The following is a 57,671-nucleotide window of genomic DNA, read 5'->3' on the forward strand; positions in this document are numbered from 1 at the left end:
AGATTAGGCGGTAAATGTAAAAAAATATTTAAAACAAAATCATAAAATATTATAAAATTTTAAACATATAAAATGAAATAAGTTAAAATAATATAAAAATTAAACATTTATTTAATATAAATTAAACATATCACAATACCACAACCTAAAAATAAATGCCTAAAAATCAAGCAACTGAACAAATAACTCTACTATTAAATCTGTTTTCAAAACAGAAAAAGTGACCCGAAAGCCACTTTATTTATAAGAAATCATTCATTTTAATTCAGATAAAACTCATATTTATTAAGGAGTTGAATTTCCTTAATCAGATCACCATTCAGATTCACTGTATGCTTCATCGACTGCACTTCTATATGAGAATCATCTTCAATATTTTTGATAAAAAACTTCAGCTTCTGATTTCCTTGATTTCTTTCAAGAACCGTTCTGAAAAATGACAGATCTTCGGGTCTTACATCCATCACATCCATCACCAGAGAAATACTCTTTGCAAATCTTTCAAAAGCTTCCTGAAGCTCAATGACATCATTCACGTTCACAAAAACACGTCCGTCTTTAACCTGAGCAAATTTTATTTTAAAAATAACAAATCGCTGTACTTCAAGCTTTTCCTTCAATTTCATATAATCACGATCCCCCAACCTGAAAGAATACGATCCCGAATAGTCCTCCAGCGTTACAAAAGCAACCTTTTCGCCACTTCTGAAACCATCTTTCACTACATATTCAGTGATCAATCCGGCTACCGTATATTCTTTTCCTGCACCACCATTTTCTCTTTCTTTCTGTAATGTTTTCCAGTCTTTTTTCTTTTCTTCAAACAGCTCTTCCTGCTTATTAGAAAAAGCCTGCTCTTTATAAGCATCCACCTCATCTAGGTTTAAGAACATAAAATTACCTTTTGGCTCAGCCTTTTTAGTAACTTCTTCAATAATCTCCTCTTCTCCGGCTAATGGATCATCAGAAACAATTTCTATAAGATCTGCGACTTCATCCACAGAATCTTTTTCCAGAATAGGAACTTCATCGGTAACTATTTTTTCTTCTTCCTCTTTTTCAAGTACAGATTTTTTCGAAAGATTTCCAGCCATAAACTGGAACTGATATTTAAATTCATCCAGCGGGTGAGCAGAAAGATAGAATCCGATAATTTCTTTTTCCTTGTTAAGCTTATGCATATTCGGCCATTCCGGGCACGGAGCCAATTTGGGCTGCTCAATCTGAACCTCATCAGCAAAATCAGCAAAAAGAGAAAATTCCATCTCATTTTTACTTTCCTGGAAACTCTGTCCGTATCTTATCAGTCTTTCAAGGTTGGTTCTTCCGGCCATATCAATATCAAAATACTGACCTCTGTGAAAAGAATCCAGTTCATCAAAAGCACCAGCCAAAACCAAACTTTCCGCAACACGTTTATTCATCTGAGAAGGCAGAATTCTTTCGAAGAAATCATAAATATTTTTAAACCTTCCGTTAGATCTCTCTTTTGTAATTCCTTCACTCGGACCTTCACCAATTCCTTTAATCGCTCCCAAACCAAAACGGATCTGCCCTTTTTCGTTTACTGAGAATTTATATTGGGATTCGTTAACATCCGGACCTAAAACATCTACTCCAATACTTTTGCAATCCTCCATAAACATGGTAATTGAATCCGTATTGTTAATGTTATTACTCATAACACTCGCCATATATTCTGCAGGATAATTTGCCTTTAGATACGCTGTCTGATAAGCAATTAACGCATAACAGGTCGAGTGAGATTTGTTAAAGGCATATTCCGCAAAGGCTTTCCAGTCATTCCAGATTTTCTCCAGTCTTTCTTCATTCAGATTATTTTTACGCCCTCCTTCAATGAATTTCGGGTACATCTTATTCAAAACATCGATCTGCTTTTTACCCATTGCCTTTCTCAACGTATCCGCCTCACCTTTTGTAAAGTTGGCCAGTTTTTGAGAAAGAAGCATTACCTGCTCCTGATATACCGTAATCCCGTATGTTTCTTTTAAATACTCTTCCGTTTCCGGTAAATCATAGACAATTTCTTCAATCCCGTGTTTTCTGTTAATGAAATTCGGGATATATTTTATCGGACCCGGACGGTAAAGCGCATTCATGGCAATAAGATCGGCAAAAACCGTTGGCTTAAGCTCTCTCATATATTTCTGCATTCCCGGACTTTCATATTGGAAAATCCCGACCGTTCTGCCTTCTTTAAACAGCTGATAAGTCTTTGTATCATCCAGAGGAATCAAATCCGGATTAATATCCACTCCATGCCTTGCCTTAACCAGTTTTAATGCATCTTTAATAATCGTCAGCGTCCTAAGACCCAGGAAGTCCATTTTCAGAAGACCCGCACTTTCCGCCACCGAGTTATCAAACTGCGAAACTAAAATATCTGCATCTTTAGCAGCAATCGTTACCGGAACTAAATTACTCACATCCTCCGGTGTAATGATCACCCCACAGGCATGAATCCCTGTATTTCTGATACAGCCTTCCATTTTTTTAGCACTCGCCAGCACGCCATGACGTGCATCATCCGGACTGCTTAAAACATATCTCATTTCATCAACGAGCATCTGTTCTTCAGGCTTTAATTTGTCATATTTTGCTAAAGCTTTTGCAATATTCATCCCCGGACTCGGAGGAATAAGCTTTGCAATATTATTGGTATCAGGAATCGGGACATCCAGTACTCTTCCCGCATCTTTGATCGCCGATTTACCACCCAAAACCGAGTAAGTGATAATCTGGGCTACCTGATTTTTTCCGTATTTTTCAACTACCCATTTGATGATTTTATCACGACCTTCATCATCAAAGTCAATATCAATATCGGGCATGGAAACCCTTTCAGGATTTAGGAATCTCTCAAAAAGGAGGTCATATTTAATTGGGTCAACATTGGTAATTCCGATGGTATAAGCTACTGCTGAACCCGCGGCAGAACCACGCCCCGGACCTACCCAAACACCCATATTTCGGGCTTCGTTACAGAAATCCTGTACAATCAGGAAATACCCCGGGTAACCTGTATTGGCAATTACATCCAGTTCGAAATCAAGACGTTCTTTAATCTCGTCTGTAATTCCCGTTTCTGCATATCTTTTTCTTGCTCCTTCGTATGTTAAATGAGTAAGATAAGCCATCTCACCACGTTTACCGCCATCAATTTCATCTTCCGCATGAATAAATTCTTCAGGAATATCAAATTTCGGAAGGAGAACATCTCTTTTCAGAGTGTAGGGCTTAAATTTCGCCGTAAACTCTTCATAGGCATCAAAGGCATCAGGATACGCCAGAAAAGTTTCTTTGATTTCATCAGAATTCTTAATGAAATATTCTCCTGTTGCCAGACCTCTTCTCTTCCCAAACCCTTTTCCTACAGGCGTTGTCAGCTTTTCACCATCTTTGATACAGCTTACAATATCCTGAATATTGGAATCATCTTTATTGGTATAAAAAGTTTCGTTCTGCGCTAAAATCTTAACATTATATTTATCTGCAAAATGCAGCAAGACATCGTTTAAATGCTCTTCCTCCGGAAGTTTATGGTTTTGAATCTGAACATAAAAATCATCATCAAAAGTATCTTTCCACCATTTGAAAAGCTCCTCCCCTTTCTGCTCTCCGGTATTTAAAATAGCATCAGGAATATCTCCAAGAATACCTGAAGTTAAAGCAATAAGACCTTCTTTATATTCAGCAATCAATTCTCGGCTGATCCTCGGAACACCAAAATAAAATCCTTTTAAAAATCCTATACTTGAAAGTTTTGCCAGATTTTTATAGCCATTGAAATCTTTCGCTAAAAGAACAACCTGCGTTCTTCTGTCCGGATCATCTTTTGTAAATTGTTTCTGCTCGTAACGGTCTGAAATATAAAATTCACATCCAACTACCGGAATCAGCGGTTCCGAAACAGGCTCTTCTTCATTGAATTCAGTTCCGTTTTCTTCTGCTTCCTGTTTTTTTGTCAGATATTCTTTATGTTTTTTTGCTCTGTCACCATTCGCTCCCTCAACTGCAGATACGAACTTGAAAGCTCCCATCATATTCCCAAGATCCACCATTCCGACCGCTGGAAAATTATCATCAGTCGCTTTTTTGATCAGGTCGTTAATGCTTGAAGTAGCAGACAAAGTAGAAAAAACACTATGATTATCGAAATTGAAATACCTTCCAAGATCAATCTCATCAATACTTCCGAAATCCTGCTGCTTTTTCTTATTGTTAAAGTCCGCAACCTGCCTTCTGATAACAATACTGAAAGGCTTGATCGGATCCGGATACAATGTTTTGAAATAGGCAAGCTGATCTTCAGAAGTTTTCAGCACTTCAGCAGGAATAACTCCGATTCTCATCATTTCGAAGAAAACCTGAGCAGTGGCATTCACGTCGGCAGCCGCATTGTGGGCTTCATCGAACTTATGTCCGTATAATTTCTCGTAAAGCTCTTCCAGTTTCGGAGGTTTGAATCTTCCTCCACGGCCTCCTCCCAGTTTACAGAAATCTGTCCCAAGAATCATCGTATCAGCCTTAGGTTTCTCCTGAAGATGATCTTCTATATTTTTTCTGTAAAACTCTGCTCCGACAATATTGTAATCAAATTCAACATTGTGCCCGGAAACAACTCTTACTTTTTCAAGTACTTTAGAAAATTCCTTTAAAATCTCTTCCAGATCACGCCCTTCTTCATTGGCAATTTTTGTTGTAATTCCGTGAATTCTGGCCGCGTTAAAAGGAATATCATACCCTTCAGGTTTTATAATATAATCCTGATTTTCAATAAGTGTCCCATCGTCATTGTGTAACTGCCATGCAATCTGAACCATTCTTGGCCAGTTGTCTGAGTCTGAAAGCGGAGCATTGAAATTCTTTGGTAAACCTGTGGTTTCAGTGTCAAAAACTAAATACATGTAATTTTTTCCAGCTTTTAATTAAAAGTGAATGTAAAGTTACTTCATTTTTTCGGAAAATTCACACCGCCTTCCTTATTACCTCCACCAAACTAATATAAAATTTACGAAATAGTTTTCATAATACCTCAACCTTAAACTAAGAGTTAAAATGAAAAACACACAAACATTTAAGAAAATATTTAAAGACAAAAACACAAAAGCATCAATTATTTAAATTAAAACTACTGAGCAATAAAAATTTTATATATATTTGCTACTTATACCGTTTTTAATATATTACTAAGCTGTTATGAAGAAACATTTACTTTTAATCAGCACATTGGCGATAACTTTAGTAAGTGCGCAAAGCAATGATGCCTTAAAAAGAGAATTTGAAAAGCAAAACAATAAGAACAACGAGAAGTTTGATTCTTATGTTGCAAAACGTTACGGAGCCAACAGGTCTCCGGAGGTTTTAAAAGAGATTGAAGAGCAAAGAAGAAACTTATCAGGCTTTGACCCTAGTGGCAAACCATACTTTTTACAGCCTGAGGACATGGATCAGATTAAAAACTCTAATTCTGATTTTCTCCAAAATGGAACAATTACAGGACTAACCGGGTCATTTAACGGTGAAAACATCAAATTTACAATTTTTGATGGTGGCAGAGTATTTGGAGGACATGCGTTTTTCGACAACCTTCCAAACAGAATCACGAACAAAGAAGCCAGCACTATGAATTACAGTGCTCACTCAACTTCTGTAGCAGGATTTATAGGAGCAAGAGCGCACACACAAACAGTAACTTTTACCAACGGATCTACAAGAACGATAAATTTCCAGGGTATTGCTAAAAACTCTACTATGGACTCGTATGCTTTTGGTACAACTACTTTGCCAGGAAATACAACACCTAGTACAGTATTCCAAAAAATCATCACTGCTCAGCCAAAAATTTCCAACCACTCTTATGGTAGTAATCAAGGCTGGACAAATGCTACAGTAGCCGGAGCCGCTGCATGGGTTTGGAACGGCGCCTTTGGAAGCCCTTCCACAGCCATGGACTTACAGGGAACCTATTTCACCAATGATCAAAACTATGACAACATAGTATATAGTAATCCATCTTATATTATTGTAAAATCTTCTGGTAATTACTTCGGTTTTGGACCTGACTATCCAGGTACATCAGATTTCCCTAAATACTACACTGATAACAATGGTAATTTAGTACAATTTGCTGCAACCGACACCCTTCCAACAACAAACTGCAGCAATGGTGGTGACTGTATAGGACCTGGTTCTTTGGCTAAAAACATCATCGTTGTAGGTGCAACTGATATTATTACTGCAAACAATGGCAGATATCTAGCAGCTACTGACGTTGTACACTCTGATTACAGCAGTGCAGGACCAAGAGATGACGGTGGTATCAAACCAGATATTACAGCGGTAGGAACTAGCGTTGGTAGTGCCTCAACAGCAGAAAACACTACAGGAAGTAATAGCCTTACAGTAGGTGATGGAACATCATATTCTGCTCCGGTTGTTACTGGTGTCATCGGTTTATGGACTCAAATTAATAAGCAATTATTTAATAACGCTGAACTGAATGCTGCTTCAGCAAAAACTTTAATGATTCATTCTGCTGCTGAAGCCGGAAATATCGGACCGGATGCATTATTCGGATGGGGATTCATCGATGCTAAAAAAGGAGCAGAACTTCTTGTAGGAAAATCTAACAACACTGTTATTTTTAACGACGAATCATTAGCAAGCGGAACCCCTAATAACAAAACTGTAGTAGCTTCAGGAACTGAGCCGTTAAAGGTAACCATTTCTTGGATTGATCCTGCTTATCAAGTTCCAGCTAACTTAACTTGGAATGACGCTTATAACAACAGATCTTCAAGATTGGTAAATGATTTGGATTTAAGAATCGTTGATACTTCAAACAATACAGTTTATTATCCTTGGAAACTAAATCCTGTAACACCATCAGCACCTGCTACTAAAGCAGACAACACTGTAGATAACGTAGAACAAGTAGTCATTGACGCTCCTGTTGCAGGAAGACAGTACAGAATTGAAGTGACCAATAAAGGAACTTTAACTACTGCTCAAAACTACTCTATCGCCGTTACCGGATATACGCAGCAAGTTTTGGCAACTGGTGAAGTTACTAAAGACAACGGAATCGTTATCGCTCCAACTATTACAAAAGATATCGTAAACGTATTGAAAGCTCCTAAAAAGTCATCTTTCACTATTTATGATTTATCTGGTAAGAGATTACAGACTGGTGTCATTAACAGTGATAAAGAAGTTATCGACATATCTTCTTACACTAAAGGAATTTACATCATTGAAGTGAAATCTGATAAAGATGTAGTTACTAAGAAAGTGATCAAAGAATAATGATCCTAAACATATAATTTAAGACAAAATACTAACGCTTGTTAGTATTTTGTTTTTTTATGTATATTTGCTTTCTATGGAAAATACACTTCACGAAAAAGTTTCTCAAGATATTTTGCTTAAGGCTTATAACCACATGATGCTTGCGAAGGCTATGGCAGACATTTACGAAGAAAACAGAAATGTTTGCAAATACGTTCATAGTACATCAAGAGGCCATGAAGCGATTCAGCTGGCAACCGCTTATCAGTTAAAAAAAGAAGACTGGGTTTCTCCTTATTACAGAGACGAAAGCATCCTTCTAGGTATCGGTTTTGAACCCTATCAATTAATGTTGCAGCTATTGGCAAAAGCAGAAGATCCTTTTTCAGGAGGTAGATCTTATTATTCTCACCCTTCAAGCAGAGATGAAAATAAACCGAAGATTATTCATCAAAGTTCAGCAACAGGAATGCAGACCATTCCGACAACAGGAGTTGCACAGGGGATAAAATATATTCAGGATTTTGAATTACAGCAATTCGAAAACAACCCGGTTGTAATATGCAGCCTTGGAGACAATTCTGTAACTGAAGGTGAAGTAAGTGAAGCTTTACAGTTTGCAGCTTTGCATCAGCTTCCCATTATTTTTCTGGTTCAGGATAACGAATGGGGAATATCGGTAACAAAAGAAGAGGCCAGAACTTGTGATGCTTATGATTTTGTAGCAGGATTTACAGGATTAAGCAGAATGAGAGTTGACGGAACAGATTTCGTTGAAAGCTTTGAAGTGATGAAAAAAGCTGTTGATTTTGTAAGAACTGAAAGAAAACCTTTAGTTGTATGTGCAAAAACAGTTTTAATTGGTCATCATACTTCAGGAGTGAGAAGAGAATTCTATAGAGATGAAGAAGATTTAACAAAGCACAGAGCCAAGGATCCGGGAGAAATTCTTCGAAAGCAACTGCTTGAAGCAGGCGCTGATGAGGAATTATTAAAGCAAATCACTAAAAAAGCCCGCCTTGAAGCTGAAGAAGCCTTCGAAAAAGCTAAAAATGCAGCAGATCCTACTCCCGACACCGTAATGCAGCACGTTTTCGCTCCTACTCCAATTACAGAAGAAGTGGGAACACGCGAACCGGCAGGTGGAGAAAAAATCGTGATGGTAGATGCTGCTATTCACGCTATCCAGGAGCTGATGTGGAAACATCCGGAAGCCCTTCTTTACGGACAGGACGTAGGTGAAAGAATTGGCGGTGTTTTCCGTGAAACAGTGACTCTAGGAAAAAAATTCGGAAGTAAAAGAGTATTCAATACTGCTATTCAGGAAGCTTATATTATCGGTTCTACAGCAGGCATGAGTGCTGTTGGCTTAAAGCCAATCGTTGAAGTACAGTTTGCGGACTATATTTATCCGGGAATCAATCAATTGATTACAGAAATATCAAAATCTAGCTACTTAAGCCAGGGAAAATTTCCGGTAAGTAATATTATCAGAGTTCCAATCGGAGCATACGGTGGAGGCGGCCCTTACCATAGTGGAAGCGTTGAAAGCATCTTAGCGAATATTAAAGGAATTAAGATCGCCTATCCAAGTAACGCTGCCGATTTTAAAGGTTTATTGAAAGCGGCCTATTACGATCCCAATCCAGTTGTTATGTTGGAGCATAAAGGTCTTTACTGGAGCAAAGTTCCAGGAACTGAAGATGCCAAAACCATTGAACCTGCGGAAGATTACATCCTACCTTTCGGAAAAGGAAAAATCATCATTGAAGCTGATAAAAATGAAACTGAAAAAGGAAGAACTTTATTGGTTGTAACCTATGGAATGGGAGTTTACTGGGCTAAAGAGGCAGCTAAAAACTTTAATGGAAGAGTGGAAGTTATTGATTTAAGAACCCTTATTCCTCTGGATGAAGAACTTGTTTTCGAAAGAGTAAAAGCTCACGGAAAATGCATCGTTCTGACAGAAGAACAACTGAACAATTCATTCGCTGAAGCCTTTGCACACAGAATTTCGAAGAACTGCTTCAAATATCTTGATGCACCGGTTGAAACAATGGGATCTTTAGACGTTCCTGCTGTTCCGATCAATTTAATTCTGGAAAAAGAAATGCTTCCGAACGCTGAAAAACTCAGCAACAAAATTGAAGAAATGTTACAATACTAAACATACCTTAAGCCTCTAATTTTTTAGAGGTTTTTTTATGAGCTGTTTGTCATTAAATCTTATAACCTATTTAAATTATTAATCAAATAATACTATTTCCGGAACAAAAATTATTTCATAGATTTATTATAAAATTCAATTGGTATTCATTTTGCTTAAGTCATAACTTTCATTATAACCCTCAACACAAATCATGATTACAACAAAGTATTTTAACTACAGACAGGTTCTCAACTTATCCGGTTTTCATTTAATCTGGATATCCCTTTGGTGTACACTGATCGCCGTTTTATTTCACTTTTTTCACTGGCAGTGGATGACTATTCCATGGGTACCGGTTGCATTAATTGGTACTGCAGAAGCTTTTTTGGTTGGTTTTAAAAATAATCAGGCTTATGACAGATTATGGGAAGCCAGAAAAATATGGGGCGGAATTGTCAATTCAAGTCGATCATTCGCCTCAATGGTATATGCTTTTGATGTTAAAAATGAAGAAGTAGGAACTTTTGATCTGGAAGACAGAAGAAAAAAAATTGTCCACCGTCATATTGCCTGGCTGTATGCCTTTCGTGAGCAGCTTTTGGTCCCGACAGAATGGGAACATATAAGCACGGAAGAATCTCATCACCACTACAACATCAATCACAGAAGAAACAGACTGATAAAAGCAGGCTTCCCTGACTACGGAAGAACGTCTCTTTTCCTTAACAAATACCTTTCGGAAGAAGAAGCTGAATTACAATCAAAATATAAAAATTTTGCAACTTATTTGATTTCCCAGCAGGCGAAAGATGTTAATGATTTAAAAAATACCAAAGCGATCTCCGATTTCAATCAGGTCCAGTTGCAGACCGCACTCAACGAGTTTTATGGTTTTCAGGGGCAGGCTGAAAGAATTAAAAAATTTCCTTCTCCGAGGCAGTTTGCCAGTACTGCATTTATCTTCAATGTACTTTTTATCATGTTGCTTCCCTTGGGATTGGTTAATGAATTTGAAAAATTAGGCGACTGGGGAATCTGGACATCTATCCCCTTCTGTATCACGATTGGCTGGATCTACATTATCATGGAACTGGTAGGAGATTATTCCGAAAACCCTTTTGCAGGCTTAATGTTTGATGTTCCGATGCTTTCTATCTGCAGAACGATAGAAATTGATCTTTTGCAAATGACAGGAGAAACAGATCTTCCGGATCCTATTTCCTCTAAAAATGGAGTTCTGATTTAAAAAGTTAAAGAACTATAGCTGTTGTATTCTTCACCTCAGAAATCATAAACGAACTGTGAGTGCTTGCAATATGCTGTAAGGTTGTCAGTTTTGTCAGCATAAAATTTCTGTAGTCGGCGATATCTCTCACTCCTATTTTAAGAATATAGTCATAATCACCACTTACATGGAAACATTCTGTGACTTCGTGTAAGTTCATAATTTCTTTTTCAAAATGAAGCACATATTCTTTTTTATGCTGCAAAAGCTTTACATGGCATAAAACGATAAAATCCCTGTTAATTTTCTGTTTGTCAAGCAAGGCAACATATTTTGATATTACACCATTATTTTCAAGCTTTTTAATGCGTTCATATACTGCAGTAATCGACAAACCTAACTTATAAGACAGTTCTTTGGTCGTTTGTTTGGAATCTTCCTGCAAAAAAAGGAGCAGTTTTTTATCAACATCATCAAAGTCCATAGATAATTTTTTGGTCAAAATTTACATTTATCAAATATAACAAACTTTTTATCTATTAAATAAACAAAGTATAGTTTTATATTCTAATATATTAAAAATTAATTGTAATAGTTTCGGAATTATTTCATATTTAACCCAACAAAAGGTAAAAACATTTATGGAAAATTTTAATGCAGCAAATGAAATACAGGATCTACAATATTTTGGAGAATTCGGTGGTGTAAATCCATCTATTTCAGACAGTTCAACCTATACTTTTCTCTCTGCAAAAACGATGTTCGACACATTTGAGGGAAATGCAGACGGATGTTATTTATATTCAAGACATTCATCTCCTATGAATCTGTATCTTTCACAGGCTTTGGCCAAAATGGAAAATACGGAGACAGCCAATGTAACCGCTTCCGGAATGGGAGCTATCACATCGGTTTTAATGCAAATCTGCAAAGCCGGAAACCACATCATTTCAAGCAGAACAATTTATGGAGGAACCTATGCTTTCCTTAAAAACTTCCTTCCTCCTTTTAACATTGACACTACATTTTTAGATATTAATAATTTTGAAGCCATCGAAGCTTCAATACAGCCAAATACAAAGGTTATCTATTGTGAAAGTGTAAGCAATCCGCTTTTAGAGGTGGCTGACCTGAGAAAACTTTCTGCAATCTGCAAAAAACACAATTTAAAACTGATTGTTGACAATACTTTTTCACCTTTAAATATATCGCCAACCTTACTTGGAGCTGATGTTGTGATTCATTCACTGACAAAGTTTATCAACGGAAGCAGCGATACCGTAGGAGGCGTTTATTGTGCCAGCCAGGAATTCATTAATGACACCAAAAATGTTAACAACGGCGCATGCATGCTCCTTGGTCCTACCATGGACAGTTTCCGTTCGGCAAGTATTTTAAAAAACCTTAGAACCTTACATATCAGAATCAAGCAGCATAGCCATAATGCCTTATATCTTGCAGAAAGATTTGAAAAAGATGGCTTAAAAGTTTCTTATCCGGGATTACCGTCTCATAAAGATCATGAATTAATGAAAAGCATGATGCATGAGGAATACGGATTCGGAGGATTACTGACTTTAGACGCCGGAACCACAGAAAAAGCCAATGAGCTTATGGAATTGATGCAGCAGGAAAACTTAGGTTATCTGGCGGTAAGCTTAGGCTTTTATAAAACTTTATTCTCATGCTCCGGAAGCTCAACTTCATCCGAAATTCCTGAAGAAGAACGTGAAGCTATGGGAATTTCCGATGGATTGATCAGATTTTCAATAGGGCTTGATCATGACATCGAACGAACATACGAGAAAATGAAAGAATGCATGCTGAAAGTAGGTGTTCTCAACCATGAAACCATTTCCATATTCTAATTTTATTGTAATAAAAGCCGTTGTTATCAATGGCTTTTGTTTTTTCTAATCTTTTTTATGAAAATGTTTTGGAAATGCGTCTTCAGGCTTCATTCTGAAAATATTCAGCAATACCCACGATTTCAGAAATCCGTATCCGTAGGAAAACATCTGAATATAGGTCGATATAACAGCCATCCCTGCAATACTTATATTTTTAGTCACCCATAAAGCGTGGAATAAGACCATAAAAGTATACAATCCATAAAAAGCCAGAATAATCCCTCTTCCCAAAATAAAATACTCTATAAACCCTAAAATATAACCTAACATAAACAACGTAGGGAAAGCAAAAGAAATTTTCACATAATTCGGATGCCTCTGATTAAGAATAGGTCTTGCACAGCCAAACTGATAGACCTGTTTTGAAAATTTCCCAAAATCTACCCTGCGTTTATGATACACAGCAATAGTATCAAAAAAAGCGGTAGTATAGCCATTTTCCCAGAGTGTCATCGAAAGATCCGGATCCTCTCCTATTCTCATTTCTGAAAAACCACCGACTTTATCAAAAACTTCTTTTTTCACACCCATATTGAAACTTCTGGGCTGAAATTTGGAAACTGCTTTTTTATTTCCTCTGATTCCTCCGGTTGTAAAAACGGACGTCATCGAATAAGAAATTGCTTTCTGCATCAGGTTAAAACCTTTATGTGCCTTATCTGCACCTCCAAAAGCATCACAAGGAATTTCAACAATACTTTTTTTGATATTTTCAATATAATCTTTCTCCACAATCACATCACTGTCAACAAATACAAGCCATTCGTTCTGAGCTTTTCCTGCTCCAAAATTTCTTGTCAGCCCCGGTCCGGAATTTTCTTTCCTGAAATATTTAATATCTAATATCGTATTAAAATTATTGATCGTAGGCTTAAGATCTACAAAAGATCCGTCATCGACAATAATGATTTCAAATGCTCTATCGGACTGAACTGTAAGGGAGTTCAACAATTCGAAAAGCTCGTCTTTTCGATTAAAAATAGCAACGACTATGGAGATTGTAGGATTCAAATTGAAAATTTCTCAAAATTACTTATTCAGAAATGAACTTACAAACAGTTTATGATAATTTTTGATTTCTGAATCTTTAAAAGCAGATGAGCACACCTATAATTTCAAATGAACAAAATTGCCCCCTGATTCATCAATTATAAAAATATTTATTTAAACAAATTATATTAAAAATATACACAAGAAAAACAACACAATACTAGTATATCCTTATTATTTTTAAGATATAAACCAAAGCCTATATAATGAATGTAACTTTTAATTATGATGTACTTATTAAAATTTTATCCTTAAAGGAAATAATGATTTTAATTTAATAATTAATTTATCATCTATTTAGAATTTAATTAACATTTATCGTATACTACTTTCATACTACTTTTATCTAACACCCTATAAATCAAATACTATATAGATACCATTATTGTCTTTTCCTTCATTTGTATTCGTTTTAAAATTTAGAGATATCCTAAGTTTGCATCAACAAAAAAACAAACAAATGAAAAAAATATTAATTCTTGTTGGTACGATAAGTGCATCATTTGCCATGGCTCAGGTAGGAGTAAATACCCCAAATCCTCAAACGACACTTGACGTAACTGCTAAAAATGCTACTGGTACCACCACAAATGTTGATGGGTTTTTAGCTCCCAGAGTTACCAGACAAAGAGCTCAAAATATGACGGGTGTTCCTACCTCAACAATGATTTACATCAACAACGTTTCCACAGGGACTCAAACAGGAACAACCATTAATGTAGATGCAGTAGGCTACTATTATTTTAATGGGACAATTTGGGTAAAACTAGATAACCCAAGTAATAAGTCAAGCTCTGTAAATATTTACAATTCCAATGGGACTCTTGAAAGCAACAGAACCGTTGCTCAAGATAATAATACATTAGCGTTTACAAGTACGGCTACTACCGGAACGAATCATTTCTCCGTAGACGGGAATACTTTTTCTGTCAACGCAGCTAATCATAGAATAGGTTTAGGTACAACAAACCCTCAAAATAAACTTGATCTAGGAACAGACGCGGGGCCAACTGTTACAGATGCAGCCGGTAAAAAACTAGCTGTGTACAATAACGCAGGCGGAACATCATTTTATGGTCTGGGGGTAAGCCCTGCAAGATTACAGTTTCACGCTTCATCAGCAGCCACAGATGCACCAGGAGCTGTATTGGCTTCCAATGGTAATTTCGGGATAGGAACAACAGATCCCACTAACAGGCTGGATGTAAGATCTACTTCTTCAGGAGCTGTAAAAATTGTAGACGGTACACAGGGAGCAAGCAAAGTACTTACGTCTGATGCCAATGGTGTAGCAACATGGCAGAATGTTCCCGCCACTACAAATACCAATATATATAATTCTAACGGCACCCTCGAAAGCAACAGAACTGTCGCTCAAGCTAATAATACCTTGGCATTTACAAGCACAGCTACTACAGGAACGAATCATTTCTCTGTAGATGGGAATACATTTTCTGTCAACGCAGCTAATCACAGAATAGGTTTGGGTACAACAAACCCTCAAAATAAACTTGATCTAGGAACAGATGTAGGATTAGCTGCTACTGATGCAGCCGCTAAAAAACTGGCTGTTTATAATAACGCAGGCGGAACATCATTTTATGGTCTGGGAGTAAGTCCAACCAGATTACAATTCCATGCTTCATCAGCAGCTACAGATGCACCGGGAGCAGTATTATTAACGAATGGTAATTTCGGGATAGGAACACCAGATCCCACTAACAGACTGGACGTAAGATCTACAACTTCCGGAGCAGTAAAAATTGTAGATGGTACACAGGGTGCCAACAAAGTATTAACATCAGATGCTAACGGTGTTGCAACATGGCAGAATGCTCCTGCATCCGCAAGCACCAATATTTATAACTCAAACGGGACACTTACCGGAAACCGTGTGGTGACACAAAATGCCAATACTTTAGCTTTTGTAGGATCAGCCGTTAATTCATTCTCTGTAGACGGTACTACACTATCAGTAGATGGTGCCAATGACCGAGTAGGTTTAGGAACATCCTCACCTCAGACAAAACTTCATGTAGTATCTGCAAATACACCTAATTCTTACCGATATAACTTGATTGATGCTCCTGCAACAACTGGTAACGGTGTTATTCTGGCGTTAAGAAACACTTCTCCAATAGCATCCGGAAATATGTCTCTTTTAGGCTTTACTAACAGTGGTACAACTTCCGGAGGAGCCAACTGGGCTATCGGATCAAGCCGTACAGCAAATTCTGAGGATTTTTATTTTGGAAATTCTACGGGAGGAGCGTTAATTGAACGAGTGAGAATCAAAGGAGATACCGGAAATGTTGGGATAGGAACCAATGCTCCTACTACAAAATTACACGTCAATTCATCGAGTCCTGCCGTAAGAATTGTTGACGGTACACAAGGTGCAGGAAAAGTTTTAACTTCTGACGCTAACGGGAATGCATCGTGGGTAACAAATAATACTTCCAATCCTGTTGTGATGTCTTCAATGGGTCCCGGAGTTACGTTAAATGCTTCTATCGCAGGAACCCAAGGAACCAATACAGGAACCACAATTACACTCCCTGCAAACAGTAAATATGTTGTCATATGTTATATGTTAGTAGGTACTAAAAATCAGGTTCCCTCAAATGGATATGGATGGATACAAAGTACCTTTACAGAATCTCCTTCAAGTAATACCCATAGTTCTGATATCCAGGGGTCATACTTCATTAGTGGAGCCATTATACCGAATCAAAACACTTTTAGTATGATAACCGGCTCTATTATTATTAACAATACCACTTCTTCACCAAAAACTTATTATTATAGAGTAAGAATTGCCAATTCAACTAATCTGGGTGCAGGTAATGAGATTGTTAATTTTGGAGGTACAGCATGGGGAGAAAACAACCTATACGCAGTTCCGATTAACTAAAAATAAAACCACACAACCAATTTAATAAGCTTTAAAGGTTTCATATATTTTATGAAGCCTTTTTTGTTTTACTAAATTTATCTTTTTAAATAAATAGCCCTGACTTGAAATAAATTCCCATAACAGCCGATATAAAAAATAATATGGCAGAAAAACTGAACAGCAACAACTGAAAGAAACTTTTAAAATAATAAAGCTCCAGAACATGGAGGATAAAAAAGAAAACAAAGGCAATCCCCAATCCAATCAACGAACTGACAACAAGAGTCTGTATGTAATTTCCAGTGGGTAAAGGATCTTTAAAAACAATATAAAACAAAACTGAAGTAATTGCTAAAAATGCAATACTTACTTTTTCAACAATATATTTTACTTTTTTGTTCTCTTTAGGTTTCTCATCATCCCCTATATTTTTGGAGGACGAATTATCATTTCCAAAGACAGTCAGAAAATCCACTATTCCTTCCAGAGCATCAAGAAAATCAAATGGCATATGTATTAGTTTGAATTTTCCAAATATAAAATAAATCCTACCAGATTCAATCTTCATTTTTTCATTTAAAATAAAAAAGCTCAACAACCTAAAAAAAATATCGCCACGCTAAGCCGCATGATCTTTTTCGGATCTATAACAGCTCAGCATGGCAACTTTTATAGTAATCTGAATCTTTATGATTCTCTACCTTCTATTTTATGAATTTTCTTTGTTCCTTCATACATTTCATACTGTAAAAATCTTGTTTCCAACTTTCCGTTGAAAAGTTTTATTTTTCTTGACGGACGAAGACCAATTTTCTTTACCGCTTCAAGATCCGATGAAATCAACCAGGCTAATGTATTTGGATAATGTGTTTTGAAAGTATCTCCTACTTTCTTATAAAAATCGTCATCATTAATAGAAATTCTCTCATCATAAGGAGGATTAAATACCATTAATAAAGGGAAAAGATCTTTCTTCGATTCAAAGAAATTCTGCTTTCTTACCTCGATCACATCTTCCATTTCGACAGCTTCGATATTGGTTCTTGCTGCATTCAGCATTCTTGCATCGATATCGTAACCTACAATCTTTCCGGTAAATTCCTTAACCCTTCCGATTCTTACTTCTTTAATTTTTGCAAACAAATCGGCATCGTAATTGTTCCAGTTCTGGAAAGCAAATCTTTTTCTGAAAATCTGCGCCGGAAGATCCAGAGCAATCATCGCCGCTTCAATCAATAAAGTTCCGGAACCGCACATCGGATCAAGAAAATTCCCTTTTCCGTCCCAGCCTGCCAGCTGCAGCATACCACTCGCTAACACTTCGTTGATAGGCGCTTCACCCTGCTCTTTTCTATAGCCTCTTTTAAACAAAGCATCCCCCGAAGAATCCATAGAAATCGTCACCAATTCTCTGTCGATATGCAAATGGAACTTAATATCCGGAGATCGGGTTTCAATATTCGGACGTTTTTTAAATTTTTCCTGAAAATAATCAACAATAGCATCCTTCATTTTCAGGGTTACAAACTGAGAATGCTTGAATGTTTCAGAGTTTACGGTAGCATCAATAGCAAAAGTCTGATCAACATCTAAATAATCTTCCCATGCAAACTGGAAAAGCTTATTATAAAACTGCTGCTGATTAAAAGCTTTAAACTCAAAAACAGGAATTAAAATTTTCAATGCTGTTCTTGCAGAATAATTAATCTTGTATAAAAAGCCAAGATCACCCTCACAGTTTACAGCCCTGTTTTTAATCTCAACGTTTCTACCACCCAATTTTTTAATCTCTCCTGCTAAAATATCCTCTAATCCGAAAAATGTTTTTATCTGAATTTTCAAGTTTTCTGTATCCATTTTGCAAAAATACAATTTTAGTTGTTGGTTCTCAGCCTATAGTTGACAGAAATAATTATAACTGATAAAAACCATCACCCAACAACGGTGAACTGTCGGCTAAAAAACACTATTTTTGCACTATGGAATGGTTTGAATCTTGGTTTGATACCCCTTATTATCATTTACTTTATAGCAACAGAGACTATACGGAGGCAGAAAATTTTATCACCAAGCTCACTTCAGAGCTTGAACTTTCGCCCAACTCAAAAATTATCGACTTAGCATGCGGGAAAGGAAGACATTCTGTTTTTCTTAACAAACTTGGGTATGATGTTTTGGGATTGGATCTTTCCAGACAGAGTATTGAGCATAATAAACAATTTGAAAATCAGACATTGATGTTTGATGTTCATGATATGAGAAATCCCATTGATGCCGATCCTATGGACGCCGTTTTCAATCTTTTTACAAGCTTCGGATATTTTGATAACGAGAATGATGATAAAAAGGTTTTCCAATCGGTATATGATGCTTTAAAACCCGGAGGTTATTTTGTACTGGATTATCTCAATGAAGTCTATGTACGTCACGGAATTATTCCGGAATCAACCATCATACGAGGTGATATTGAGTTTAAAATACTGAAAAAAATAGAAGGGAGACATATCATAAAAGATATTCGTTTTGAAGATAAAGGACAATCTTTTCATTTCTTTGAAAAAGTAAAACTTCATTCATTGGAAGCGATTAATTCTTATGCATCAGACTGTGGTTTTGAAAGAATAAAAATCTGGGGAGACTATCAGCTGAACGAATTTCAAAGCACTTCTCCCCGTTGCATTAATTTATTTAAGAAAAACTAATGATCACTGTACTTTTACTGATTTTAAGTGTTGTTGCCGGTGTATTTCTAGGAAAACATTTTGGAAAAAAAGAAAAGCTGGCTAAAAATTTACTGATTTTAAGTGCCGGATTTTTAATTACGATCTGCTTAAATGAAGTTTTCCCACAGGTTTATACTGCCGAATCCGGTAGCAGCCTTGGAATTTTTGTTATCGCCGGAGTTTTACTGCAAATGATTCTGGAAGCATTAACCAAAGGATTTGAGCACGGCCATTTCCATCATCACAGCGAGCACAATATTCTCCCCGTGGCATTAATGGTAGGTTTATTTGTTCATGCTTTTATTGAAGGAATCCCTTTAGCCAATGAAGAACATGCACTTTCGCCTTATCTTTTAGGGATCGTATTTCACAATCTCCCGATTTCATTCATTTTGGGAGCCTTTTTATTCAACAGAAAAGAAGGATCAAAAGGAAATTCATATCCTTCATTATTGATTGTTGCCTTATTCGCTTTGGCATCACCCATGGGTATGCTGTTAGGAAATTATTTCAATCCGGATCTGCAGCCTTATTTCCTGGCGATCGTGGGCGGAATTTTCTTACACATCTCTTCCGTAATTATTTTTGAGAGCAATAAAAACCATAATATTGACTGGGTGAAAATAGGATTGGTAATTTTAGGCGTTTCATTAGCGCTTCTTATGCACCTTTTTCATGACCATTCGCATGTTGGACATCAACATTAAGCAGTTTTTTCACTCCTCAAAAAGTTCAAATTTACATTGATAATATTCTACTTATATTAAATCTGATTATTTAATATAAGTAGAATATGTCAATCATCATTAATATTTTTCGAAAATTCTGTTATTTTTTTTCTTCTAAAAAATATCTTCAATATAAATACAATAGATAACGAAAATTTTAGCCATTTAATTTATCAAAAAGTTTGAATTTTACCATTTATAATTTATTTTTAATAATATTTTACATTTACAAATATATTTAATTTAATATTTTAACATAATTTAAGATAAATAAAATAAAACAAATGACATTTTTTGTACATTAGCAGCAATAGAACTCGCTTATGTATGAAAAAACAAACTAACACTTTAAAAAAGGCAGGCGTATGCTTTTTTTTAATGTCCGGGCTCATATCGGCCCAGACGATCAAGGAAAAAGATTCTTTGAAAGAAACCGCAATTGAAGACGTTGTTATTGTAGGATATAAGGTTCAGAAAAAATCCAGTCTTACCGCAGCTGTTTCAATCATTTCTGATAAGAAATTAAAGGATGCCAGCACTTCAGATGTTTCCAGTTTATTACAGGGTAAAGCTGCAGGAGCTCAAATTATGCAAGGAGGAGGAGGTCCCGGATCAGCCGCTACTGTAAGAATTCGAGGGACTGCTACAATCAATGGTCCCAGCCAAGCTCTTTGGGTTGTGGATGGCGTAATGATGCCAGACGTTCCCAATCTGGATCCCAATCAAATTGAAAGTATCAACATCCTAAAAGATGCAACCTCAACTGCACTATATGGCTCCCGCGGGGCCAATGGGATTGTTCAGGTATTTACAAAAACAGGAACCTCAGGAAAAGGCAGCCTGAATGTCTCCATGAATAACTCATTCAACACCTTCAACAACGGCCGTTTTAAATTAATGGACGGTGTGCAACTATATGATTATTTCACTTCATTAAAAAATGCTCCTGCTATTCCAAAAGAATTGAGAGCACCCGGCTACGACTGGCTGAAAAATGGTACACAAACAGGAATGGTACAAAACTATACCGTCGATTTCAGGGGCGGCTCACCTACTTCCAAAACCTATGTTTCAGGAAACTATTATAATGAAACCGGAACTATTCAAGGTACCGACTTCAACAGATTATCTTTTAGAATCAATCACGAACAAACAATAAAACCATGGCTGATCATAAAACCCAAGGTCAGCTTATCATATACAGCAAAAAAAGATACGCAAGGTTCTCTTTTTGAAATGTATCTCAATAATCCCTGGGACAACCCAAGAGATGCCGATGGAAACTTAAAAAGACTTGATGACAAATTCACAGGAGCCTGGTATGGAAGGGATTACACCAACTATTTATATGATTTACAGTGGAATTACGGAAAAAGCAATCAATTAGACCTTATCGGAAATCTTGATGCCGAAATCAAAATCACAGATTACCTGAAGTTTATTACAACCAATAATGTTACATATAAAAACTATGATGATTTTTATTATACAGACCCAAGATCCATATCCGGGAATAGTAACAAAGGAGGTTTAAGAGAATCTAACTTACGAGACATCAGTAAGTTTTTTAACCAGATGTTGAGATTTGATAAAGATTTTGGAGTTCATAATGTAAACGCACTAGCAGCATATGAATACAGTGACAGATTTTATAAATCATCCAATGCAGGCGTATACGGTATTGTGCCCGGGACTGAACTTTTTGACACCGGTGCCGCCTCCGGAGCAATACCACGAGGTACAAAATTCGACAGAGCATACAATGCCCTTTTGTTTAATGCAGAATATGTTTATGATAAAAAATATTTTATTCAAGGATCTTTAAGAAGTGAATCTTCCTCAGCATTCGGTGCAAGCCAAAGGAATGGTTTATTTTACTCTTACAGCTTGGGGTGGAATGTTCATAAAGAAAAATTCTTTAGTATAAAAGCCATCAACGAATGGAAGCTAAGAGCAAGCAGAGGTCTTGTAGGAAATACACCAAGCCCTAATTACGGATGGCAGGATTTATATGCATTGGTTCAAAAGTATGATGGGCAAATTGGGGCAACATGGAGCCAGCTGGGAAATCCTAATTTAACCTGGGAATCAATCTATCAAAACAATATTGGTACAGATATTAAAGCTTTTGACAACCGATTAAGCTTAAATATCGATTACTTTAATAATAAAACGAAAAACTTACTGATGCTGGTAACCCTTCCGGCATTAACGGGTGTCGACAAACAATATTTAAATGTAGGAGATGTAAAAAATAAGGGTTGGGAATTTAATTTCAACTACTCCATTATCAGAAATAATAATGTCACCTGGGATTTAGGATTCAACATCAGTACTTATAAAAACAATGTAATATCAACGAGAAACAACAGCATACAAGTGCTTGATAATTATCATGTAGCAATACCGGACTACGATGTAAATTCTTTCTATATGAGAAAATGGATGGGAGTAGACTCTAATACAGGTTCAGCCCAGTGGGAGGTCATCAATCCCGATGGAAGCAGAGGTTTAACAACAAGTTACAACCAGGCCACAGTACAGGTCGTGGGGACAACTACACCGGATTATTACGGATCCGTAACAACCAATCTGACCATTAAAAACTTCTATCTTAATGCTAATGTTTATTTTTCACAAGGAGGACAAATCTATAATTTTTACAGAGAATTCTTTGATTCTGACGGTGCTTACCCCTATTACAACCAAATGGTTCTAAAAAACGGCTGGAACAGGTGGGAAAAACCAGGAGACATCGCTACACATCCTGTGGCCAATTATGACAGTAACAGCTTAAGCAACAGACCATCATCACGTTATCTGGAAGATGCCAGCTATGTCAAATTAAGATCCGTAAGACTGGGATATAATTTCCCAACATCTTTAACTGAAAAAATTCACATCAAATCTGCAGGTATTTACATCATGGCAGAAAATTTATTTACAATTACCAGATTCTCAGGTGTAGACCCGGAAATTGGAGCAGCAGATAGACAAACCTCCCATTCAGGGCTTGCAGGAGCTATTTATCCTATCCCTAGAAGATTTTCTTTAGGTTTTAATTTCTCATTTTAAAATTTAAACAATTATGAAAAAATTATTTATCCCATTACTATTATTATCATTAGCTTCATGCAATATAGATCGATCCCCCTATGATTCTAAGGAGTCTGAAGTCATACTGGGTGACGCAACAGGATTACAGACAATAACCCTCGGAAATTATGCTTTATTAAAAGGTGATGCAGAGGGCGGTGGCTTTTTCAACAACCTATACCGGGTAGGCGAATACGCAGGAGATAATATAGACATCAGCGGAACAACATCCGATCAATTTTTCTACTATTATAATTACAGAGGAATCAAAAACAACAGCCGTACCAATATCATCTGGAGTTCAGGCTACAAAGCCATAGTAGGCTGCAACAGGGTTATATCTAAAGTTCCTGAAGGAAAAGATGCTGCAACTGACCAACTGATAGGTGAAAACTATTTTTTAAGAGCTTATGTATATTTCTCATTAGTAAATGTATTTGGAAGACCTTATAATCAAGGGACCAGTAATCTTGGAATACCATTGAAAACCACTGATGATGTAAACGATCTTCCCCCAAGGGCTACTGTTGGGGCAATATATGACCAGGTAGTCAGTGATCTGAAAAAAGCAGAACAATTAATGACCCTCGATAAGAAAAATATATATGCTTCTAAAGAATCTGCACAGGCCCTGCTCTCAAGAGTATATCTGTATATGGAGAACAATGACAAAGCAATTGAATATGCCGATAAGGTTATCAGTTCCGGAAAATACATGATGCTGCCCAGAACAGAATTGCCTTCTTACGCAACTAAAGCCCCTGAAAATAATACGGAAACTATTTTTGCATTTAAATACAATAAAGACGGTGACTATAGCGATGGCTGGAACACGATAGGATCTATGTATGTAAATATCCAGAGTGTGGGTTGGGGTGAGATGTATCCCTCATCTACTTATCTGGATCTTATTAATGAACATCCGGAAGACGCCAGATTAAAGTTTATATCACCCAAATACAAAACACCATTGATCCCCGTTGCTTATTGGGCTCAGAAAGAAAACAACGCATCCGGAAACATCACTTATAACTATAAGTATCAGCCTACATTTCAGCAAAATGGAAATACTTTTTTCACATGGAATAATGTGAACTATCAGGTGATGACAGAAGTAACACCTAATAAAACCAGCTATTATTTTATCAATTCCGGCGGTACTAAAACCTATGTATATCTTGATAATGACATGGAAAAAAGAAATGGCTATCCTAAATTTTATGTTTTAAAATGTTCAATGCAGGAGGGCGTTCCTCAATTATGGTCTCCCGTTGTTATAAGATTAGCAGAAATATATCTTAACAGGGCTGAAGCTTATGCTAAAAAAGGAAATACAATGTCAGCACTTGCAGACGTAAATGTTATCAGAACAAGAGCCGGTATACCGATATATAATTCTGTACCAACGGGTCAAACCGCTTTGAATGTCGTACTTCAGGAAAGAAGACTTGAACTTGCTTTTGAAGCCCATAGAAAGTATGATGTCTTTAGAAACAAATTAGATCTCGACAGAAACTATCCTGGCACACACTTAAACGGAACTAACCCGTTCTATACTGTCCCATATAACCACAACAGAACGATAGAATATATTCCTGAACAGCAAATACAAATTCAACCCAACCTGATTCAAAATCCGGATTAATAAAAACAAAAAAGCTCTGCATCAATCTGATACAGAGCTTTTTATTTATGACTTATTACATTATCCGAAATTTAGAACTTCCAGCCAAATGTAAGAAAGAAATTATTTCTGTTATTTTTCACATCCGATACCGCGTAAGAATCACTCGATATAAGATTATTTGGAGAATAATAGCCTGCTTCAACATTATCGTTCACAACTCCTCTTAAGAAAGGATTGGTATATTTAGAACTGATATTCTGATAAGCCGCATCGATATAGAATGATTTGAAATCATATCCAAGACCGAAAGACAGAGCATTTCTGTTATTCAGCATAAGATTGCTATATGATCTGTCTGACGCAGAACCATCATTATTGAAACTACTGATCGTCAATGCATCAAGAGGATTCGATGTGAAAGCATAACCTCCTCTCAATCTGAACTGTTTTAATCTGTATTCAGCTCCCAATCTTAATTCAGATACATTTTTATAATTTTCTTTAAAGAAATCATTCAGTTCTGTTTCAGCAACACCGTATACTTTATATTTAGGAGTTGTCAATCCAAGACTGTAGTCAACATTTAAAGAAAAACTTTTACTTGCAATGAACGCAGCACTCACAGTCGCCTTAAGCGGAGATGTGAATTTTCTGTTTTCAATAGCATAGTCGTCTCCATAAATCGCATCATTATAAAAATTATAACTTCTGTCGATATTCCAGAAAGTAGGCGTTTCCAAAGCAGCACCCACTCTGAAGTTAGGACTTAGCTTTCCAATCACCCCTAAGGAAGCTGAAAAACCATTTCCTCTTTCATAAAAAGGAGTATTCTGTTTACTGAAATATTCTGAAGCTCCCGTCTGAAGAGAAGTAAAAGCTGCAGTATCAGACTGATCAATAGATGAATTAAAGAAATTCAATCCGGCTCCAATATATAAATTATGATTATAGTTAGCTCCTACCCCAACACTTGTTTTTGACATATATCCGTATCGGTCGTAGGCATGTCTTCCTAATGATGAACTGTTTCCATTGTTGAAATCGTAGATCAAATTACTGTTTCCCGGAGTTTCTATATAATTTTCAATAGACTGATTTGAATAGTTAACTCCGACATTGATAAACTTCCATGCACTTTCCGTCATCAACTGGAAAGTCATTACAGCACCTACATTTCCAAGATCTCCTTTATTGGTTTTATATCCAAAAGAAGAACCAGCCAAAGAAGAGGTATTCTTATTGCTCAAAATGGATAATGTTCCCGAGATCTCTCCTGAAATAGCAACCCCTAAACCTGCGGGGTTTGTCAGCAAAGAATTTGCATCACCTCCTAAAGCTCCGTTAGAGCCTCCCATCGCATTGAATTTAGCAGACCCAATATTTGGAGAGCTGGAATAAACATCGATAGAATTTCTTATCACAGAAACATCCTGAGCCTGCGCAAAAAATGCGGCAGAAATACTCATTAATACTAAAGATTTTTTTAACATTATTTTTTTGAATAGTTATTAAATTTGATAATTATCTTCTGAAGCCGCCTCCGCCGCCTCCACCGCCGGATCTGAAGCCACCGCCTCCACCAGATGAACCGCCGCTTCTAAAGCCACCGCCTCCAGAGTTGTTGAAGCCGCCATTTGATCTGAAACCACTGTTGCTGTCATTTGATCTGAAGCCCTCGTTTCTGTATCGCGGTTGTGATTGCTGTTGATAATTGTAGTTAGGTCTGGTCTGAGGGTTCTGATTTCTGAAACCTTGGTTTCTGTAACCTCCGTTCATATTACCTTGCTGTCTGAATCCTCCGTTTGAATTTCCCTGTCTGAAACCTCCGGTATTGTTAGATCCTCTGAATCCTGAAGCTCCTGAAGTATTACTGTTTCTAAAGCCGCCACTATTTCTGATGATCGTATTGTTGCTATTATTTCTGAAACCTGCTACATTACTATAGCTGTTAAATCCTCTGCCATCGGAGCCGCTTCTTCTGTACATTGGTCTGTTGTAATAGCCATTACCCCAGTATCCACCTCCCCAGTATCCGCCGCCATACCAGCCACCATATCCATAACCTCCCCAGAAAGGATCATACATTCCTCCCCAATAAGGTGAGTATCCCCAGCCCATATTCCAGCCTCCGCCCCAGCCCCAGGAATTACCCCAGCCCCAAGACATGCCAAGACCCCAGCCCCAGCCTCTGTTCATTCCCCAGTACGGACTATAGTAGCCACCACCCCAACCCCAAGGAGATCCCCATCCCCAAGAATTATCGTAGTAGTTTGTCTGAGATCCTGCAAAATTTCCCCAGTCAGAATCCGTAGCTGTTCCATTGGTATTATAATCATTCCAAGAATCATATCTGTTTTCTCTTGAGTTTGCTTCAGCATTCTGAATAACGTTTGAGTCCTGATAATAATCGTAGTATTGACCTACTCTGTTTCCGCCATCATTAATAATCACGCCTTCCGGTAGTGTATCCTTGTTGGGATCATAGTAAACCCCATCGGTCTCGCTATACCCACCCATCTGAGCACCACAAGACATAAGCAGTAATCCACTTGATATTGCTAAAATCCCTTTAGACTTTAACATACCGAGTAAATTTTTATGTATATTTCTTTTCATGATAACGTAAAGATTTTTAATTTAAATTATATTTGCAATCTGTACCAAAAATGTACCAAACACCGGTACAAAAAATCTATCAAAAATAGATTTTTATTTTTAGATAACAATAATAGGAAAAAGTTAAAAAAATTAAAAAAAATAATGGCAAAATTAACCTCAAGAAGCGAAGATTACAGCAAATGGTATAATGAGTTGGTTGTTAAGGCTGACTTAGCTGAAAACTCAGGAGTAAGAGGATGCATGGTTATCAAACCATATGGCTATGCAATCTGGGAGAAAATGCGTGACGAAATGGATAAAAAATTCAAAGAAACAGGTCACGTTAATGCTTATTTCCCGCTTTTTGTACCCAAGAGCTTGTTTGAGGCTGAAGAAAAAAATGCAGAAGGTTTTGCTAAAGAATGCGCAGTAGTTACTCACTACAGATTAAAAACAGATCCGAACAACCCATCAAAACTTATTGTAGATCCGGATGCGAAACTTGAAGAAGAACTGATTGTACGTCCTACTTCAGAAGCAATTATCTGGAATACCTATAAAAACTGGATTCAGTCTTACAGAGATTTACCGATATTGATCAACCAGTGGGCAAATGTTGTCCGTTGGGAAATGAGAACCCGTTTATTCCTCAGAACAGCAGAGTTTTTATGGCAGGAAGGGCACACCGCTCATGCAACTAAAGATGAAGCTGTAGAAGAAGCAGAAAAAATGAATAAAGTATACGCAGATTTTGCAGAAAACTTTATGGCAATGCCGGTAATTCAAGGGTTAAAAACACCTTCTGAAAGATTTGCAGGAGCTGATGAAACCTATTGTATTGAAGCATTAATGCAGGATGGAAAGGCTCTTCAGGCAGGAACTTCTCACTTCTTAGGTCAGAATTTCGCAAAAGCATTTGACGTAAAATTCACCAATAAAGAAGGAAAAATAGAGCACGCTTGGGCAACATCTTGGGGAACATCAACTCGTTTGATGGGAGCTTTGATCATGACACACTCGGATGATTTCGGATTGGTATTGCCTCCAACTTTGGCTCCGATTCAGGTGGTAATTGTTCCTATCTTCAAAGGTGAAGAGCAATTAAACCAGATCAGTGAAGTAGCATTGGATATTCAGGCTAAGCTGAGAGCAAAAGGAATTTCTGTGAAATTCGATAATGATACACAGAACAAACCAGGCTGGAAATTCGCGGAATACGAATTAAAAGGTGTTCCTGTAAGAATTGCAATGGGACCAAGAGATTTAGAAAACAAATCTGTAGAAATTGCAAGAAGAGATAATTTAACGAAAGAAGTGCGTTCAATCGACGGATTAGATTCTTATATCGAAGAATTATTAAAGACTATTCAAAACGATCTTTATACGAAAGCAGCAAACTTCAGAGAAGACAACATCACAAGAGTTGACACTTACGAAGAGTTCAAAAACGTTTTAGAAGAGAAAGGTGGATTTATCTATGCTCATTGGGACGGAACAGCAGAAGAAGAAGAGCAGATAAAGGATGAAACCAAGGCAACGATCAGATGTATTCCTTTAGATGACGATATTGAAGAAGGCGTTTCTTTAATTTCAGGAAAACCTTCAAAAAGACGAGTTTTATTCGCTAAAGCATACTAAAATTCAACTTAATAAAATTAACAAATCTTTAAAAATTCATGTAATTTTTAAAGATTTTTTTTTGATATTAAATATTTGGAAGAATTTTTGATTAAATTTATACAACATTAATCTCAAAATAATTTATTATGTCTTTAAACGTCATTGATTTAATTAAAGGACAATTAGGTCCCGCTTTAGTATCTCAGGCTGCCTCTCAGTTTGGAGAAAGTGAATCAGGTATTTCCAAAGCAATCAGTGGTCTGTTGCCTGCTGTTGTCGGAGGATTAGCCAACAATTCCAATAACCCCGGAGTACTTGATGCCATCACCAATGCTTCATCCAGTGGAATTTTAGGAAATTTATTAGGAGGATCTTCTGATAATTCCATTATTTCAACTTTGTTATCCTCTATTTTTGGTGACAAACTTAGCGGATTGGTAAATTCTATTGCATCTTTTGCAGGAATCAGTAATAATTCATCAAGCTCTTTATTAAATCTGGTAACAGGAGCTACGGTAGGCTCTATCGGAAAATATGCTGCAGACAATAATTTGGACAAATCCGGAATTTCAAGCTTATTGAGTGACCAAAAAGGGATTGTTTCCACACTATTACCAGCCGGACTCTCTTTAGCCTCCTTAAATATCGGAGACTGGGCCAAAGGTTACAAATTTGACAATGATAATGATGCGATAAAAACAACTCCTCATGAAGAGCCGAAAGTAGAAGTAACAAGAAGTACAACCTCTAACGGAACTTTTCCTGAACGAAATAATGACAGCGGGGGCTCGATCTGGAAATGGTTGCTTCCGCTTTTACTTTTAATCGCTGCAGGCTATTTTCTATGGAAACAGTGTGAAAAGAAAGAAACCACCACTACAACTACTGTAGCTACAGACTCTACAGGAACCTCTTCTGACACCACTGTCACTTCCGATACAAGTACAGCAGCGGCACCAACCTCTAAAGTAGATGAAAATATTGATCTGAACGGTACAGCACTGAAAGGTTACAAAGGCGGACTTGAAGATCAAATGATTGCCTTCCTGAAATCCGATGGTTATAAAAATGCTGCAAATGACGCTGCTTTAAAGGATAAATGGTATGATTTCGATCACGTAAATTTCAAAACAGGAAGTGGAAATCAACTTGAAGCCGGATCTGAAGGTCAGTTGCAAAATTTGGTTGCTATTTTAAAGGCTTATCCTGAAGCAAAAATTAAAATCGGCGGTTATACTGATAAGACAGGAAATGAAGCTGTAAACCTAAAAATATCTAAAGAAAGAGCAGCTTTCATCAAAGACTGGCTAGGTAAGCAGGGAGTGGGAGCTCAGGTTTTAGATGCTGAAGGATACGGAAGCCAATTTGCTAAAGTAGATGCAAAAGCTTCTGATGCAGAAAGAGCTACAGACAGAAAGATGTCGGTAAGATTTGCAAAATAAATTACTGACAACCCATAAAATTAAGTCCCGGAAAGTTATTTTTCGGGATTTTTCTTTTTGAGTGTTTTGTGGTTTTCATTTATTTAATTACATTTGTTAGTCATTTCTAACATTTATGAATTTGAATTTAAAAAACGCCTGGCGTAAAGATAAAACATCTCATTCCTTATCAGAAGTCTATTCATCGGTAAAAGTTCCTAAAAACGCAAGTTTTTGGCGAAAATATCTTGCTTTTGCCGGCCCGGGACTGATGGTAGCTGTCGGCTATATGGATCCGGGAAACTGGGCTACAGATATTGCGGGAGGAGCACAATTCGGGTATACCCTGCTTTCGGTTATTTTAATTTCCAATATTTTTGCGATGGTTTTACAGCATTTGTCGGTAAAACTGGGCGTGGTGGCAGAAAGAGATTTGGCTCAGGCCTGCAGAGATCATTTTGGTCCTAAAACCAATTTTATGCTCTGGGTTTTCTGTGAAATAGCCATCGCTGCCTGTGATCTCGCAGAAGTTATCGGATCTGCAATTGCTCTGAACCTGCTTTTCCATATTCCACTCACCTGGGGAATTGTGATTACCACCGTAGATGTGCTTATTATTCTTTTGCTGCAATCCAAAGGTTTCAGATGGATAGAAAGTATTGTGGGCGGATTAATTTTTATTATTCTTGCCTGTTTTATTTACGAAATCGTGATTTCTCAACCAGCCTTTAACGAAATTCTGGGCGGGTTGGTTCCAAAAGCAGAAATCATTCAAAATCCGGCAATGCTTTATATTGCGATCGGAATTCTGGGAGCAACCGTAATGCCCCACAACCTTTATCTACACAGCAGTATCGTACAAACAAGAGACTATACCCGTGATAAAGAAGGGAAAAAAGAAGCTATAAAATTTGCGACTTTAGACAGTACAGTTTCATTAATGCTTGCCTTTTTTATTAACGGAGCTATTTTAATCCTTGCAGCAGCAACTTTTCACGTCACAGGAAATAAACACGTGGCGGATATTCATGATGCCTATAAAATGTTAACGCCTATTCTGGGCGCTTCTATGGCGAGTATTGCATTTGCGATTGCTTTACTGGCATCCGGCCAAAATTCGACATTAACAGGAACTTTAGCCGGCCAGATTGTGATGGAAGGTTTTTTAAATATCAGGTTAAAACCATGGCTGAGACGTCTTATTACAAGATTGATTGCTGTAATTCCTGCGTTAATTGTGGCCATTCTGTATGGTGAAGAAGGTACAACTGAATTATTGGTTTTAAGTCAGGTAATTTTGTCAATGCAGCTGAGCTTTGCCGTAGTTCCACTTGTTATGTTCACAAATGATAAAGCTAAAATGGGAGAATTCGTAAATAAGCCTATTTTAAAAATCTCTGTGTGGATTATTTCTGTCATTATTATCATTTTAAATCTTTACTTACTGTATCAGACATTTTTTGGAGAATAGTCAATGGTGAATTTTATACATTGAAAAATACCGTTGGTTATTCGTGTATTTAAACCACTTCTTCAAAAATTTTCAGAATGTTTTCCGCCCTCCGATGGAAGGGAATTCTTCATGGTTTATTATAAGTCAAAAAAACAGCAATGATAAACCAAGAACGAAATTCTGCCTAAATGTCATTATTTTTTCTTTGGCAGAATCTTTGTCAAACAATAATGAAAATAAATATTGAATTATGGAAAATCAGGATATTAACGAAGAAAGCATCAATAATCAAGAAGATACAAATATTCATAACGAAGCGGTAGCTGAAGAAAATGTGACAGCAAAACCTTCTGCGGAGGAACTTTTGGCAGAAGAGAAAGACCGTTACATCAGATTATACGCTGAGTTTGAAAACTATAAAAAAAGAACTTCAAAAGAGAAAATGGAATTCTTTCAGTATGCCAATCAGGATATGATGATCTCTATGCTTGGAGTATTGGATGATTTTGAAAGAGCGATTAAAGAAATTGCTAAAAACGGAAATTCTGCAGATCTTCAGGGTGTTGAATTAATTTATAATAAATTCAAAAACAAACTGACTGAAAAAGGGTTGCAAACAATGGAAGTAAAAGCCGGAGACAGCTTTAACGTAGATTTCCATGAAGCGATCACTCAAATTCCTGCACCATCAGATGATCTGAAGGGCAAAATTGTAGATGTAATTGAAACCGGATATACTTTAGGTGATAAGGTAATTCGTTTTGCAAAAGTAGTAACGGGTAATTAATATTAATAAATGATAAATGCTATAAGCTACGGCTTAAGGTAACCACTTCATTTATCAATAACAATTATAAAGACATGTCAAAAAGAGATTATTACGAGGTTCTTGAGATCAGCAAATCTGCCTCAGCCGACGAAATAAAGAAAGCTTACCGTAAAATGGCGATCAAGTTTCACCCAGATAAAAATCCGGGTGATAAAGAAGCTGAAGAAAAATTTAAAGAAGCAGCAGAAGCCTACGAAGTATTGAGTGACGAACAAAAACGTGCAAGATACGACCAGTTCGGTCATGCCGGAGTTGGCGGAAACGGAGGCTTTGGTGGCGGAGGTTTCGGAGGCGGAATGAACATGGAAGATATTTTCAGCCAGTTTGGAGATATTTTCGGTGGCGGTTTCGGAGGATTCGGAGGTGGCGGCGGAGGCCGTCAGCAGGTAAAAGGTTCTAATTTAAGAATCAGAATCAAGCTGAACCTTGAGGAAATGGTAAACGGAACTCAAAAAACCATTAAAGTAAAAAAAATGAAGATGGCAGAAGGAGCCACTTCAAAAACCTGTCCTACATGTAACGGTTCAGGGGTTCAGGTGAAAGTAATGAACACGATGTTTGGGCAGATGCAGACTCAGACAACCTGCGGAACTTGTCAGGGAATCGGAAAAGTTGCAGATAAAATTCCTGCCGGAGCGAATGCTCAGGGTCTGGTAAAAGATGAGGAGGAAATTACCATTAATATTCCTGCCGGAGCAAGAGACGGTATTCAGCTTAATGTAAGAGGAAAAGGGAATGATGCTCCTTTTGGAGGAATAGCAGGAGATTTGCTGGTTATTGTAGAGGAAGAAGTAGATAAAGTAATTAAGAGAGAAGGCGATAATCTTCATCAGGAATTATATGTTTCATTCGCTGAAGCAGCTTTGGGAACTAAGAAAGAAGTTCCAACTGTAGGTGGTAAAGTGAAAATCACGGTTGATCCGGGAACTCAATCCGGAAAGATATTAAGGCTGGCCGGAAAAGGTCTTCCAAGTATCGACAGCTATGGAAAGGGTGATATGTTTATTCATATCAATGTCTGGACTCCGCAGAAGCTGACGAAAGATCAAAAAGATTTCTTCGAAAAGCAAATGGCAAGCGGAGAAATGGTTGCAGAACCATCCGGAAAAGAAAAAACTTTCTTCGATAAAGTGAAAGATTTATTCAACTAAATATATAAAGGATTCTTACGGGAATCCTTTTTTTATGCTCAATTATGTCGTTTAATTTTGAAAAATAAATTAAACTATGAAATCAATATTCTCATTTATTTCTCTATTAATTCTATTTATTTCCTGTAAAAAAGAAAAGCAAAATTTATGGAATCAAGGAATTAAGACTGAAGTAAAAGATATATCAAATAATTCATTTCGTGAAAAAATTCTTCCTAGAATAGAACATGAAAATGATCGAAAAAAATTAACCATTCTTTTAGATCGTTTAGATAAGCAGAATTTAAGTCTTTGCGATTTTATTAGAAGAGAGTTCGAAATCGATGATTCGTGTTTTGCTATAGCGAAAGAAACATATCCCGATCCAGAAATGCAGATTAAATTTATGGAAGTTCATGATAATGTTTACGAAATAGCCCATAGAAAATTTTTAAAGCAAACCAATTTCACTGAACATGATGCATTATTTCTAACTGTTGTCTACTCTTTTGATGATAATGTTAAAAAATTCTGTGGCAAATATTAATTAATGCTACTTTTTCAAGCCCCCATTTTATTTATCCATAAATTTTCTTTTATATTTGCTTAAACACCAAAATATTTACAGAAATTAATGGATTCAAAAACCATACTCTTAAACGCCTGCAACGCGGTAGCCAATCACCTCGAAGGTTTTGAAATTTTCAGAAAAGGACAACGGCTCAAAAAAATAGCAGCAGACAAAGATATCTTCTTTGAAATCACTTTTGAAACGAGTTTTATCAACCATTCGTCTCATATTATGATAATTCCGAATATCGCTGTTTATTCCAAAAGATTAAAGAAATGGCAAATAGAGCATACCAAAAATGAATTCTCTTCCGGATTGATTTACGGAAACCATCTGGGCTACCTTACTCCCCTTCAGACATGGAAAAGATGGAATCTGGCGGGTCTTTCTTTTGAAAATTCCGTGAATGAAATTACTAAAAATATTCAGAAATATGCACTGCCGGTTTTCGATCTGTTTAATTCTAAAGAAGACGCCATTGAATTTCTTAAACATAACGGAACACAATTTAACCGGTATTCCGGACATTCTTTAAGTCCTCTCGATTTTTTATTATGTTTTGCAGATCAGGATACGTCTGAAATCTTTTTTAATAACTTTATCAGAAATTGTGGATACAAAGGGAAAATTCTAAGCCTTTACGATAAATTAAAAACAGAAAATGAGATTGATCTCAATCATTCGGAGTTCGTTGACGCCGCCAAAATAAAACTTGCTTATGTCAACGGCATTTCAATACAATAATTCAGTTCATAACTTTTACTCATGAAGAAAATTTTTACGTTCTTATTATTTTCACAAATTTCTTATGCTCAGGAAGCACCAAGATATTTATTTGATGATCTATATTTTGCCGATCCTTCTGCTCATGTTTTTAATAATAAAATTTACCTCTATCCTTCTCATGATATTGATACCGAAGTAAAAGATCCTACTAATGGTGGGCATTACAATATGAAAGATTATCATGTCCTTTCACTCGATCATATAGGTCAGAAAAAGACAAAAGATCACGGGACAGTTTTAAAGTTAGAAGATATTCCATGGGCAGAAAAACAACTCTGGGCACCCGATGTTGCTGAGAAAAACGGTAAGTTTTATCTTTATTTTCCGGCAAAAGATAAAGAAGGTAATTTTAAAATTGGAGTTGCCGTTTCCAATAAACCGGAGGGTCCTTTTACAGCAGAAAAAAAACCCATTAAAGGAAGTTACAGTATAGATCCTGCTGTTTTTAAAGATAACGGCAAATACTATATTTATTTTGGAGGACTGAAAGGCGGTCAGTTAGAAAAATACAGAGATAATGAACCTTTAGCTCAGGCTAAAGAACCGAATGATCAGGAAAATGCATTGTCTCCGAAAATTGCTTTATTAAGTCAAAATATGCTTGAGTTTGCTGAAAAGCCTAGGGATATTCAGATCTTAGACGAAAAAGGAAACCCATTGAAAGCCGGAGATCATGACCGTCGTTTTTTCGAAGGGGTTTGGATACATACCTACAATAAGAAATATTATCTTTCCTACTCTACCGGCGATACTCACAAGCTTGTTTATGCAATCGGTTACAATCCTTACGGGCCATTTACATATCAGGGTGAAATTTTAACTCCTGTTACAGGCTGGACAACCCATCACAGTATTGTTGAGATTGATCATAAATGGTATTTATTTTATCACGACAGTAAACCTTCCGGGGGCAAAAATCATCTGAGAAGCCTTAAAGTCCGGAAACTTGAATATGATGAAAAAGGTTTTATCAAAACAATGAACGGACAGGATTAGTACCATTTAAAACTTAAGGTTAAGATAAAAAAATTGGCGGCTTCAATTCTTGAAGCCGCCAATTTTTCATTATTTATCAAATTTCTATTTACTTTTTAACCAAAGAAACAACACCTTTTCCCATTGTGAAAATAGCTACGGCAATCAAACCGCCTCCAAGTCCCAGGATCATTTCTTTTAAGATCGTAAGTATCTCATTTGAAGACCAGGACTCCAGAAAATGGTGAAGAAACTCTATTCTATGGGCAAAAATACCTCCCGCTACCATGATCAAAGCAATGGTTCCGATTACTCCCAATGCCTTAATAACAATAGGTAATGCTTTTACCAATAAATGACCAAGTTTTCCGAAAAACCCTTTATCATTACTTTTTTTGATTAATTTAAATCCGGCATCATCCATTCTTACGATTAAAGCCACAATTCCATAAACCCCGACAGTAGCAATAAATGCAACCAAACTCGTCACTAAAATCTGAGTAATAAATGGATGGCTCTCTTCCAATACAGTCCCTAAAGCAATAATTACAATCTCAATTGATAAAATAAAATCTGTCGTAATTGCTGATTTTACTTTCGCTTTTTCTATCTCTTCAGAACTTTTTTCATCTTCCTTAATCTCTTCCGCTACCTCATGACCTTCTTTATCACGGTGAAAAAGAAACTCTATAATTTTTTCAACTCCTTCAAAAGCTAAATACAGCCCTCCCAGAATCAATACATAATTAATGGCAGGAGCGTACAGCCAGTTGAGCAGAAAAACGACAGGCAAAATGATCAATTTGTTAATAAAAGATCCTTTTGTAATCGCCCACAACACCGGTAATTCTCTTGAAGAAAGAAAACCGGTCGCTTTTTCAGCATTTACTGCAAGGTCATCTCCTAAAATCCCTGCTGTTTTCTGAGTTGCTATTTTACTTGTAACCGCCACATCATCCATTAAAGCAGCGATATCATCCAAAATTGCAAAAAAACCAGATGCCATAAATTTTAATATTTTTTTAATATTTGTTAAGTTGAGCAAAAATAGCTATTTAATTCGATTTTTAAGATGATTATATTCCATTTTAAAACAACTTATTTTTATTTTAAAATGATTTTAACAAACCCTTCATTATTCCATCAAAAGAGAGACTTTTACTTATTATTATGAAAATTCTTGCTTTACTCGTTTCCTTTTTTATTTCGAATTTCATTTTTGGACAGACCCAATATATTTTAGCTTTATCCAAAGCAGATCATAAAATGGTTGTTCTGGATTACAATTCTCTTAAAATAATCACCAGAATTCCTGTGGGAGAAGATCCGCACGAAGTCACCACTTCAGATGACGGCTCTATTGCTTATGTTGCCAACACCGCAGGCGGTACTGCTCATGAAATCAATGTTATTGATCTCAGGAATTTAAAGCCTCTTAAAAATATAGACACCAGACCTCTATATGGTTCACACGGTTTAGCTTATTTAAAGGATAAATTATGGTTTACAGCCCAGGGTTCAAAAGCCGTAGGAAGGTATGATGTAAAAGAAAATCAACTCGAATGGTCGATGGGAACAGGGCAAAATACGACTCATCTTTTATATGTAACTCCTGATGCTGAACATTTTTATACGACGAATACAGATTCCGGGACGGTAAGTATTTTTGATCATGTTTTACTGCAGCCTACCGTTCCTCCGACAGGAATTTTACCCCCGAATGCCAAGCCCAGATGGGATTGGGTTCAGACCTTAATTCCGGTTGGAACAGGTGCTGAAGGGTTTGATGTCTCAGCAGACGGAAAAGAACTATGGACAGCAAGACCGGACGGGCATATTATTGTTATTGATCTGGAAAAAAGAAAAATCAAAAATGATATTGATACTAAAGTTTTAGGACTTCATCGCTTAAAATTTACTCCCGATGGTAAATCTGTATGCATTGTGAGTGTAAAGACCGGAGAGCTTCTTTTTTATGATGTCTCCACAGAAAAAGAAATAAAAAGAATCAATGCGGGGCAGGGAGCTGCCATGTTTATGGATCGTGGGAAAAACAGACTTTTTATGTCCTGTACCCCAAATCATTTTGTTGCTGTAATCGATTTGAATACCATGGAGGTTATCAACAAATTAGATATAGGCGGAAGACCGGATGGATTGGCAATGGCAATAATAAAGTAATTCTAGAATAATTATCAAAAATATTCGTGAGATTTATATAATCCAAAGCAAAGGAATTCATTAGAAAACCTCTGCTTTTGGGTGTAAAAACAAACATATCTTATTTCTCAATAAGATCTTAAAAATCTTTCATAATAACATACCATCTGGCACCGAATGTATTTGATGCCAAAAGGGTAACTCTTTTTCCCGCCGGGATTTGAGATATAGACTGACTATCTGTTATATAAAGAGGCTGATTAACCTTAACAGGATAATTATCCGATCCATCTCCTGCGGCTATAATATTTATTGTTCTTCGTTGTTGAGTCTCCGGAGCTGGTAAATTAACATCAGTACCGCTTGATCTTGGGCGAGAAACCCAAATTGTATAATTTGGACCATTAGTTGCGTCTAATGTATAAGTTCCATTGTCTCTACTATTAACGTTAATATAATGGAATTTTACATCTGCTATATTTACTTCGGACTGAGCAGCAGCAGCATCTTTCCAGACAGGAGCTGCTCCGGCACCGCTGGAAGTAAGAATCTGTCCTGCATTTCCTGCATTTCCAGCCGTCGTTGCATTGCCTCCAACATTTAATTCGTTCGTTATCTGAAGTCCGCCATTTACATGTAATCTTCTTTGTGGTGTAGAGGTTCCTACTCCCATATTTCCTGTATCTCCTTTGATTCTAAAACGCTCAACTAAAGTTCCTCCTGTAGAGTTCCCAAAATAAAAGTCTTCCAGATTACCATTCGTTGTTGAAGTACCGGTACGGATTGAACCAATAGCCCAGTTGGCACCTCCGGATGTTGTCCCGCTATTGGTAAAGCCTAAAAGAGACATATTTCCGGTAGCTAATGGAGAGGTATTCCTCAATGCCAGAATAACACCATTGCCATTTGTTGAAGGTGCATCTATCAAATTATATCTGTAAGAATTAGGGGTATTTGCAGAAATAACATGCAGCTTTGTTTGTGGTGAACTGGTTCCTACTCCTACATTTCCATTTTCATCAATTCTTAATCTTTCCTGATTTGACGTTCTCAATGATAAATCTGTAAGTACTGTTATACCATTCCCACGATACTTAGATATAATACCAGATCCGAAAGTAGTATTGAAATTACCGTTTGCTCTTGGAGCAAAATAGATTGAACCAATATCATCATCCATATTCAAATTGCCGGGAGCAGCCTCTGTTCCGCTTGCAGATCTAAATATCATAGCTGGATTTTTAGAAGTTCCATATCCTCCGAAGTAGAAATCATTTTCCGTATTTTCTCCTTTGTTATCTACTGAAATATCAACAATTCCGTTTGGATTCGTTGTACCGAATCCTATTCTGTTATTTACTGTATTTACCGACAAAGTATTATCATCTATAGAAAAATGGTTAGTTCCTGTTGTCGCAGTACTGGTAAAAGCTAATGTTTTGTCAGCCTGGCTTACAGTTCTGTTACCTGTAAGGGTACCGTTTGAATTATATATGTTTAAAGAATTACCGATTGGAGCTACATTATCCGGACTATGTAACTTTACCCAGGCTGCACCATCATAGAAATAATATCCTACTGCATCCACATAAATCGCTGTTCCTGTCTGTGTACCCGTAGAAATATTATTAATGTAGATTAAAGTAGAAGTCTGAATACTTTTCATACTCTGAGCCCTTTGCCTGTCCACTCTCGGGACTAAAAGTCCATCAACGGAAGTTGTACTACCCGTCGCATTTTTAGCAGTAATATCAAGTGTACTTTGAGGATTGGAAGTACTTATACCCACTTGGGCAATGGCAATTGATGAACTCAGCACACCAATAATAAGAGATAATTTTTTCATTTTTGTGTTTGTTAATTAATATTTTTTAAGTTGAATGATCTTCTGTCTGGCTTCAAATGAAATCTTTGAAAAAGAAATTAAAATCTATTGAGGGAAAGACTAAAATTTCTCGGCACAAAGAGAAATAAAATTAAAGCGTCGTGCAAATAAACGGGTATACCATTGATATACTACTTCACATAAATAGATAAATATCAAAACTTTAACTAATAAATTATTAAAAACAGTTACTTTAATGGTATACTGTTATTTACTTTTGATTAAAAAAAATAAATCATTAATCTGTGATAACAAACTATTATTCAATGAATAGGAGTTAAAATTTTCATTTACATTCTGAAAGCAAACCATTTCTTGTTTTTGTTTTTTTAATATTTACTAATTTAGCGTATGAAAAAATTAATTCTCAGATATCATTTTTTCGTTTTGGGAAGTATCAGTTTTATACTCAATTCATGTAATACAAGATTCAGAGTTTGGGTAGGTACAAACAATGATCAAAAAATCTATAACCTCAACTACGGAGAGCACAAAAGACAGAAGATGGATGTTTTTCTACCTTCCGAGTATGCAGAAAATTCTCCTGTTGTTTTGATCGTACATGGTGGTGCGTGGAAGTATGGAAGAAAAGAGCATATGATACAAATTCAGAAAATGCTTTTTAAGAATAATATTCCGAGCATTAATATGAACTATAGGCTTGTATCAAAATCTAAAAAAATAACCTACAAAGAACAGCTGGATGATATTGCCGCGGTTATTGATAAATTCAATTCTCTGGCCAAGAAAGCCGAATTGCAGGCTGATAATTATATTCTTCTTGGAGAAAGTGCCGGAGGACATTTAGCGTTATTGTACGGCTACCAGCATCCTGATCAAATAAAAAAAATCATCTCGCTAAGCGGACCCACCGATTTTTATTCTAAAGAGTATCTGGATTCTTTTTATTCAAAATATACCTCTCCTACTATTCAAAAAGTAGTGGGAACCAAATTTGACAGAAAACAATTATCCGACGACTTCCAAAAAGCAAGTCCCATTGCCAATATTTCGAATGTTCCGACATTATTATTTCAGGGAAATCAGGATTTTCTGGTGAATCAGCATCAGGGATTGGCTTTGGACTCAGCACTGGAAGCAAGAAATATTCCCCACAAATTAATTTTTATGAAAAACACGGGGCATGCACCCCGCTTTTTCAGTAAAAAGAAAAGAGACAGCATTATATATCCGAATATCCTGGAATGGATAAAAAAATAACCTGCTTAAAAAAGCAGGTTAAAAATATTGTAAATAGTAAGCTTACTTATCTTCTTCTTTATTTTCGAAATGATTTTCATATTTGGAAAAATCTTCTTTTTTACCAAATAAAAATTTAATAACGATAGGCAGTGTTGTAACAAGTACGATGACGATAATAATAAGTTCCAGTTTCTTTTTAAGATCAATGCCAAACTGGTCCATAAATAATTTATCTAAATAATGTCCCGCAAAAATCAATAAAAAAGACCATAAAACAGCGCCGATAACATTATCTCTTAAAAATTCTTTCTTATCCATCTTTACAATCCCTGCAACGATAGGGGTGAAAGTTCTTACCACCGGTAAAAATCTTGCCATAATTACAGCTAAGGCACCGTGTTTTTCAAAAAAATCATGCGCCTGATACAAATACTTTTTCTTGAAAAGCATGGTATCCTGTTTTTTGTAAAGAGCAGGTCCGGTTTTCACTCCGAAATAATATCCTATTTCATTACCTATAATAGCAGCAAGTGCGACAGCAGATGCTAAAATCGTGGTGTCTAAAAGATCGCTCCCTGTTGAGCCAAAAGTCTCTTTGATAATATCTACGGCATAAATTCCCGAAACGAACAAGAGAGAATCTCCTGGTAAAAAAAAGCCTACAAAAAGACCGGTTTCAGCAAAAATAATAAACAAAATCAACCAAAATCCTCCTAATTTAATGTAAAATTCTGGGTTTAATAAATCCTTCCAACTTGTGAAATCTTCCATACGTATTGATAAGTAACAAAAATAAGCTTAATAAAATTCAAAAGAAAATTAATTATAAGTTTTTAACTAAATCTTCACATGATTTTTATAGGTCGAAGTCATCGTCGGAAACAGCCGTTCCATCAGCCATCAGAAATGCTTTAAGGAATGGAGTAAGGTTTCCGTTCATCACAGCATCTACATCTGAAGTTTCATGCCCCGAACGTACATCTTTCACCAATTTATAAGGATGCATTACGTAATTTCTGATCTGACTTCCCCACTCGATCTTCATCTTATTGGCTTCGATCTCGTTACGGGCTTTCATACGTTCTTCCAGCTCCATTTCGTATAGTCTGGAACGAAGCAACTGCATCGCTTTTTCTTTATTCTGAAGCTGCGAACGCGATTCTGAGTTTTCAATAATAATTCCTGTTGGTGCGTGACGAAGACGAACAGCCGTTTCAACTTTGTTTACGTTCTGACCTCCGGCTCCGGAAGACCTCATCGTTTCAAATGAAATATCAGCAGGATTGATGTTAATTTCAATCGTATCATCCACTAAAGGATACACATACACAGAAACGAAACTCGTATGGCGTTTTGCGTTAGAATCAAAAGGTGAGATTCTTACTAGTCGGTGAACCCCGTTTTCCCCTCTTAAATAACCAAAAGCAAATTCACCGTCGATTTCCAGAGTAACAGTTTTCACCCCTGCCACATCACCTTCCTGAAAGTTGAGCTCACGGATTTTATACCCCTGTTTCTCAGACCACATCGTATACATCCTCATCAGCATGGCAGCCCAGTCACAACTTTCTGTACCTCCGGCTCCGGCTGTAATCTGGAGAACTGCAGAAAGCTCATCTCCTTCGTTGGACAGCATGTTTTTGAACTCAAGATTTTCGATTTTTTCAAGTAATAGCGGAAAGGTTTCATCCAGTTCTTTTTCAGAATCAGGATCTTCTTTCGCAAAATCTGCCAATACCTGCAGATCTTCAAACTGAGTATTGATTTCGTCATAATCTTCCACCCATTTTTTCTTGGAACGCAGCTGCTTTAAAAATACTTCTGCCGTTTTAGGATTATCCCAAAACTCAGGAGCAGCAGTTTTTTCATCATCATTGGCTATTTCTATCTTCTTTTTATCAATCTGAAGATATTTATGGAGATCGTCAATTCTGGATTGAACTTCTTTTATCTGGTCGTTGTTGATCACGAATGTTTATTTTTGCAAAAATAAGGATATTTGTTTTATGACGCTAGATATTGTCGTTGCGGATTTTAATGAATTGGACAAGTTATTAAGTTGACCTGAGTTCGGGTTAAGAAACTAATATGGAAAAGGGAAGATAGAATTTACTGTTAGTCTTTTTGACAGGATTGTTATGGACTTAAAATTTTCTTATTGCTTGATTTTTGTCTCAATAACTTCCAGCTTCGAGCTTCAAATTTCTCCACATCATAAATGTCTATCCAAGGCTGTTGTTACATTAGATCATTTCCGCAACCATCTCTCCGATTTTGGGAGCCAGTGCAACCCCCATTCCCGAAAGTCGGACCGCACAAAACTGCCTGTCGGAAATTTGTTTTACAATAGGAGTTTTTTCTGAACCCATCGCCATAATCCCTGACCATCTCAGATAAATTTCAATATTCTGATTGGGCAAAATAACCTCTTTCAAAAAGTTCTCCAAATGATTTTGCAAAAATACGGTTGTTTCAAAAGCTGTGGTTTCCTCTGTTTTAAAATCCTGATTTCTTCCGCCACCCAGCAAAATCCGGTTTCCCAGATTCCGAAAATAATAAAATCCTTCATCATAATGGAAAGTTCCTTTCAGTTTTAAGTTTTCTATTGGTTCAGTTAAAATAATCTGTCCCCGGGCAGGAATTATTTCTTCTTTTTCTAAAAATTTTGGTGCAAAAGCATTAGTACAGTGAATAATTTGTTGGCAACAGATGGAAGTATCTCTGGCAAGCTGAACTTCAATTTCATTTGGACCTTCAGCAACGCTTTCTACTTCAGTTCCGAAAAGAAATTCTATTTTTAGCTCATAACATTTTTTAAGTAGCTGTTGTAGTAACTTCCCGGAATGAAGGCTTCCTTCCAAAGGATTTTCAATTAAAAATTCAGATTTTCCGAGCCCAAATTCTGTGATTTTTTGTTGATGCAAAAAATACGTTTTTTCAACTCCGGTAATGATTTTTAATTTTTGATTGACCTCATCAAGTTTTTGTAAAGGACCTTCATTATTGAGAATTTCATAGCCGCCGTTCAGTTCAAAATCAATTTCAGGATTTTTAAAATAAGACTGGATTTTCTTTAAGCCCTCAAATCTCATTTTCACAAGCTGCAAAGTTTTATCCCAACCCATCTTCTCAGCATCAGCAATGACCTCTGTTAAACTTCCAAAACATGCAAATCCGGCATTTCTCATTGAAGCACCTAACGGAACGGAATTTCTTTCAATAATCAATATCGATTTTTCAGGATATTTCTCTTTAATAGAAATGGCAGTCCATAATCCTGTAAAACCAGCACCAATAATAATGACCTCCCGTTTTCTGTAAAATGTTTCAAGCTCCCAAATGCTGTTCATAATGTTCTGAGTTTAGAGTTATGAATTATAAGTTATATGCAAAGTTTGTCATTGAAACGATCGCTATGGCTCACAATTTATAACTCATAATTTTTATCCCTGACTTCCCTCTTCGTCTCCTCCATTATGCTGGAAACCGATTTCTCTTGGCGGTTGCTCTATGATTCTGTAACTGTCTAATTCTTTTTTTAAAGCCTGAATTCTGAATTGAAAATCATCAAAATTATTAATGATGGCATCACCCAGAAATCTCGCAATCTGGTCCAGATATTCTTCGGTAAGTTTTCCGGCTGCATCTCGTAGCGCTCTCTCCAAAATATTCTGATCGATCTTCAGATTTTCATTTTTCGTCTTCTGATACAGGTTTTTGATTCTTTTCTTCAGACTTTGGGTAAAATCAATCAGCATTGTATTGCTGAACACCTTCATCTGGGAAGCAATATTATGCCAGAAAGGAATTTTATCCGCTTTATTGTTTTTAAGGATTTTATAGAGCAAAGAATCTTTCTCTAAATCTTTTGTCATCGCATACAGGATAATTTCAGACCTTTCAGCTGCATTGGGTGGGAACACAGGAATCATCACGTCAAATCTTCCCGGTGCCAGAATCTCCTCATCAATTTCAGAAACGCTATTGGCTGATCCTACCATCAGGAGATCTTCTTTTTCAAATTTTCCGATGTAATGGAGAATAATTTCCTGGGTTTCCAGATTACAGGAAGCAACATCTGTTTCAGCCTTTCTCTCCATCATGATTTCATCAAAATCATCCAGGAAAAGTAAAACTTTATCTTCTTTCATCATGGTCAGCAGAAAATCGTTGAAATTGGTTTTATTACCATCTACAAAGGAAGTTCCTAGATAATGTTTCTTCACTTCTTTAAACTGGTAGCCTATAATTTCCGCAATTTTATTGGCCCAGAAAATTTTTCCGCTTCCGGGGGGACCGTACAGAACAATTCCGGCAGGTTTATTAATTCCCCAGTCTTTAATCTGCTGAGGATTTAAAAATGGTTCCAGAACACTTGAAATATAGAAAAACAAATCCCTGTACCCGATAAAATCTCTGTGCTGAAGACTTGTTTTGTGACCGAAATAATTGTAAACAAACTGGTAATTTCCGCCTAATTTTTGATCAATTCCATAGCTTGAAATGGAAGATTTAAAAAAACCGTTATCAAAAATATTAGGATCCGTTTCTTTGATTGCTTTTTCGATTTTATCTTTAGGCTTATTAATGGTTTCTGCAATTTGTTCCAATGTTTTATTTTTATCAAGATCTTTTTCGTAGAGCCTCAAAAAATCGAGATTTTCACGTGCGAATTTTTCAAAATCATCCTTCACTTCGAAATTTGTACTGATGCAAACACCCAATTCAAGATCAAAATCCTGAATAAATTGTTTTATAGCTTCTGCTGAAACGTTAAGCTCTTTTGCCAATTCGATTAACTTCATAACTATCGATTAATTCTATCAAATTTAATATATTTAAGATTAATTTGAATTGATTTATGATAATTCTGTAACATTTTCTAATCTATATAGACTACTACTATGTAAAACAAATTACATGGAAAAAATTTTATCAGTAAAGAATCTGACAAAAAAATTCAAAAGAGTGGTTGTAAACAATATTTCTTTTGATGTAGAAAAAGGAAATGTTTATGGACTTCTGGGACCCAACGGAAGTGGAAAATCCACTACTTTCGGAATGTTACTTTCAACCATTAACCCTACCAGTGGAGACTGGTACTGGTTTGGAAAAAAAGGAACAGACCCTGATACTTTAAAAAGAATAGGAGCCATTATTGAGCAACCCAATTTTTATCCTTATCTGAGCGCTGAAACCAATCTTAAAATTGTTGCAGAGATCAAAGGAACCCCATACTCAAGGATTGAGGAGGTTTTAAAAATCGTCAATCTGTACGAAAGAAGAAAAGATACCTTCAAAACCTTTTCTTTAGGGATGAAACAACGTCTTGCTATCGCTTCAGCCATGCTGAATAATCCTGAAGTTTTAATTTTGGACGAACCTACCAACGGTCTGGACCCTGAAGGGATTATCCAGATCCGGGACATCATTAACAATATCGCCAAACAGGGCATTACCATTATTATTGCAAGCCATCTTCTGGATGAGATTGAAAAAATCTGCAGCCATGTGATTGTGTTAAAAGAAGGAAATTCAATCTATTCGGGAAGAGTGGATGAGATGACCGCCAACAACGGATATTTTGAATTAAAAGCAGATAACAACACCTTGCTTTTAAGCGCTTTGAATGAACTCCAGTGGTTTACAATCATCAATCAGGATGGTGACCTTATTAAAGCCCAGATCCGTGATGATGCATCGATCTCAGCATCGGCATTAAATCAAAAACTGGCAGAAAAAGGTGTTTTCCTGTCTCATTTGACCAAGAAAAAACTGTCTCTTGAAACCCAATTCCTTGAACTTGTAAAAAACACAAATTAACCATGACTAAATTATTAAAATTAGAATATTATAAAAACCTGAATTATAAACCATTCAAGGTTTTCACTATCCTTTATTTTGTGATTCTTATTGCTTTACTTTTTATAGGATTAATTGATTTTGACCTTTTTGGAGGAACCATCAATCTAAAAGAACAAGGCATTTACAACTTTCCTGAAATATGGAATTTCACCACCTGGATTGTCGGTTTACTGAAAATTTTCTTAGGATTAATCATTGTTTTCTCAATTTCACAGGAATTCAGTGACCGAATGTTTAAGCAAAATACGATTGACGGGTTAAGCAGAAAAGAATTTATCGGTTCAAAATTACTGACGATCAGTATTTTTACGATTATTTCAACTCTTATTGTATTTGCAATTACCTTGTTTCTGGGATATCAATATTCTACTGTAACATCATCTGACAGGGTATTTGAGGAAATTTTCTTTATTGGAAATTACTTTGTGAAACTGTTTACCTTCTTTTGCTTCCTGATGTTTCTTTCTATTTTGTTGAGAAAATCGGTTTTTGTATTTCTGGCATTTTTCATTTTCTGGATTGTCGAAAGCATTCTATCCACGGTTGAGGTTTTTCTAAAAGTAAAAGGAATGCAGGGACCTCAGCGAAATGAAATACTGCAAAATGATTTTTTTGTGTCTCATCTTTTACCATTAGAAAGTATGTCGAGCCTTATTCCCAATCCAATGATGAGGTTGAATATGGCTAAAATGATGGGCTTAAAATACGAGTTCCACTACCCTACAGAAAGTCTTATCGCCTGTCTGGTCTGGTGTGGGATTTTTATTTTCGGATCGTACTGGATCCTGAGAAAAAGAGATTGGTAAGCTTTTAACCGAAAGGTTAGATTTAAAAAATTAAAGTGATTCAAAACGAATCACTTTTTTTGTGTATGTTAAAGAGTATTTATGAATTGATTTTTTTATTAATTTTATCCTAATGATATCGATGAGAAAAATATACTACGTTCCGGGATTGATCAGTGCTTTGATTATTCCTGTTTTATTTTGGTATTACATCAATCCGTATGTTGATGAAACTAAATATAATGTAATAGACATTGGACTTCCTGCAAAATTAGAAAAAGATAAGAGTAATTTAAATTCAACTTTTGAGCCTTTAAGAAATTGGGATTATAAAAAAATAAAAATTGATCACAATAAGGCAAAAGAAAATTCAAAATTATATGTTTCTGAAATTAAATCTCTTCAAAAAAAAAATCAAAAGGAAACTGGGATTGAATTTATTTTAGATAAAAATAATAGTTATGGCGATTTTGTTTCTGTTTTGAATAATATGACAATAGCTAAACATGATACTTATTGCATAGATTTAGAAAAAACAGGGCATTTTTTCGCTACCGTAAATTACAAAAATCCAAATGCTAAGGAAGAAAAATTCGAATGCCTTTTGTGTGATGATGTAATTTATACTTATGAAAAACCTACTTTTAAGGATAAATTTTCCGATTTCTTCAATGGAAAATACTATCAAATACTTTTCGAAAGTATTCCCAAACTTCCAAGAAGCGCTTTGTTCCTCATTTTCGGGTTTTTATTATTTTTAAATATATCCATGTTCAGTATTAAAGAGAGATTTCAACTTCAGAGGCTTCATTATTAAGTGAAACCAGATTTTTGACTCTGCTTTGTTGTGAGTGAAAGTACGGATAAAATTTAAAACAAAAAAGACTGCCTTTCGACAGTCTTCAAATCACTTCATCTTTATATTTATTTCTTATCTTTTTCAAGTAAAGAAATGTATTCTCCATAACCTTTTTTCTGCATTTCTGCTTTCGGAATAAATTTTAACGAAGCAGAATTGATACAGTAGCGAAGTCCGCCTTTGTCCGCGGGTCCGTCATTGAAAACATGTCCCAAATGCGCATCTCCGGTTTTACTTCTTACCTCAACTCTTGTCATTCCTGCAGATTTGTCTAATTTTTCATCGATCAGTTTTTTAGTAATCGGTTTCGAAAAACTTGGCCATCCACAACCGGATTCAAACTTATCGGTTGAAATAAATAAAGGCTCTCCTGTTGTGATATCAACATAAATTCCTTCACGGGTCTCGTCCCAATATTCATTTTTAAAAGGCATTTCAGTACCGTTTTCCTGCGTTACTTTATATTGTTCTGCAGTTAATTCTTTCTTTAAGACAGCTTTATCCTGTTTTTGATATTTCATTTCTTTTGTTTCTTTTTTTGGAAGTGAGTTCGCATTTTTTGCCATTTCAAATAATCCGGGTTCAATATGACAATAACCTCCAGGGTTTTTATCCAGATAATCCTGATGATAATCTTCCGCTTTGTAGAAGTTTTTTAAAGGAATGGTCTCTACAACAACCGGTTTGCTATAATTTTTAGCTAATTTTTCAACTTCAGCTTTTACAACCGCCTCTGTTTCTTTATCTGTGGAATAAATTCCTGTTCTGTACTGATCTCCTCTGTCGTTGCCTTGTTTATTAACACTTGTAGGATCAATAGTTTTAAAATATAAATCAACTAAAAGTTTCAAATCTACCTGTTCCGGATCATATTTCACTTTTACCGTTTCCGCAAAACCCGTGGTATGGCTGATCACTTCTTCATAGGTGGGATTGGTTTTATTTCCGTTGGCATATCCGACTTCCGTTCCTACCACTCCCCGAATTTGTTGAAAAAAATGCTCTGTTCCCCAAAAGCATCCTCCTGCAAAATAAACTTCTTTTACATTTTTACTGTCCATAGTGGTCTCATTTTCTTTATTAGTTCCTGTTGTTTTCATCTTTCTCGAATCTCCGCAACTTCTCGCAAATACTGCTATTCCCAGAAACATTCCGAGTAATATTAATATGTTCTTCATTTTTATTTTGTTATTTGTATTCATTTTTTCCATTTAAAATCATTAAACCAAATCCTAAAAACATTAAATCTTTAAGGATAAAAAAATCTGTAACCGGAATTCCGTCCACTACTTTCCAGATTCCCGAAGTCGTAAATAAATAGCTCAAAGTGGTAAGGAAAGTCACAATCATTCCGATCGCAGCGTATTTTCTCAGTGATGCAAATTTCACACTAAAAAGTAATAGTAAAGCAATGATAATTTCTATCGCTCCGATAGCATTTGACACTGTTTGAACACTTACAATATCATATACGAAAAAGGTGAGAAAATGGTTTTCTACCAAGTTTTTTATTCCTGCAGCTTCGGTTGGTGTGAATTTGAAAATTCCGATCCAAAGCAGAATTAATGCAGTTCCGAAAAGCGAAATGTAATATCCAATCCTGCCCGTTCGGTTTTTGGTGTTGATTTCTAATGTAGTTCCGTTCATTTTTAATGATTTTGAATTAATACTTTGTTATTTTCAAAAGTATAGTCGGAACAATTTCAAAATCCTGACAAAGATTTTTCTAAATATCTAGATTTTTAAGCACTTTATCTTTAAACGACTGAATTTCAGAATCATTAATTTCAATTTTTTCTTCCTGGGCAAGCTTTCTTTTTAAAATATCATCTAAAATTTCCAGTTTTTCTTTGTAGGCTCTGCACCATTTGCAGATTTTAAGGTGCAGGTTGAGTTTCCAGTTCTCTCTTGGAGATATGTTTTCTGCGTTACGCTTTTCCATCAGTAAAGTTGCTTCACTGCATGGTAAAAAGATAATATGTATTAGTTTTTTTAACATTTTTCGATCCCTTATGATTTGGCAAACCAGTTAAATTCCAGACACTCCCGCAACTGCATTCGACTTCGCTGCAAAATCTTCCAAAGATTAGTCGTAGAAATATTTAATTCCTGACTCACTTCGGGTGCTTTTTTTTCTTCAAGATAATACATTTTCATCGGAATCTTCCATCTGGAGGGCAAATCTTCAATACAATCTTCCAATGTTTTATTAAAATCTCCGTCGTCGAGAAGCTCGGTTTCTTTGTTGGAAGCATCCCAATCATTAAGGACATCATCATTTCTCCACGAACCGGTTTCATCAAAAAAATGGTCTAGTTTTATTTGTGGTTCAGTTTTATATTTTTTGCGGTAAAAATCCGCAACTTTTCTGTTTAAAATAGTCATCAGCCAGGTCAGTGGCTTACTTTTTCCTTCAAATGAATCATACGACGAAAAAGCCGAAATAAATACTTCCTGAACCACATCTTCTGCCTCGGTTTTATCCGAAAGCAGATAAACCGCTCTTCTCAATAATGATTCTGAGTACTGTTCTATCCAGTTTTTGATTGTTTCGTTTTTTGTCATATTAAAACTTTATCTTTTCAGATAATCACGAATATAGTAAGTTAAACGGAAAAGTACAAAGTTTTGTTTATTATATTAAAAAACGCTCTGTTTGTCATCCTGAAAGGATCTCAACAATAGTATTAGAAAGCGAATTTAGGTCATTGCGAGAAGCGAAGCGACGAAGCAATCTCAAAAAAACAAAATTGAATTTTTCATCTTTTGACCGTTGAGATCCTTCCAGGATGAAAAACTTGATGAATGATTAATACTTCTAATTTTGAAAATAATGGCTGCAACCCTAGCCCCGATTGAAGAGAAAATCCTTTTTGAAAAAAAGATTGCAACGGAAAGCGGGAAATAGCTCCTAAAAACATATCTAATTTTAGACAAAAATCTTCTCAAAATGTCAAATATTTGACATTACATCACCCAAAAACATTAAATTTGCATCTTATCGAAAATTTGTAAAAGCAAAGCAATATATATCATTATGACATCACAAGAGATTCGTCAAAAATTTTTAGATTATTTTAAAAGTAAAGACCACCTTATCGTTCCTTCTGCACCAATTGTGCTGAAAGACGACCCTACTCTAATGTTTTCCAACTCAGGAATGACCCAGTTCAAAGATTTTTTCTTAGGCTATAAAACGCCTACCGCCCCAAGAATTGCCGATACACAGAAGTGTCTGAGAGTTTCGGGAAAGCATAATGATTTGGATGATGTAGGTAGAGATACTTATCACCACACCATGTTTGAAATGTTGGGGAACTGGTCTTTTGGTGATTATTTCAAAAAAGATGCTATTGCTTTTGCCTGGGAATTGCTGACGGAAGTGTACGGGATTCCGAAAGAAAACTTATATGTAACCATTTTTGAAGGAGATGCTTCCGAAAATTTGGAAAGAGACCAAGCTGCTTACGACTATTGGAAAGCAGTAATTTCTGAAGACAGAATCATCAACGGAAATAAAAAAGATAACTTTTGGGAAATGGGAGCAAGCGGACCTTGCGGACCTTGTTCTGAAATCCATGTTGATTTGAGAACTCCGGAAGAAAAAGCTAAAGTTTCAGGACTTGAATTAGTAAACAATGACCATCCTCAAGTTGTGGAAGTCTGGAATCTCGTTTTCATGGAATTCAACAGAAAAGCTGACGGTTCTTTGGAGAAACTTCCTGCTCAACACGTAGATACAGGAATGGGCTTCGAACGTCTTTGTATGGCGCTTCAAGGGAAATCTTCGAACTATGACACCGATGTTTTCACGCCTTTAATTGCTAAGGTTGAAGAACTTTCAGGTAAAAAATATACAGGAATTTTAGAAGACGAAAAAGATATCGCGATTCGTGTTGTGGTAGACCACATCAGAGCAGTTTCTTTTGCCATTGCAGACGGACAACTACCTTCAAACGGAGGAGCTGGATATGTAATCAGAAGAATTTTAAGAAGAGGAATTTCTTATTCTTACCGATTCTTAGATATGAAAGAACCTTTCCTTTATAAATTGGTTGCTGTTTTACAGGAACAAATGGGAGCTTTCTTCCCTGAATTGGAAAAACAAGGAACTTTGGTAACTGAAGTTATTAAAAGTGAAGAAGAGTCTTTCCTAAGAACGATTGAAACCGGATTAATCCGAGTTGATAAATTAATTCAGCAGACCATTTCGGAAGGTAAAAAAGTATTGCCAACAGAAGAAGTTTTTGAACTATATGACACTTACGGTTTCCCTGATGATTTAACGAGAATTATCGCTGAGGAAAAAGGTTTAACGATCGATGAAAAAGGTTTTGAAGTTGCTTTAAATGAACAAAAACAACGTTCTAAAGCAGATTCTGCTCAGAAAGTATACGACTGGGTAACTTTAGAAGAAAGAGAAGAAAACTTCGTGGGTTACGACCAAATCGAAGCGGAAACTTATATTACAAGATACAGAAAAGTAGAAAATAAAGACGGTGAATTTTATCAGGTTGTACTGAGCAACTCCCCTTTCTACCCTGAAGGCGGTGGACAGGTTGGTGATAAAGGTGTTCTTGAAAATGCTACCGAAAGTTTGGAAGTGTTAGAAACGAAAAAGGAAAACGGATTGATTATTTCTTTAATCAATGGACTTCCAAAAGATGCAAGCGCTCTTTTCTATGCTAAAGTAAATGCAACCGACAGAAAAAATTCTCAGGCCAATCACTCTGTAACGCACTTGTTGCACGAAGCTTTGAGAGATGTTTTAGGAACTCACGTTGAACAGAAAGGTTCATTCGTTGGTCCGGATTATCTGCGTTTCGACTTCTCTCATTTCAATAAAATGACGGAGGAAGAATTGGCATTAATTGAAGAAAAAGTAAATGCAAAAATCAAAGAAAGTATTGCATTGCAGGAATTCAGAAATATTCCGATCCAGGAAGCGATTGACAAAGGTGCGATGGCTTTGTTTGGTGAAAAATATGGTGACAGTGTGAGAATGATCCAGTTTGGAAGTTCAAAAGAACTTTGCGGGGGAACTCACGTGAAAAACACAAGTGAAATCGGTCATTTCAAAATCAATTCTGAAAGTTCTGCAGCTGCGGGAATCAGAAGGATTGAAGCGATTTCAGGAGATAAATCTGAAGAATATTTCAAAGGTTTAGAAAAACAGATTACTGAGCTTTCTCAATTGTTGAAATCTAAAGATGTTGTACGTTCTATCGAGAAATTAATCGAAGAAAATGCATCATTGAAAGCAGAAGTTGAAGCATTCAAAAAAGAAAAAGCAAAAGGCGAAATCGGTGACTGGAAAGGTGCTTATGAGCAAAAAGGTGATAAATTACTTTTAGTGAAAAGAACTTCTTTGGATTCCGGTTCAGTAAAAGACATCGTCTTCCAGTTGAAGAAAGAAATCCCGACTTCTATTACGATTATCTTGTCCGACGCAGACGGGAAACCAATGATTACTGTTGGCGTTTCTGATGATTTGGCAGGAATTTATCAGGCTGGAGCGCTTATTAAAGACTTAGCTAAAGAAATCCAAGGCGGTGGTGGTGGAAATCCAGGTTTCGCAACTGCAGGAGGAAAAAATCTTGATGGGTTGGAGAATGCTTATCAGAAGGCGTTGAATATTTAATTGTTTTTGAATGTTTTTGAAAAATTTATTTTTATTTTTTCTCACCTTTCTCTGTATAGATTTATCTGCACAGCAAATATCTTATATAGTTCCAGAGAATTATAAAAATGAATTCAATTCAAAGAATTACAAAGCGATTATCGACCGTGCACTTCTGGAAATTTCTCATCATGAAAAAGTTACTTCTTTAGAAGATGGGATTATTAAAACAGAATCAGGCTTTCAGATGGGTCTGGACAATTTACTTTATAAGTGTAAAAGCGAAAATGATGTAAATGTTTTAAATAATATTGTAAAAGAACATGTCGATAATCTTTTTAGCTCAATGGATTTATCAAAATCACTCGACTTAAAACAATTTGATAAGGTAAAACAATATTTAAGCATTCGTATTTATCCAAAAGAGTATTTTGAGCAATACATTAAACCTGAAAATTCTGTTTATAAAATAGATCTGGAAGGTACTTATACAGTATTAATGCTCGATCTGCCAACAGCATTTACAAATGTTCAACGAGGAACAATGTTTAAATTTTGGAATAAAAGCGAACAAGAAGTTTTCTCTTTGGCTCAGAAAAATATCAACAGTCAAAAAGTTAATAAGCTAACACAGGAATTTGATTTGGGAGGAACCAAAATTGAAGTAAGCTTTATTGATGACGAAACTTATGCAGGTAGTTATGCGTTAGATTTAATCAACAATTCAAAAGATTTTGTTGGTGAATTAGGTTCAGTTGTTGCTTTTCCAAATAAAGGAATTATCAATATCTGTAAAATAACAAAAGAAAAACCGCTTGATTTTGTAAAGTTTATTCAGGGTACAAAAGGTTTAGTTCAAAAATTTCATGATGAACATCCTTATCCTATTTCAACTGATTTTTTCTGGTATTATAATGGAAAGTTTAAGAAAATAGATGTGAATCAGGATATTGACGGAAAAATAAACGTTATATCACCATTAGAATTATCCAAACTTTTATTAAAGTTAAAGACTTAAAAAAATCTTAAATAAAATCCATTTTTCATATAATTGAGAATTGAGCATACTAAAAAATCGTCTGTATCTCCATGAAATACAGACGATTTTATTTTTAACAAAACATTATATTTTTCCTTGCACTTTTGTAACTTTCTTATCAATAGTTTTGTCTAACTAATAAACAAGATTAATGACCAAACTTCTATTTTCACTGTTTTTATTCTCGACAACCTTATTTTTTGGACAGATTCAGCTTAAAATAATCAATAAATCTAATAAGCAACCCATTCATAATGCAGCGGTTTATTGCGATGATGAACTTCTTGGAAAGACAGATTTTAACGGAAGTTTATCCTTCAAAACCAAATGTAAAAAAGTTGAAATTCTGGCCAGCAATTTTCAGGATGTCTTGGCTGATGTGAGAAAATCAATGGAGATTTCGATGCAACCATTGTCTGAAAAAATGGATAATATCGACAAAATTGTTATTAATGATAAAAGCGATCCACGAGCATTGAGAATTTTGGATGAACTGAATAAAAGAGCCAAAGAAAACTCACCAAAGTCTTTGGATTCTTACAATTTTAAATCTTACACTAAATTTTCTATTGATGTTGATAAAGATTCGATTGATACCTACAAAAATTTCTTAGCGGTAAGAAAAGATTCGCTTTCAAAAGTGGATAAAAAAGATCTTAAACAAACAGAAAAAGATAAAAAAGATTCTTTAACGACAGAAGATTTCATCAGTGCAACAGAGGAAAGTCAGATGTTTCTTTGGGAAAAGGCAACTGAGTACAAATATTCAAAAAGTTTTGGTGAAAAAACAAATATTATCGACAACAGAATGTCTGGTTTTAAAAATCCGATTTATGAGGCTTTGGCGATTAATATTTCAAATTTAGACAGAGTTCCGAGACAGCTTAGACCAGAAAACAGAAAGCTTTTTAACTTTTATCTTTCTGATACTTTGCAGCTTGACGGAAGAAAAACTTACGTCATTAAATTCAAAGAAATCACCGACAAAAAGAAACAAAATCCAAGAAAATTCAACGGAAAAATTTATGTTGATTCCCAAACTTATGCGTTGAAAAAGTTTGAAAGTGTCAATAAAAAACAAAACGAAGGAAATATCGTTTCCGTCTGGAAACCAATCGACGGAAAATGGTTTTTGGATTATGAAGATATCAAACTGAAAATGGGAAGCCAAAGTTTTGATACTTCAAAAAAAGACAGCTTAAAACCCGGTGAAAAGGCAAAATACAATAAAAAGAAGTTCGGAAATTATCTGTACGTGAAAAACCATTTCTTCGATTTTGATTTAAATAAAGAACAAAAAGCATCAGAATTTAAAGGCTATTCTTTGGAAATGAAAAATTCCGACGGAAGCCTTTTAGATAAATACAGAACAGACAGTTTGTCGACAAGAGAAAGCGCAACCTACACAAAAATAGACAGCTTCGTACAAAAGCATGATTTTGAGAAAAAACTAAACACTTTAACCCAATTGTTGCGTGGAAATATTCGCTACAAAATGATCGATTTTGATATTACTAAACTTTTTAGCTACGATAAATATCAAGGTGTGCGTTTGGGAGCAGGTTTGAAATTAAACGAAAAATTCAGCAAGACTTTTTCTCCTGATGGATATTTTGGGTATGGATTTAAAGATCATACTTGGAAATATGGTTTGGGTCTGGATGTAAAATTGTCAGACAAAAGAACTTCCGTTTTTAGAATCGATTATGTAGACGATGTCTTTGCTGCAGGACGATTCAACAATAATATGTGGGATATGATGATGAAAGTTTCGGATATTAATCTGGATCTTCACAACGGAACTTTTTACAAAAATCAAAAATGGGGAGCTTCGTTTTTGTATGATATTTCCAATTCATTAAGCATGAAAATCGCCGTGAATAAAGAAAAACAGCAGGCTCTTTTTGATTATCAGTACAAAAATTTAGGAAATAGTTTCGACAACACAAGCGCAACACTATCTTTAAAATTTTCTCCGAATGATAAAAATATCATGACGCCAAGTGGAAAATATACTTACGAAAAAGGTTATCCTCAAATCTTCATGAATTATGAAAAAGGCTTCGAAAATTTGGGTGGAGATTTGGATTATAACCGATTGGATGCGTTGATTATTCATCAATTCAGATCAAAATTGGGATACACCAACATCAAACT

At 35.9% G+C, this 57,671-nt stretch carries 42 protein-coding genes (1 of these 42 only partly in view); 25 read left to right on the forward strand and 17 right to left on the reverse strand.

Features of this window, described 5'->3' with window-relative positions; translation table 11 throughout:
- Positions 1–260: 260 nt before the first annotated feature.
- Positions 261–4,928 (reverse strand): DNA polymerase III subunit alpha, encoded by a 4,668-nt coding sequence (dnaE, locus tag M2373_RS04110; RefSeq protein ID WP_259107846.1) that lies wholly within the window; start codon positions 4,926–4,928, stop codon positions 261–263.
- A gap of 292 nt (positions 4,929–5,220) precedes the next feature.
- Here dnaE and M2373_RS04115 point away from each other — a divergent pair, with 292 nt between their 5' ends.
- From M2373_RS04115 to M2373_RS04125, 3 genes are all read left to right on the forward strand, one after another.
- Positions 5,221–7,329 carry a S8 family peptidase gene (locus M2373_RS04115; RefSeq protein WP_259107848.1) on the forward strand — a complete coding sequence of 703 codons (2,109 nt, stop codon included), beginning with the start codon at positions 5,221–5,223 and terminating at the stop codon, positions 7,327–7,329.
- A gap of 76 nt (positions 7,330–7,405) precedes the next feature.
- Entirely contained in the window at positions 7,406–9,478 is a 2,073-nt protein-coding gene (locus tag M2373_RS04120) for a thiamine pyrophosphate-dependent enzyme (protein ID WP_259107851.1), read from the forward strand.
- A 193-nt stretch (positions 9,479–9,671) separates the two neighbouring features.
- The gene (locus tag M2373_RS04125; protein ID WP_259107854.1) at positions 9,672–10,706 is read left to right on the forward strand and encodes a bestrophin family protein; all 1,035 of its coding nucleotides are present in this window, start codon (positions 9,672–9,674) and stop codon (positions 10,704–10,706) included.
- Between the two features lie 4 nt (positions 10,707–10,710).
- Here the strand turns inward: M2373_RS04125 and M2373_RS04130 are convergent, their stop codons facing one another.
- The gene (locus M2373_RS04130; RefSeq protein WP_259108882.1) at positions 10,711–11,169 is read right to left on the reverse strand and encodes an Lrp/AsnC family transcriptional regulator; all 459 of its coding nucleotides are present in this window, start codon (positions 11,167–11,169) and stop codon (positions 10,711–10,713) included.
- Between the two features lie 157 nt (positions 11,170–11,326).
- Between M2373_RS04130 and M2373_RS04135 the strand changes: the two genes are divergently transcribed.
- Entirely contained in the window at positions 11,327–12,553 is a 1,227-nt protein-coding gene (locus M2373_RS04135) for an aminotransferase class I/II-fold pyridoxal phosphate-dependent enzyme (protein WP_259107857.1), read from the forward strand.
- Between the two features lie 45 nt (positions 12,554–12,598).
- Here M2373_RS04135 and M2373_RS04140 read toward each other — a convergent pair whose 3' ends face one another.
- The gene (locus M2373_RS04140) at positions 12,599–13,606 is read right to left on the reverse strand and encodes a glycosyltransferase family 2 protein (RefSeq protein ID WP_259107859.1); all 1,008 of its coding nucleotides are present in this window, start codon (positions 13,604–13,606) and stop codon (positions 12,599–12,601) included.
- Positions 13,607–14,105: 499 nt separating this feature from the next.
- Here M2373_RS04140 and M2373_RS04145 point away from each other — a divergent pair, with 499 nt between their 5' ends.
- Positions 14,106–16,559: a hypothetical protein gene (locus tag M2373_RS04145; RefSeq protein ID WP_259107861.1), complete on the forward strand. Its 2,454-nt coding sequence runs from the start codon at positions 14,106–14,108 to the stop codon at positions 16,557–16,559.
- 85 nt (positions 16,560–16,644) lie between these two features.
- Here the strand turns inward: M2373_RS04145 and M2373_RS04150 are convergent, their stop codons facing one another.
- Positions 16,645–17,052 (reverse strand): branched-chain amino acid ABC transporter substrate-binding protein, encoded by a 408-nt coding sequence (locus M2373_RS04150; protein WP_259107862.1) that lies wholly within the window; start codon positions 17,050–17,052, stop codon positions 16,645–16,647.
- Between the two features lie 176 nt (positions 17,053–17,228).
- On the reverse strand, positions 17,229–18,398 hold the full coding sequence (locus M2373_RS04155; RefSeq protein WP_259107863.1) for a class I SAM-dependent RNA methyltransferase: 1,170 nt from the start codon (positions 18,396–18,398) through the stop codon (positions 17,229–17,231).
- A 122-nt stretch (positions 18,399–18,520) separates the two neighbouring features.
- On the opposite strand from M2373_RS04155, the gene M2373_RS04160 reads away from it, so the two are divergent.
- From M2373_RS04160 to M2373_RS04175, 4 genes are all read left to right on the forward strand, one after another.
- Entirely contained in the window at positions 18,521–19,243 is a 723-nt protein-coding gene (locus M2373_RS04160) for a class I SAM-dependent methyltransferase (RefSeq protein ID WP_310467929.1), read from the forward strand.
- 2 nt (positions 19,244–19,245) lie between these two features.
- A complete protein-coding gene (locus tag M2373_RS04165) occupies positions 19,246–19,971 on the forward strand; it encodes a ZIP family metal transporter (RefSeq protein ID WP_259108886.1) in 726 nt (241 codons plus the stop codon).
- 348 nt (positions 19,972–20,319) lie between these two features.
- Positions 20,320–23,067: a SusC/RagA family TonB-linked outer membrane protein gene (locus M2373_RS04170; protein ID WP_259107864.1), complete on the forward strand. Its 2,748-nt coding sequence runs from the start codon at positions 20,320–20,322 to the stop codon at positions 23,065–23,067.
- Positions 23,068–23,080: 13 nt separating this feature from the next.
- Complete coding sequence (locus M2373_RS04175; protein ID WP_259107865.1) at positions 23,081–24,733, forward strand: RagB/SusD family nutrient uptake outer membrane protein; 1,653 nt, start codon at positions 23,081–23,083, stop codon at positions 24,731–24,733.
- Positions 24,734–24,804: 71 nt separating this feature from the next.
- Here M2373_RS04175 and M2373_RS04180 read toward each other — a convergent pair whose 3' ends face one another.
- Together M2373_RS04180 and M2373_RS04185 are read right to left on the reverse strand one after the other, a co-directional pair.
- Complete coding sequence (locus tag M2373_RS04180; protein WP_259107866.1) at positions 24,805–26,205, reverse strand: OmpP1/FadL family transporter; 1,401 nt, start codon at positions 26,203–26,205, stop codon at positions 24,805–24,807.
- A 31-nt stretch (positions 26,206–26,236) separates the two neighbouring features.
- Positions 26,237–27,298: a prolyl-tRNA synthetase gene (locus tag M2373_RS04185; protein ID WP_259107867.1), complete on the reverse strand. Its 1,062-nt coding sequence runs from the start codon at positions 27,296–27,298 to the stop codon at positions 26,237–26,239.
- Positions 27,299–27,475: 177 nt separating this feature from the next.
- On the opposite strand from M2373_RS04185, the gene proS reads away from it, so the two are divergent.
- From proS to M2373_RS04225, 8 genes are all read left to right on the forward strand, one after another.
- On the forward strand, positions 27,476–28,951 hold the full coding sequence (gene proS, locus M2373_RS04190) for a proline--tRNA ligase (RefSeq protein WP_259107869.1): 1,476 nt from the start codon (positions 27,476–27,478) through the stop codon (positions 28,949–28,951).
- Between the two features lie 128 nt (positions 28,952–29,079).
- Complete coding sequence (locus tag M2373_RS04195) at positions 29,080–30,375, forward strand: OmpA family protein (protein WP_259107870.1); 1,296 nt, start codon at positions 29,080–29,082, stop codon at positions 30,373–30,375.
- A 115-nt stretch (positions 30,376–30,490) separates the two neighbouring features.
- On the forward strand, positions 30,491–31,825 hold the full coding sequence (locus M2373_RS04200) for an Nramp family divalent metal transporter (RefSeq protein WP_259107871.1): 1,335 nt from the start codon (positions 30,491–30,493) through the stop codon (positions 31,823–31,825).
- 229 nt (positions 31,826–32,054) lie between these two features.
- On the forward strand, positions 32,055–32,594 hold the full coding sequence (locus M2373_RS04205; RefSeq protein WP_409013190.1) for a nucleotide exchange factor GrpE: 540 nt from the start codon (positions 32,055–32,057) through the stop codon (positions 32,592–32,594).
- 74 nt (positions 32,595–32,668) lie between these two features.
- Entirely contained in the window at positions 32,669–33,787 is a 1,119-nt protein-coding gene (dnaJ, locus tag M2373_RS04210; RefSeq protein ID WP_259107877.1) for a molecular chaperone DnaJ, read from the forward strand.
- A 76-nt stretch (positions 33,788–33,863) separates the two neighbouring features.
- On the forward strand, positions 33,864–34,313 hold the full coding sequence (locus M2373_RS04215; RefSeq protein ID WP_259107880.1) for a hypothetical protein: 450 nt from the start codon (positions 33,864–33,866) through the stop codon (positions 34,311–34,313).
- 87 nt (positions 34,314–34,400) lie between these two features.
- Positions 34,401–35,081, forward strand: a complete 681-nt coding sequence (locus tag M2373_RS04220) for a hypothetical protein (RefSeq protein ID WP_259107881.1) — start codon at positions 34,401–34,403, stop codon at positions 35,079–35,081.
- Positions 35,082–35,102: 21 nt separating this feature from the next.
- Positions 35,103–36,119 (forward strand): glycoside hydrolase family 43 protein, encoded by a 1,017-nt coding sequence (locus tag M2373_RS04225; protein ID WP_259107883.1) that lies wholly within the window; start codon positions 35,103–35,105, stop codon positions 36,117–36,119.
- Between the two features lie 88 nt (positions 36,120–36,207).
- Here the strand turns inward: M2373_RS04225 and M2373_RS04230 are convergent, their stop codons facing one another.
- Positions 36,208–37,104 (reverse strand): DUF808 domain-containing protein, encoded by an 897-nt coding sequence (locus M2373_RS04230; RefSeq protein ID WP_259107885.1) that lies wholly within the window; start codon positions 37,102–37,104, stop codon positions 36,208–36,210.
- Between the two features lie 164 nt (positions 37,105–37,268).
- Here M2373_RS04230 and M2373_RS04235 point away from each other — a divergent pair, with 164 nt between their 5' ends.
- The gene (locus M2373_RS04235) at positions 37,269–38,279 is read left to right on the forward strand and encodes a YncE family protein (protein WP_259107888.1); all 1,011 of its coding nucleotides are present in this window, start codon (positions 37,269–37,271) and stop codon (positions 38,277–38,279) included.
- A 118-nt stretch (positions 38,280–38,397) separates the two neighbouring features.
- On the opposite strand, the gene M2373_RS04240 is transcribed toward M2373_RS04235, so the two are convergent.
- A complete protein-coding gene (locus M2373_RS04240) occupies positions 38,398–40,104 on the reverse strand; it encodes a hypothetical protein (protein ID WP_259107890.1) in 1,707 nt (568 codons plus the stop codon).
- 390 nt (positions 40,105–40,494) lie between these two features.
- Between M2373_RS04240 and M2373_RS04245 the strand changes: the two genes are divergently transcribed.
- Entirely contained in the window at positions 40,495–41,364 is an 870-nt protein-coding gene (locus M2373_RS04245) for an alpha/beta hydrolase (protein ID WP_259107892.1), read from the forward strand.
- A gap of 42 nt (positions 41,365–41,406) precedes the next feature.
- Here M2373_RS04245 and M2373_RS04250 read toward each other — a convergent pair whose 3' ends face one another.
- From M2373_RS04250 to M2373_RS04265, 4 genes are all read right to left on the reverse strand, one after another.
- The gene (locus tag M2373_RS04250) at positions 41,407–42,117 is read right to left on the reverse strand and encodes a DedA family protein (RefSeq protein WP_259107894.1); all 711 of its coding nucleotides are present in this window, start codon (positions 42,115–42,117) and stop codon (positions 41,407–41,409) included.
- 85 nt (positions 42,118–42,202) lie between these two features.
- On the reverse strand, positions 42,203–43,315 hold the full coding sequence (prfB, locus tag M2373_RS04255; RefSeq protein WP_259107897.1) for a peptide chain release factor 2: 1,113 nt from the start codon (positions 43,313–43,315) through the stop codon (positions 42,203–42,205).
- A gap of 274 nt (positions 43,316–43,589) precedes the next feature.
- Positions 43,590–44,696 (reverse strand): FAD-binding oxidoreductase, encoded by a 1,107-nt coding sequence (locus M2373_RS04260; protein WP_259107900.1) that lies wholly within the window; start codon positions 44,694–44,696, stop codon positions 43,590–43,592.
- A 93-nt stretch (positions 44,697–44,789) separates the two neighbouring features.
- Positions 44,790–46,151 (reverse strand): ATP-binding protein, encoded by a 1,362-nt coding sequence (locus M2373_RS04265; protein WP_259107904.1) that lies wholly within the window; start codon positions 46,149–46,151, stop codon positions 44,790–44,792.
- A 115-nt stretch (positions 46,152–46,266) separates the two neighbouring features.
- Between M2373_RS04265 and M2373_RS04270 the strand changes: the two genes are divergently transcribed.
- The 3 genes from M2373_RS04270 to M2373_RS04280 all read left to right on the forward strand — a co-directional run bounded on the left by M2373_RS04270 (position 46,267) and on the right by M2373_RS04280 (position 48,813).
- Positions 46,267–47,169, forward strand: a complete 903-nt coding sequence (locus tag M2373_RS04270) for an ABC transporter ATP-binding protein (RefSeq protein WP_259107907.1) — start codon at positions 46,267–46,269, stop codon at positions 47,167–47,169.
- Positions 47,170–47,171: 2 nt separating this feature from the next.
- Entirely contained in the window at positions 47,172–48,017 is an 846-nt protein-coding gene (locus M2373_RS04275) for an ABC transporter permease (RefSeq protein WP_259107909.1), read from the forward strand.
- A 121-nt stretch (positions 48,018–48,138) separates the two neighbouring features.
- Positions 48,139–48,813, forward strand: a complete 675-nt coding sequence (locus tag M2373_RS04280; protein ID WP_259107911.1) for a hypothetical protein — start codon at positions 48,139–48,141, stop codon at positions 48,811–48,813.
- Positions 48,814–48,920: 107 nt separating this feature from the next.
- Here the strand turns inward: M2373_RS04280 and msrB are convergent, their stop codons facing one another.
- The 4 genes from msrB to M2373_RS04300 all read right to left on the reverse strand — a co-directional run bounded on the left by msrB (position 48,921) and on the right by M2373_RS04300 (position 51,420).
- Complete coding sequence (msrB, locus tag M2373_RS04285) at positions 48,921–50,033, reverse strand: peptide-methionine (R)-S-oxide reductase MsrB (RefSeq protein WP_409013184.1); 1,113 nt, start codon at positions 50,031–50,033, stop codon at positions 48,921–48,923.
- Positions 50,034–50,043: 10 nt separating this feature from the next.
- Complete coding sequence (locus tag M2373_RS04290) at positions 50,044–50,502, reverse strand: YkgB family protein (RefSeq protein WP_259107912.1); 459 nt, start codon at positions 50,500–50,502, stop codon at positions 50,044–50,046.
- A 79-nt stretch (positions 50,503–50,581) separates the two neighbouring features.
- Positions 50,582–50,854, reverse strand: a complete 273-nt coding sequence (locus M2373_RS04295) for a hypothetical protein (protein ID WP_259107914.1) — start codon at positions 50,852–50,854, stop codon at positions 50,582–50,584.
- Positions 50,855–50,865: 11 nt separating this feature from the next.
- The gene (locus tag M2373_RS04300; protein WP_259107916.1) at positions 50,866–51,420 is read right to left on the reverse strand and encodes a sigma-70 family RNA polymerase sigma factor; all 555 of its coding nucleotides are present in this window, start codon (positions 51,418–51,420) and stop codon (positions 50,866–50,868) included.
- 472 nt (positions 51,421–51,892) lie between these two features.
- Between M2373_RS04300 and alaS the strand changes: the two genes are divergently transcribed.
- From alaS to M2373_RS04315, 3 genes are all read left to right on the forward strand, one after another.
- Entirely contained in the window at positions 51,893–54,496 is a 2,604-nt protein-coding gene (gene alaS / locus M2373_RS04305; RefSeq protein ID WP_259107918.1) for an alanine--tRNA ligase, read from the forward strand.
- Positions 54,497–54,512: 16 nt separating this feature from the next.
- Positions 54,513–55,493 carry a hypothetical protein gene (locus M2373_RS04310; RefSeq protein ID WP_259107920.1) on the forward strand — a complete coding sequence of 327 codons (981 nt, stop codon included), beginning with the start codon at positions 54,513–54,515 and terminating at the stop codon, positions 55,491–55,493.
- 172 nt (positions 55,494–55,665) lie between these two features.
- A protein-coding gene (locus M2373_RS04315) for a DUF5686 family protein (protein ID WP_259107922.1) crosses the window boundary here: on the forward strand, positions 55,666–57,671 show its 5' portion. It continues 451 nt past the right edge of the window; 2,006 of the gene's 2,457 nt are visible here — the first part of the coding sequence; the start codon lies at positions 55,666–55,668; its stop codon lies beyond the right edge, outside the window.

The organism is Chryseobacterium sp. JUb7, assembly GCF_024806495.1.
Lineage (GTDB): Bacteria > Bacteroidota > Bacteroidia > Flavobacteriales > Weeksellaceae > Chryseobacterium.

Coding starts and splice junctions, on each gene's coding strand:
- M2373_RS04265 (WP_259107904.1), bottom strand. CDS start 46,151: ATGAAGTTAATCGAATTGGCAAAAGAGCTTAACGTTTCAGCAGAAGCT.
- M2373_RS04195 (WP_259107870.1), top strand. CDS start 29,080: ATGTCTTTAAACGTCATTGATTTAATTAAAGGACAATTAGGTCCCGCT.
- M2373_RS04275 (WP_259107909.1), top strand. CDS start 47,172: ATGACTAAATTATTAAAATTAGAATATTATAAAAACCTGAATTATAAA.
- M2373_RS04245 (WP_259107892.1), top strand. CDS start 40,495: ATGAAAAAATTAATTCTCAGATATCATTTTTTCGTTTTGGGAAGTATC.
- dnaE (WP_259107846.1), bottom strand. CDS start 4,928: ATGTATTTAGTTTTTGACACTGAAACCACAGGTTTACCAAAGAATTTC.
- M2373_RS04180 (WP_259107866.1), bottom strand. CDS start 26,205: ATGTTAAAAAAATCTTTAGTATTAATGAGTATTTCTGCCGCATTTTTT.
- M2373_RS04235 (WP_259107888.1), top strand. CDS start 37,269: ATGAAAATTCTTGCTTTACTCGTTTCCTTTTTTATTTCGAATTTCATT.
- M2373_RS04150 (WP_259107862.1), bottom strand. CDS start 17,052: ATGCCATTTGATTTTCTTGATGCTCTGGAAGGAATAGTGGATTTTCTG.
- M2373_RS04160 (WP_310467929.1), top strand. CDS start 18,521: ATGGAATGGTTTGAATCTTGGTTTGATACCCCTTATTATCATTTACTT.
- alaS (WP_259107918.1), top strand. CDS start 51,893: ATGACATCACAAGAGATTCGTCAAAAATTTTTAGATTATTTTAAAAGT.
- M2373_RS04185 (WP_259107867.1), bottom strand. CDS start 27,298: ATGTTAAAGTCTAAAGGGATTTTAGCAATATCAAGTGGATTACTGCTT.
- M2373_RS04225 (WP_259107883.1), top strand. CDS start 35,103: ATGAAGAAAATTTTTACGTTCTTATTATTTTCACAAATTTCTTATGCT.
- M2373_RS04135 (WP_259107857.1), top strand. CDS start 11,327: ATGGAAAATTTTAATGCAGCAAATGAAATACAGGATCTACAATATTTT.
- M2373_RS04145 (WP_259107861.1), top strand. CDS start 14,106: ATGAAAAAAATATTAATTCTTGTTGGTACGATAAGTGCATCATTTGCC.
- M2373_RS04280 (WP_259107911.1), top strand. CDS start 48,139: ATGAGAAAAATATACTACGTTCCGGGATTGATCAGTGCTTTGATTATT.
- proS (WP_259107869.1), top strand. CDS start 27,476: ATGGCAAAATTAACCTCAAGAAGCGAAGATTACAGCAAATGGTATAAT.
- M2373_RS04295 (WP_259107914.1), bottom strand. CDS start 50,854: ATGTTAAAAAAACTAATACATATTATCTTTTTACCATGCAGTGAAGCA.
- M2373_RS04270 (WP_259107907.1), top strand. CDS start 46,267: ATGGAAAAAATTTTATCAGTAAAGAATCTGACAAAAAAATTCAAAAGA.
- M2373_RS04155 (WP_259107863.1), bottom strand. CDS start 18,398: ATGGATACAGAAAACTTGAAAATTCAGATAAAAACATTTTTCGGATTA.
- M2373_RS04115 (WP_259107848.1), top strand. CDS start 5,221: ATGAAGAAACATTTACTTTTAATCAGCACATTGGCGATAACTTTAGTA.
- M2373_RS04215 (WP_259107880.1), top strand. CDS start 33,864: ATGAAATCAATATTCTCATTTATTTCTCTATTAATTCTATTTATTTCC.
- M2373_RS04290 (WP_259107912.1), bottom strand. CDS start 50,502: ATGAACGGAACTACATTAGAAATCAACACCAAAAACCGAACGGGCAGG.
- M2373_RS04220 (WP_259107881.1), top strand. CDS start 34,401: ATGGATTCAAAAACCATACTCTTAAACGCCTGCAACGCGGTAGCCAAT.
- M2373_RS04230 (WP_259107885.1), bottom strand. CDS start 37,104: ATGGCATCTGGTTTTTTTGCAATTTTGGATGATATCGCTGCTTTAATG.
- M2373_RS04125 (WP_259107854.1), top strand. CDS start 9,672: ATGATTACAACAAAGTATTTTAACTACAGACAGGTTCTCAACTTATCC.
- M2373_RS04175 (WP_259107865.1), top strand. CDS start 23,081: ATGAAAAAATTATTTATCCCATTACTATTATTATCATTAGCTTCATGC.
- M2373_RS04170 (WP_259107864.1), top strand. CDS start 20,320: ATGAAAAAACAAACTAACACTTTAAAAAAGGCAGGCGTATGCTTTTTT.
- msrB (WP_409013184.1), bottom strand. CDS start 50,033: ATGAAGAACATATTAATATTACTCGGAATGTTTCTGGGAATAGCAGTA.
- M2373_RS04200 (WP_259107871.1), top strand. CDS start 30,491: ATGAATTTGAATTTAAAAAACGCCTGGCGTAAAGATAAAACATCTCAT.
- M2373_RS04260 (WP_259107900.1), bottom strand. CDS start 44,696: ATGAACAGCATTTGGGAGCTTGAAACATTTTACAGAAAACGGGAGGTC.
- M2373_RS04240 (WP_259107890.1), bottom strand. CDS start 40,104: ATGAAAAAATTATCTCTTATTATTGGTGTGCTGAGTTCATCAATTGCC.
- dnaJ (WP_259107877.1), top strand. CDS start 32,669: ATGTCAAAAAGAGATTATTACGAGGTTCTTGAGATCAGCAAATCTGCC.
- M2373_RS04250 (WP_259107894.1), bottom strand. CDS start 42,117: ATGGAAGATTTCACAAGTTGGAAGGATTTATTAAACCCAGAATTTTAC.
- M2373_RS04130 (WP_259108882.1), bottom strand. CDS start 11,169: ATGGACTTTGATGATGTTGATAAAAAACTGCTCCTTTTTTTGCAGGAA.
- M2373_RS04300 (WP_259107916.1), bottom strand. CDS start 51,420: ATGACAAAAAACGAAACAATCAAAAACTGGATAGAACAGTACTCAGAA.
- M2373_RS04120 (WP_259107851.1), top strand. CDS start 7,406: ATGGAAAATACACTTCACGAAAAAGTTTCTCAAGATATTTTGCTTAAG.